The following is a 56204-nucleotide window of genomic DNA, read 5'->3' on the forward strand; positions in this document are numbered from 1 at the left end:
GACCAGCACCATGCCGCCCGCCGCCAGCGTCGCGCTCACCAGCGAGTCGAAGCCGGTCGCGAAGTTGAAGTGCGACGGCACCCCGCGCCACGCCTGCATCGTGATCAGCGTCAGCTCGACGGCGGACGCGGCCGTGAACACGCCGACCAGCGCGGCGCGCGGCCGTGGGCGCAGCCCGGCCAGCCCGGTCACCCAGGCCAGCGTCGCCACGCTCAGCCCGAACGACACCCCGAACGTGAACGGCTTGCGCCACGACACCGGACCGTCCCAGGGGCCGCCGTCGACGAGGAGCAGGCCGAGATGGGCGAGCCCCGCCAGGACCATCACCGCGGCGATCGTGTACCAGAGCCGGTTCATGGGTCCATGGTGCGGAAGGCGGGGGCTCGGGCGCGTCAACCCGAGGGTTGGTCCTGCGATACGACCAGGGTCGTACGCCCCCCGCCGTACCCCACGAGCCTCACGGCCGGAGGCGGAGCGTGTGGGCCGCCGCCTGCCGTACCGACTGCGGTTTCGAGAGCATCGGCGTCAGCTCGCCCCTCGCCCACGTCTCCGCCTGGTCCCAGTAGTTGGCGTGGAAGGCGTGCCCCGACGCCCCCGTCAGGTTGATCCACTGGGACTTGTCCAGGTCCGCCAGGTCCACCACCATCCGCATCGACGGCACCGAGGTGACCTCGTAGCCCTTGGCGACGTTCCAGCCGGTGGCGTCCACCGCGTCCTTGCCGCCCGCCACGCTCAGCGGCCCGCGGTTGAACAGCGCCTCCACCGGCGCGATCCCCGACGTGCCGAGCGAGGCGTTGGTGAGCGTGAGCCGGTGCAGGTCGCCCCAGCGCCAGGCGCGGACGTCGGAGCCGAGCGCCTCGGACACCTCCTGGTAGGCGTCGGCCATCGCCTGCCGCAGGATGTCGTCGCGGGTCTCGCGGAAGCCCTTGGTGGTGGTGTCGTCCCAGAACGGGTCGTCGGGCGAGTCGAGCAGCCGCCGCACCACCACGTACCACCGGTCGCCGCCGCTCGGGCGGGCCCCCTCGGGCAGGTCGTCGTCGAAGGCGTCGCTCAGCAGGTGGCGCCAGACGGCGTTGAAGTAGGCGGCGGGCGCGGAGTCGGCGCCCTGCGAGCCGTCCCAGCCCTTCAGCAGGTCCCGCGCCTGTACGGCGGGGCCCGCCATCCGCACGTCCATGAGCGCCGGGACCAGCGTGTCGGCCAGGCCGTTGCGGGTGTCGCGCTGGATGGCGGCCATGGTGGAGGCGTCCACGTCGCCCTTGGCGATCGCCTGCTCCAGCCGGTCGGTGATGCGCTGCGAGCGGTACCCGTACGACCAGTCCTTGGTCAGCAGCGGCTGGTAGCGCCGCGGGTCGATGACGGCGTTGTTGGCCGTGACGATCCAGCCCTCGGGCGGGTTCTCGACCGACGGGAGCCGGTCGTAGGGGATGGGCGCGGTCTTCCAGTCGTACTCGCCCGTCCAGCCGGGCACCGGCCAGGTGCCGTCGCCCTTCTCGCGCACCGGGATCCGGCCGGGCGCCTGGTAGCCGATGTTGCCGGCGGTGTCGGCGTACACGAGGTTCTGCGCGGGCACCTCGAACAGCGCCGCCGCGGCGCGGAACTCGTGCCAGTCGCCCGCCTCGTTCAACGCGAAGATCGCGTCGGCGGTGCGGCCGGGCATGAGCGCGGTCCACTGGAGCGCCACCGCGTTCGCGCCGCCGGACGGCTTCACGTCGCCCATGACGTCGTTGATGAGCGGCCCGTGCCGGGTGGAGCGCACCTCGATGGTGACGGTGTCGCCGCCCGCGACCTTGATCTTCTCCTGGCGCTTCTCCAGCTTGACCCGCTCGCCCCGGTACAGGTAGGTGTCGCCCGAGACCTGCTCCAGGAACAGGTCGGCCACGTCCGGCCCGAGGTTGGTGAACCCCCACGCGATCTTGTCGGTGTGGCCGATGACGACGCCGGGCACGCCCGAGAACGTGAACCCCGTCACGTCGTAGGAGCACCGCTCCGACAGCTCGCGGCAGTGCAGCCCCGCCTGGTACCAGACCGACGGCATCGCGGCGGACAGGTGCGGGTCGTTGGCCAGCAGGGGCTTGCCGCTGCGGGTGTGCTCGCCGGAGACGACCCACGAGTTGGAGCCGATGCCGTCGCGGTCGGCGCCGCTCATCGTGCCGGGCACGGCTTCCAGCGTGCGCGCGGCCTGCGCGAGCGCGGCCGCGGCCGGTCCGCGCGGGCGTGTGCCCTGGCCGCGCCGCGGCGAGGCGGTCTGGTCGAACTGATCCTGCCGGATCGCGCCGCGCGTCACGATCGGCGCGTGCTCGTCGAACGGGTATCCGGGGTAGAGCTGCTCGACCCGCTCGCGCGGCAGCCTGGTGAGGGCGAGCGCGCGGTCGATCTCGTCCTCCATGTTCGAGCGCAGGTCCCAGGCCATGGCCTTGAGCCAGGCGACGGAGTCGAGCGCCGTCCACGGCTCCGGCTTGGCGTCGACACCGGTCAGCTTGAGCACGGAGTACTCGAGACTGCGGTCGGAGGCGTTGGGGTTGGCCTTGAGCCAGGTGTTGACGCCCTTGGCGTACGCGTCGAGGTAGCGCCGGGTGCGCTCGGACAGCTCGGACAGCTCCTGCTCGGCCACCCGGCGCCAGCCCATGGTGCGGATCGCCTTGTCGCTGTCGAGCGTGGCCTCGCCGAACAGCTCCGACAGCCGCCCGGCGGTCACGTGCCGCCGGAAGTCCATCTCCCAGAAGCGGTCCTGCGCGTGGACGAAACCCTGCGCCATGAACAGGTCTTCGGAGGTGTCCGCATAGATCTGCGGAATTCCGTATTTATCGCGATAAATCTCTACGTTGCCGGTTAAGCCGGGCAGCCGCAGCGATCCGTCCACCTGAGGGAACGACGTGCGGACGGTGTGGACGACGACGCCCGTCAGCACCAGCGCGAGGGCGAGGAGAACGGTCAGCGCCCGCGCCAGCCAGCGCAACGGCCACGGCAGCCAGGCGTAGGGCCTCAACCTCACGAAAACCTCCGATCCTCCGCGTCCTCCCGCGCCGGACCCTTAGTCTGACAGGCCCTGATCACTCCTCTCGCCCGCTCGCGGCGGGGGTCGGGAGGAGCTGGAAGCCCGACGTCACCGGGCATTCTTTCATGATCACGTTCTGTGGGGGACGGGCGCGGGAGAGGGCTCAGGGCGTCCGGCCGATGTCGGCGGACAGGTCGAGCCCCAGCACCTGGTCCACGTGCAGGAACGCCTCGAACCGCGCGCCCGGCGACACCGACGCGTCCTCCTCCAGCTCCCGCAGCACCCGCAGCGCGCCCGGAGTGTCGAGGTCGTCCTCGAACGCGGCCTCGACGCGCTTGACGTACTCGGCGGCCATGGGCGCGCTGGGCGACTCCGACCATCGCGCCACCCGCGCCCGCCAGTGACGCACGGCCCGGTCGGCGGCGCGCAGGGCGTCCCAGGTGAGGGCGACCGGCCGCCGGTGATGGTGCTCCAGGAACGCCATGCGCACGGCCAGGGGATCCAGCCCGGCCGCCACGACGTCGGCCAGCGACGTCCCGCCGTCCACCCCCGCCGCCGAGCCGCCGCCCCCCGAACCGCCGCCCGCCGAGCCGCCGTCCACGGAACCGCCGTCCACCGAACCGCCGTCGAACGACACCTCAGCCGTGCGCACCCAGTGCCGCACGACCTCGTGACCGGCCGCCGCGTCGCTCTGCGCGCGCTCGCGGTCGTCGTACGCGCCCCCGCCAACGTGGACGTCCACCCGCCCGCCGAGCAGCCCCAGCGCCACGCCCGAGCACGCCACGTGCGGTCCCGGCACGCCCCGCCCCCAGGGGGACTCCCAGGACGGCTCCGCGCCGGCCGGCCGCCACAGCACCCAGTCGCCGGGGGAGCGCCGCCCCACGGCCTCCTCACCGCCCGCCGTCGCGTCCACGGAGAGGCCGGGGTACGTCCCGGCGTCGAAGAGGACCGGCCCGCCCGGCACCGCGTACGCGTGGCCCCTCTCCAGGAGCGCATCGACGAGCCGCACCGCGAGGAGGACGGTCTCGTCGGGGAGCGGCGCCTGCTCGGCCGGCCGGACGTTGAGGTCGGCGGCGTCCCGCTCCCCGGTCTCCGGCGAGGAGCCGCCGGGCGCGAGGCCGCGCGGGCGGCAGGCCAGCACCCGGACGCGCCCGCGTTCGAGCACCCGCCTGATCAGGTCCGCCACCAGGAGCGGCCGCAGCTCACCGAGCCGGGGCCGCCCGTCCACGGAGGGCACGCACGCGTACATACGCAGCGCCCGCCCCGCCCCGATCTCCCTGATGGTCCCGGTCCGGCTGTCGTGGATCCGCAGCATGGCTCCGAGCCTAACCGCGCCCGCCGGGATCGGTCCCGCTCCGCGGACCGCTCGCGAGAAACGCCGGTCAGCCGCCCAGGAAGCCGAGGATGTCGCGGTCGCCGCGTTCGCGCAGCCGGGCCAGCACCTCGTCGCGCGTCGCCGTGTCGGGCAGCCCGACGCGGGCGCCGATCAGCCGCAGCCCCTCCGCCTCGGAGGTCACCGGCGCGGTGTAGCCGATGAGGTAGAGCGCCCTGTTGAGCGGCGGCATGGCCACCGGCGCGGCCGGCAGGTACCGGGTCAGCAGCTCGCCGCCGTCGGAGACGGTCAGGAAGACGTGGTCGCCCTCGCCGGCCTTGAAGTCGGCCAGCACGTTGCGGATCGACCCCATGGTCGGCTGGTTGTGCCAGCTCACCACCACGTCACCGGACGGCGTCGAGGCGGTGAGCTGCCCGCCGGGCGCCATGCCCAGGTAGGCCGCGAACCCGGTCGGCAGCGGCGAGCCGGACCCGCGCAGGTGCTCGGCGTTGACGTCCACCCGGTGCCACCACCGCCCGTCGCGGCTGCGGAAGCTGCGCCGGGTCAGCGAGACGTCCTTGCGCGGCTGGTACGGCTCGGCGGCCCCGCCGGCCGGGGACGTGCCCGCCACCCGGATCCACCCGCGCTGGGTCCGCTCGAACCCGGGGCCGCCCGAGTAGGCCCGCACCGAGCTCTCGCTGACGTCGTAGCGCGAGGTGAGGTTGGTGACGATGGTGCTGACGGACGCCTCGCCACCGGCTCGCTCGATCTCGCGGGCGATCATCTCCCGGATGCCGAGGTACTCGTCGCCGCCCCACCGGGTCAGCCCGTACTTGTTGCGGTCGACCCGCAGGAACCGGTCGTCGGCGGTGAGCTGGTTGCGGATGCCGACGAGGCTGTAGTCCTCGCCGATGCGCTCCTGGATCTCCTCGGGCGACAGCGGCTTGCCGGCGACGGCCAGCACGGCCTCGGCCTTCTCGTTGATGCTGCGCGGCCACGGCACGACGTGCTGCTCCAGCACGCGCAGGTGCGGCACGGACTTGATCCAGCGCTCGGCGACGTCCTCGCGGACGCCGAGCTGGGCGACCATGGCGACGGCCTCGGCGAGCGGGCGCGGCCCGTCGGTGAAGAGCTGCCGGGTCTTCTCCCGCAGCTCCTCGGCGCCGCCCGCGACGAGCCAGCCCTCGGCCTGGTCGTAGCCGGTCAGCAGGGTGCGCACGAACCTCCAGGCGGGGATGCCGAGCGCGCGCAGCTCCGCGCGGTGCCACGGCACGGCCGCGGCGAGGTCGTCGGACGGCACGGCGGAGCCCAGCCGGCCGCGCAGCCAGGTGACGTGCGCGACGAGCGGCACCGCGTCGGGGCCGCCGAGCCACGCCTCCACGTGGTCGCGCAGGTCGCGCTCGATCTGCCTGATGCGCTCGCGGGTGACCGAGAAACGCTGCGCCAGCTCGTCGAGGGTGACCCGCTGGGCGGCGTAGAGCCGGTCGCGGGCGATGGCCCGCTGCCGGTCGTCGAGGGACCGGAAGAGGCCGTCGATGAGGTCGGGCAGCGGCTTGTCGCGCCGCGCGGGCGCCGCCGGGACGTCGGGGACGGGTTCGAGCAGCCGCTCGAACACCCCGCCGAACAGCTTCTGGACCACGTCCTTGCCCAGCATCTCCGGCGTGCGCTCGGCCTCGGCCGGGTCGGAGAAGCGCAGCAGCGGCAGGATGTCGCCGAGGATCAGATGGCCCCAGCAGGCCACGGCGAGGTCGGCCAGGTGGCCGGCGACGCCCTGGGTGCCGATGACGGCGCAGGCGCGGTCGAGCGGGATCGCCTGCCACCACGCCTCGGGCAGCTGGGGATCTTCCACGATGGGCGCGACCTGACCAGGAGAGGTCCAGCGCACGGGTGGCGCGAGGTCGCTCAGGCTGAGATTCATTCGGGTCCAACCAACCGGCAATGGGAAGATATCCGCAGTTCAGACTATGTGCTCAGAACGACAGAAAAGGGCTGCCTCTTCCGGAGTGCGAGACGTAAAGGATCGACCTGGCCCGGGTACAGGCCACGTACAGCATGCCGCGTTCGCGCTGGAGCGCGCGGGCTCTCGCGGCGGGATCGTCGGGCGGCGTCTCGGGCACCACGCCCTCGGACACGCCGATGACCGCCACCCGCTCGAACTCCAGCCCCTTGAGGCCCTGGAACGTCGAGACCCGGACGTCCCGCTCGCCCAGCGCCCGCCGGGCGGCCCGGACCAGGGCGGGGGTGCGGGCGGCCACCGCGATCTCGCCGGGCGGCACGCCCTCCTCCAGCCAGGCGCCGACGGTGGCGGCCAGGCCCGCCAGCTCCGCCTCCGGCGACTCGTACGCCAGCACCACCGGCCGCCCGCCGGCACCTTCAGCGCGCAGCCCGTACAACGGGGACATGCCCTTGACCAGGCCGTCCACCGGGCCGCCGCCCCGCAGGCGCACCGCGAACGACAGCACCTCCTGCGACAGCCGGTAGGACACCCGCAGCGCGCGCTGCTCGGCGGGGATGCCGAGCGCGCCGAGCGCCACCCGCGTGTCGGTCACCCGCTGGTGCGGGTCGCCGAGCACGAACAGGTCGTCGTGCGCGTGCGGCGCCGCCGCCCGCAGCAGCCGCCACTGCGCCGCGCTGTAGTCCTGCGCGTCGTCCACCACGATGTGCCGGTACGGCTTGCGTCCCGGGTCCACGTCGTCGAGCAGGTCACCCGTCGTCCGCGACAGCAGCCGCAGCGCCTCGTCGGTCAGCTCGGCCAGCGTGCGCGCCCCCGGCCCCACGAGCGCGGGACGGCGGCCCTCGGCCTCGCTGACGATGCGCATGACCAGCCGCTCGGGGTTGCCCACCTCGACCCGCTTGCGCACGGCCTCGTCGCCGATGAGCGTGTCCAGCCGCGCCGCCAGGTCCTCGCCCAGGCTCTGGGAGAACGTCACCAGCAGCACCGGGCCCTTGCCCCGGGCGGCCAGATGGGCGGCCCGGTGCAGCGCCACGAGGGTCTTGCCGGTGCCCGGGCCGCCGATGACCAGCACGGGCTGCTCGTGGCGGCCGGCGTGGGCCAGCCGGTGCTGCGGCGGGCGCAGGAACGTGCACCACTCAGGCGCGCCCAGCACCCGGTCCAGCTCCACCTTGTCGGCGACGAACACGGCCCGGTCCGGGCTGCGGCACAGCGCCGCGTACAGGTCCTCGGTGTCGATCTGGCGCGGCTCCTCCTCCACGGCCCGCCAGCCGTCGAGCTCGCGCCACGCCTCCGACAGCGACCCGCCGCGCGCCAGCGCCGACAGCGGGGCGTGCTGGGTGGGCGGCAGGAAGGGTTCGAGCGCCTCCACGTCCGCCTCGGTCGTGATCAGCCGGACCAGGGGCAGGGCGCGCACGTCGATGCCGAGCGCGAGCAGGTCGCCGTCGCAGATCGGGTCGAACAGCCGGGTGGCGCCCGCCGACCTGCGCAGCGCCGGCTCCACGCGTTCGAGGGCGTCGGCGTCCCACTCCTCGACCACGCCCAGGACCGGGTTGATCCCGTACCGGTGCCGGCGGGCGTGCGACCACGCCTCCGCGTCGGGCAGCACCGTGCGCAGCCAGTACACGTCCCGCTGCCGCACCACGACCCCGCGGTGCCCCTCACCCAGGCGCAGCGTCGCCACCCGGGAGTCCCGGGCGCCGCGCACCCGCTCGGGGTGCGGGGCGCCCGCCACGTTGAGCAGGAAGCGGCGTAACGCGACCACGACGTCCCTGCGCACCGGCTGTGCCAGTGCGCTGAGCCGCCCGGGGAGCCCGGGGCCGATCGCGAGCCGCGGCACGGCGCCTCAGTCCAGCAGGGCGAGCAGGTCGCGGTCGCCGCGCTCGCGCAGCCGGTTCAGCAGCTCCGGCAGGGCCACGGGGCCCGTCAGGCCGATCCGGGTGGCGATCACCCGGGCGGCCTGGTCCCGCGTGCCGCCCGGAGCGGTGTAGCCGACCAGGCGGAGCGCCTTGGTGATCTTCTCGGCGCCCTGCGCGGCCACCGGCAGGTGCCGGGCCCGCAACACGCCCTCGTCCGACAGCGTGAGGAACAGGTGGCCGCCCTCCTTCGCGCCGACGTCCACCAGCAGCCGCTCGACCGACTCCATCACCGGCCTGCCGTGCCAGGTCATCGTCAGCTCGCCCGCCGCGCTGCGCACCGTGCGCGTCTCGCCGGGCGAGAGACCCAGGTAGGCGGCGAACCCGGTCGGCAGCGGGCACTCGCCGCCCGCGAGCTGCTCCGCCGTCACGTCCACGCGCAGCCACCACCTGCCGTCCGGCTGGCGGAAGCAGCGCCGCGTCTGCGAGACGTCCTTCAGCGGCTGGTACGGCTTGCCGATCTGCTGCTCGCCGCCCCGGGGGACGTCGTGCCGCACCGGTACGGGCTCGACGGCCGGGGGCTCCTCGGCGGCGGGCTGCTCGGCGACGCCCGGATGGTGCTCCCCGGAGCCGCCGTTGCTCTGCCCGGCCGGCGGCGCCGCCGGGGTGAACGCGTGGAACACGGACGGGCCCGCCTTCCCGGGCGGCCCGGGCGGAGCGGCCGACCCGCCGGCGGCCGCCGGGGGCCCCTGCGCGGGCCGGGCCGGCAGCGTGGCCAGCACGACCTGCCAGGCCGGCACCTCCAGCGCCTTGATCTCCTTGGTGTGCCAGGGAGCGGCGGCGATCAGCTCGTCGCGCGGCGCGGCCGGGCCGATCGTCCTGCGCAGCTCGTCCAGATGCGCCCGGAACGGGGCCGCCTCGTCGCTGCCCAGCCACCGGTCCACCAGGGCGCGCAGCCCGGCCTCGGTCTCGACGATCTCGGCGGGCGGGACGGCGAACAGCTTGGCGAGCTGGTCCACGGCGGACGGCTCGTCGGTGAACACCCGGTTCTGCGCGACGGCCCAGCTCTTGTCGTCGAGCCCGGCGAACGCGGCCTCGATCAGGTCGGACAGGTCACGCTCCGCCGCGGCGGCCGGGGCCTCGCCGGGTGCGGGGGCGCCGTCGCCGGCGGCCTCGGGCTCGGCGATCTCCTCGTCGTCCTGGGTGTCCTCGGCGCGGGACTCCTCGCCCTGCGCGTCGGCGTCATGGGCGTCCCCGGCGTCCCCGGCTTCGTCGGCTTCCTCGGGAGCCGCGCCCTCAGGAGCCGCGCCCTCGGGAGCCGCGTCCGCGGCGTGCTCGGCATCCGCACCCTCGTCCTCGGCCCGCGCGCCCGCGGCGTCGGCGGCTCGCGCGTCCTCGGCCGGTGCGCCCGCAGTGCCCTCGGCGTGTTCGGCCTCCGCGTCGTCGGCCTCCTGGGCCTCGGCCCGCTCGGCCTCCGCGCCCTCGGCCTCCGCGCGCTCGCCCTCGTCCTCGGCGTGCTCGGCTTCCGGGCCCTCGGCCGCTGCCTGATCAGGCCCGGCGTGCTCAGCCTCGGCGTGCTCGCCCTCGGCGGGCTCCGGCTCACCGTGCTCAACCTCGGCGTGCTCAACCCCGGCGGGCTCGCCCTCGGCGTGCTCGGCCTCGATGTGCTCGACCCGGGCGGGCTCGGCCTCGGGCTGCTCGGATGCGGCCGGACCCGGCGCGGCGTGCTCGGCCGCGACATCGGGGGCCACGGACGGGGCGGCGACGGCGAACGCGGCGGGCGCCTCGACCGCGTGGGCGGACGGGACCGGAGGCCCCGACGCCACGGGGGACAGCCGCGCGAACACCGCCGAGAACAGCGTCCCCAGCACCGCGCGCGCCTGGACGAACGGCTGGTCCACCAGCTCCCGCCCGGTCAGCGTGAGCAGCCCGGCCCACGAGCCGGCCCGGTCGAGCGCGATCGCGACGTGCGGCTCGTCCGCCTCCTCGGGGTCGAGGACGTACAGCGCCGGAAGGACGTCGCCCACGGCGGCGGCGGGCCACTGCTCCAGCGCGATCTCCGTGAGCAGCTCTCCCAGCGCCTCCGGCCCGATCACCGCGAGGACGCGGGGCAGCGGCAGGCTGCGCCACCAGGCGTCCGGAAGGTCCGGCTGCCCGGTGAGCAGCGTGATCGTGGACGCGTCGCTCCACCTCAACGGTGGTACGAGGTCGCTCAGGCTGAAGTTCATCCCGTTCCGTTCACCGGCCCCTCACGCCGCCGTGTCGTCGCAAAGGCTTGTCAAGCTCATCAAAAGGTGCGTATCGCGGTGCGGGCGCAGTCTCACCGCCCACGGAACAGACCATAGTCCGGCAAAACAGCCCTACGCATCATGGACTACGCATCAGCGCCGGACAGCGGCGAAGCGCAGGCGCACGTAATCCGCCATCCAGCCGGTCTCCCTGCGCAGCGCGGGAGCGGCCAGCTCGTTGACCCGCTGGAGCAGCGGGGCGACGACCTCAGGGGGCAGTCCCTCGATGACCGAGGAGGCGAACATCCGCACCCAGTCGGCGGCCCCGCCGGGGCACTCGTCGAGTGGGGTGGGCCGGTCGAAGTACTCCAGCAGCCGCACCACGAAGCCCTCCTGCTCCAGGCGGCGGGCGTACTCGGCGGGCGTGGGGAAGTACCACGGCAGGTCGGGCTCGCGCAGCCCGTACTCGCGCCAGGCCGTCAGCATGGCGGCGGTGAGCTCGGCGCAGTTGCCGGCGCCGCCCATCTCGGCGACGAACCGGCCGCCGGGGGCCAGGGCCTCGCGGACGTTGGCGATCACGGTGGCGGGGTCGCGGCTCATCCAGTGGAGCGCGGCGTTGGAGAAGACGGCGTCGTAGGCCTGGACGACGGTGAAGTCATGGCCGTCGCCGACGATGAAGTCGATGCCGGGGTGCTGCGCGAGCGCCTTCTCGATCATGGCGGGGGAGCCGTCGATGCCGAGCACCTGGGCGCCGCGCGCGGCGATCTGCGCGGTCAGGACGCCGGTGCCGCAGCCCAGGTCCAGCACGCGCTCCCCGGGCCGCGGGTCCAGCAGGTCGACCAGGGGAGCGCCCTGGGTGGAGACGTAGCCGAAACTGCCGTCGTAGGCGCGACTGCTCCACCGTTCCAAGCTCGGTGTGTCATATCGCAAGACGATCAGCTCACATTCTCAGACATCGGGCCCCCGTGGCCGTGCTGCCCGTTCACTTTAGAGGCTGAGCGTCGCTATGACATACCTCGTCACATCGGTCTCACCGGACGCTCTTTGTCCATTCTCTCTTCAGATAGGACTTTCCAGCGTCGGTTTGCGGGATCGTGAGGAGAACCGGCGGGCCGGGCGGTACGGGCAGCTTGGCGCCCATCTGGGTGTCCAGTTTGCCGCGCATGAGCATGGCCTCCGCGCGCGCCGGCCGGGCGTACCCGCGCAGCAGCAGGTTCTGGCCCTCGTCGGAGAACAGGAACTCCTCCCACAGCCGGGCCGCCGCCGGGTGCGGCGCGTTCTTGTAGATCGCCTGCACGTGGTACGAGCCGAGCGGCGCGTCCTTCGGGATGACCACCTTCCACCCGTCGGGGCGCTGCGCGGCGCGGCGGGCGTTGACGTGGTCCCAGGTCACGATCACGTTGGCCTTGGCCGGGTCGGTGAGCCGGCCGGCCTGCCCGAGCCTGCCGAACAGCTCCACCCCGCGCCGCACGTGCGGCGTGCCGCGCTCCAGCGAGGCCGCCATGACGCCGTCGAAGGCCGCCTCCGAGCGCAGCGGGTCGCCGTCGAGCGCGACCGTGTAGCCGGGCTTGGCGAGGTCGGCGAACGAGGCGGGCGCGGGCACGCGCGGGTCGTAGCCGATCGACATGTACGACCCGTAGGCGGCGTACCAGGCGCCGGACGGGTCCTTGACGTCGTCCGGCACGTCCTGCCAGCCCGCCACGCGGTACGGCGCGAACCGGTTGGCGTGGGCGACCGCGACGTCCAGGGTGAGGTCGAACACGTCGGGCCTGAGCTGAGCGGCCGCCTGGATCTGCCGGGCGCTGCTGGCGTTCGGCTCGATCTCGTTCACCTTGACGCCGTACTTCTCGGTGAAGGTGGCGATGAGCCCGCCGTAGTTCATCCAGTCGTGGGGCAGCCCGATGACGTTGAGCGAGCCCTCCTGGCGGGCCGCCGTCGCGAGCCGGTCCATGTCGCCGAAGCCCTCCTTCAGCGACAGGGCCCGCACGTTCACCGGCGGGAGCGGTTTGGACGGCGTGCTGGTGGTGGACGACGCGCCGCACCCGGCGCTGACGAGGATGGCTGCCGCGGCGGCACAGATACGTACGGTCACACGGCGATACTCGCCGTTACGAACGCCCAGGTCGAGGAGGCGCGGCCGGTACGACGCGGGCCGCCACCAGGCTCTCCTCGGGGATCTCCACGATCGTGCCGTCCCTTTTACGCACCCGCAACACGCCGTGCTCCCACGATTCGAGCACGCCCACCGCGTCGCGGAACCCGCCGGGAACCCGCCTGCGCGTGGTGATCCGGGCGCCCACGTCGGCGCTTGTGACGGTGATCACGAGGCGAGCGGCCATGACTTTGCCACCCTCCGTTTCGGCCAGCCGACAAGCACGGCAATACTAGGGCCTAGCAAACCGCGGTCAGATTCAGCCATGTGGCGGAGAAGAAGGAGCTCGAGGTGACCTACGTCATCGCGCAGCCGTGCGTGGACGTCCTTGACAAGGCGTGCATCGAGGAATGCCCCGTCGACTGCATCTACGAGGGCGAGCGCATGTTGTACATCCACCCCGACGAGTGCGTGGACTGCGGCGCGTGCGAGCCGGTGTGCCCCGTCGAGGCCATCTTCTATGAGGACGACCTTCCTGAGCAGTGGAAGGACTTCTACAAGGCCAACGTCGACTTCTTCGAGGACCTGGGCTCGCCCGGCGGCGCCTCGAAGGTCGGCAAGATCGAGAAGGACCACCCGGTCGTCGCGGCGCTGCCCCCGCAGGGCGAGGACCACTAGCCGCCGTACGTCGCGGGTCGCCCGGCCGGGCCCGGCGCGGCGGCGTGCGCCGGCGCACTGACGCGCCGGCTCCACGACGTGCCCGCAGTCCGGCGGCGCACCACCGAGACCTGGAGTTCCGTGAACAACCTGCCCGACTTTCCCTGGGACAAGCTGGAGCCCTACAAGGAGCGTGCCCGCGCCCATCCCGACGGGGTCGTCGACCTGTCGATCGGCACCCCGGTCGACCCGGTGCCCCGGGCGGTCCAGGACGCGCTGGCCGGGGCCTCCGACAGTCCCGGCTACCCGCTGACCCACGGCACCGCGCGGTTGCGCGAGGCCGCGGCGGGATGGTTGCGGCGCAGGCACGAGGTCACGGTGGACCAGCGCGACGTGCTGCCGCTGATCGGCTCCAAGGAGTTCGTGGCCTGGCTGCCGACCTATCTCGGCGCCAAGCGGGTGGTGCTGCCCGAGCTGGCCTATCCCACGTACGACGTGGGCGCGCGGCTGGCGGGCGCCTCGGCGACGGCCTCCGACGGCCTGCTCGCGCTCGGCCCCGAGCGGCCCGACCTGGTGTGGATCAACTCGCCGGGCAACCCCACGGGCCGGGTGCTGCCGGCCGAGCACCTGCGCAAGGTGGTCGCCTGGGCCCGCGAGCGCGGCACGATCGTGGCCTCCGACGAGTGCTACATCGAGCTGGGCTGGGAGGAACGCCCGATCTCCATCCTGCATCCCGACGTCTGCGGCGGCTCCCACGAGGGGCTGCTCGCCGTCCACTCGCTCTCCAAGCGGTCCAACCTGGCCGGCTACCGAGCGGGTTTCGTCACGGGAGACCCGGCGCTGGTCGCCCGCCTGCTGGAGATCCGCAAGCACGCCGGCATGATCATGCCGGCTCCGGTGCAGGCGGCGATGGCCGCCGCGCTGGACGACGACCGGCACGCCGACGAGCAGCGGGAGCTGTACGCCTCCCGGCGCGCGCGGCTGCGGCCCGCGCTGGAGGCGGCGGGCTGGCGGGTCGACCATTCGACAGCCGGTCTCTACTTGTGGGCGACGAACGGAGAAAAGTCGTGGGATCAGGTCGGCAAGCTCGCTGAAATCGGTATTTTGGTCGCGCCGGGTGAATTCTACGGATCGGCTGGTTCGCAGCACGTCCGCGTCGCGGTGACCGCCACCGACGAGCGCGTCGATGCGGCGGTACGCCGGCTCCAGTAGGATCCCGACACAGCCCGTCACCCCCGGCGGGCGCGCACACGTTAATAAGGGCGTTCGCCGAGACAGACCGCGAGTGGAGCGAGCTGATCTATGAGCATGACCTCCATGGTCGTACTCGGACTGAGCATCGCCACCGTCCTCCTGCTGCTGGGGGCCTTTCTGGCCACCCTGCGTCAGGACAGGAAGGGCCGCACGGCCGAGCCGCCGGTCGAGGTCGCTCCCCTCGAGACCCCGCTGCCGGCGCCGGTGGGCGTGGTGGGGTATGCCGGTTCCGACTACGCCGACCCCCGCACGCTCAAAGTCGGTGACGGCATCGAGGTCCACGGCTCGCCCGCGCGCGTGCTGGGCGCCGTGTACACCTCGTGGCAGGGCCAGGAGTGGACCGAGTTCCTGCTGCGCGACACCGCCCGCCGCCGTCAGTGGCTGTCGGTCGAGACCCGCCAGGGCGACCCGCCGCACCTCGAGGTGTTCCTGTGGACGGAGGTGCCCACCCAGGGCATGGTCCCGGCCAAGAGCATGATCGTCATGGAGGGCGTCGAGTTCTTCCCCATCGAGCGCGGCACCGCGGCCTTCCGCAGCGAGGGCGACACCGGTCTCCCGGAGCGCGGCCTGCTCGACTTCGCCGACTACCGTGCCTCCGACGGCAGGCTGCTGTCGTTCGAGCGCATCCAGGGCGGCTCGTGGACGGCCAGCTACGCCAACCCGCTGGCCCCCGGCTCCATCGCCGTCGTCAGCCGCGCCCCCTGACCCCGCCCGGCCGGCGCCTGGTTTCGAGTCCGTCCGGGCTGTCCGGCTACGACAGCTCCACCCGGGTGGTGCCCGACTTGTCGCCGGTCGTCCAGCCGTCGGCCGTCATGTCGTTCTTCCACACCGCGCCGCCGAAGCCGACGCGGCTCAGCCCGTACTTCTGCGCGTACGCCACGGACCAGGCGGCGATCAGCCACCCGCGGCGCGTGCTCGTGACCGCCGGGTCGCCGAGCGCCCGCGTGAGCTGACGGCGCGCCTCGGCCGTCCTGGGCCTGGGCGGCGCGCTCTGGCCCTTCGCCGGCGGGTACCAGCAGTGGAGCGCGCGCGGCACCCGGCCGGTGAACGCCGCGGCGAGGATCTTGGCGTTGTCCTCGTGCGGGGCGTAGGCGTAGCCGCCCGCCGAGCGCTGCACCTCCTGGGCGGCCTCGGCCAGCGGGATCTTCCGGTAGTCCTTGACCTTGACCAGCGCCGCGAAGAACTTGTTCGTCGCGTAGACCGGGTCCATGAGCTGCTTCTTCCGGCCCCAGCCCTGCGACTCGCGCTGCTGGAACACCCCCACCGAGTCGAGGTCGCCGCCGGGGAGGTTCCTCAGCTTCGACTCCTGGAGCGCGGTGGCGTACGCGATGACCACGGCCCGCTCGGGCAGCCTGCGGCGCGCCGCGACGGCGGCGATGGTGGCGGCGATCTGCGCCTGCTCGATGTCGAGGCTGAGGTCGTCGTCGGCGGTGGAGCCGCGCACGACGCAGTACGCCTCCGGGACCGCCAGCGGCTGCGGGACCTTCTTGAGCAGGTTGTACAGGCCCACGGAGATCGCCACCGCGAGCACGACGACGATCGCGGCGATCGTGATGACACCGCGGGAGAAGCGGACGCGCACTCTGGAAAACCTACCCGGCCGGATAAGCTCCGTGGCCATGAGTGACCAGAGCCCGCCGTCCCCGATAGCTCCGGCGATCGACGACCTGTGGGAGCGGCGCGCCGAGCTGTCGCCCCGCGACACGGAGGCGCGCGCCACCGTGGTGAACGCGATCGACCTGCTCGACACCGGCAAGGCGCGGGTGGCCGAGCTGTCGGACGGCGACGTGGTCGTGGACGAGCGGGCCCGGCGGGCGATCCTGCTCGCCTTCAGGGTGCTCGGCATGGCCCGCACGCAGGTGGGCGACTTCCAGCACAACGACCGGGTGCCGCTGAAGACCACGTTCGACGGGGTCCGGGTGGTGCCCGGCGCCATCGCCCGGTGGGGCTCGTACATGGCGCCCGGCGTGGTGCTGATGCCGTCGTTCGTCAACATCGGCGCGTACGTCGGCGGCGGCACGATGGTCGACACCTGGGCCACGGTCGGGTCGTGCGCCCATATCGGCGCGAACGTGCACCTGTCGGGTGGCGTGGGCATCGGCGGCGTGCTGGAGCCGCCCGGGGCGCTCCCGGTGGTCGTCGAGGACGACGCGCTGGTCGGCAGCCGCGCCATGATCGTCGAGGGCGCCCGCGTGGGACGCGGCGCGGTCGTCGGGGCGGGCACGATCCTGTCGGCGTCCATGCCGGTGATAGACGTGGAGACAGGTGAGGAGCTGGCGCGCGGCCGGGTGCCCGACTGGTGCGTGGCCGTCGGCGGCACCCGTCAGAAGGAGTTCCCCGGTGGCACGTTCGGCCTGCCGTGCGTGCTGGTGATCAAGCGGCTGGAGCCGGGACAGCGGCACGACAAGGCGGCGCTCAACGAGGCGCTGCGCGAGCATGGGGTGAACACGTGATGCTGGATCTGACCCAGGACGTCCGCGACCTGACCGCGGCGATCGTCGACATCGAGTCGGAGAGCGGCGGCGAGCGCGCGCTGGCCGACGCGGTGGAGCGGGCGCTCGGCGCGTTGCCGCACCTGAAGGTCGAGCGGTCCGGCGAGACGGTCGTCGCCCGCACCTCGCTCGGGCGCGGCGAGCGGGTGCTGATCGCCGGGCACCTCGACACGGTGCCCGTCCACGGCAACCTGCCGAGCCGCGTCGAGGGCGACCTGCTCTACGGCTGCGGCACCTCCGACATGAAGGCGGGCGTCGCCGTCGCGCTGAAGCTCGCCGCGGCCCTCCCGGCGCCCAACCGCGACGTCACGTACGTCTTCTACGACTGCGAGGAGGTCGAGGCCGAGCGCAACGGCCTCAACCGGATCGCCCGCGACCACGCCGACTGGCTCACCGCCGACTTCGCGGTGCTCATGGAGCCGACCGACGGCGTGATCGAGGGCGGCTGCCAGGGCACGCTGCGGGCCGAGATCGTGGTCAGGGGCAAGCGCGCGCACAGCGCCCGGTCCTGGTTCGGGGTCAACGCCATCCACGGCATCGAGCCGGTGCTGGCCCGCCTGAACGCCTACCAGGCCCGGCGGCCGGTGGTGGACGGGCTGGAGTACCACGAGGGCCTCAACGCCGTGGGCGTGCGGGGCGGGGTGGCGGGCAACGTGATCCCCGACCTGTGCGTGGTCACGGTCAACTACCGGTTCGCGCCCGACCTCAGCGAGGAGCAGGCGCGGGAGCACGTGCGCGAGGTCTTCGACGGGTTCGAGGTGGAGTTCACCGACAGCGCCCCCGCCGCCCGGCCGGGCCTGACGCACCCGGTGGCGGCCGCCTTCGCCGCGGCCGTGGGCGGCGAGCCGCGGGCCAAGCTGGGATGGACCGACGTGGCGCGGTTCTCGGCGCTGGGCGTCCCGGCCGTCAACTACGGTCCCGGCGACCCCAACCTGGCGCACCAGCAGGGGGAGTACGTGGCGCTGCCGAAGATCGTGGAGAGCGAGCGGGCGATGCTCGCCTGGCTGTCGGCCTGACCTGGCCGCGGGCCTCTCGGAAGACCCCGGAACGTGAAAGTGGCTTTCCTCGCCGGCCATTTGGCGGGGAAAGCCACTTTCAGTCCCGAGCAGCACCCTCGGCAGTTAGACGCAGGGTGGTCGAAATCCGGTTCCCTACTTTTTTCATGATTTTTTGCCGCTCCTCAGACGGTCGTTGACCTGCTATTTTGCTGGGACGGCCCGCCCGTGGGCCGTTCACGGCCCGGTCCACGGGGAGGTGAGCCGGCGCCGGAGGGCACAGCCCCGGGTCCAGGGGCACCGAAGGAGGGCTAGCGTGATCCGCATGGACACGACGCGTCGCGAGCGCCGCCAGGGCCAGGCCGTGGTCCGTGGCAAGCTCGTCCCCGATTCCACGCACGACCAGCGCCTGCTCGACCGGCAGGGCCCCGCCGACTGGGTCCACATGGACCCGTGGCGGGTGCTGCGCATCCAGGCGGAGTTCGTCGAGGGCTTCGGCCAGCTCGCCGAGCTGCCCCCCGCCGTCACGGTCTTCGGCTCGGCCCGCACCCCCGCCGACTCTCCCGAGTACGCCATGGGCCGCGCGCTCGGCCGGGCCATCGCCGAGGCGGGCTACGCCGTCATCACGGGCGGCGGGCCGGGCGTGATGGAGTCGGCCAACCGCGGCGCCACCGAGGTCGACGGCGCCGTCTCGGTGGGTCTCGGCATCGAGCTGCCGTTCGAGCAGCGCATGAACGACTACGTGGACCTCGGCATCGAGTTCCGCTACTTCTTCGTGCGCAAGACCATGTTCGTGAAGTACTCGTGCGGCTTCATCGCCCTGCCGGGCGGCTTCGGCACGCTGGACGAGCTGTTCGAGGCGCTCACGCTGGTGCAGACGCACAAGGTCACCTCGTTCCCGGTCGTGCTCATGGGGTCGGAGTTCTGGGGCGGCCTCCTCGACTGGATCAAGGGCACGCTCCTGGGCACCGGGAAGATCGCCGAGCAGGACCTCGACCTGATCAAGATCACCGACGACGTGGACGAGGCCGTGCGGATCATCGTGGACTCCGACCGGGCACGCTCCGGGCAGCGCGAGGAGGAGCTGGAGGCGGTCGCGAGCCAGGACGCCGAGCCGCAATAGCCCCCTTAAGCTGACATGTCGTGAATATCTGTGTGTTCTGCGCCTCCAGTCAGAAGATCGACCCCAAGTACGTGGAGCTGGCGACGGCCGTCGGCACCGAGCTGGCCAGGCGCGGACACACCCTGGTCAGCGGCGGCGCCACCGTCTCCTGCATGGGCGCCGTCACTGCCGCGGCCCGCGCCGCCGGCGGGCGCACGGTCGGCGTGATCCCCCAGGTCCTCGTGGACGTCGAGATCGCCGACCGCGACTCCGACGAGCTGATCGTCACCCCCGGCATGCGCGAGCGCAAGGCCGCCATGGACGAGCGCTCCGACGCCTTCCTCGTGCTGCCGGGCGGCATCGGCACACTGGAGGAGCTGTTCGAGATCTGGACGGCCCGGGTCCTCGGCATCCACGACCGGCCGCTGGTCGTCCTCGACCCGTGGGGGCTGTACGCCTCGCTGCGCGGGCTCGTGGAGCACATGTACGACGAGGGGTTCACCCGGGCGAACGTCTTCGACGCCATCGCGTGGACGTCGTCGGTGGAGGAGGCGCTCGACCACGTCGAGGGCCGCGCCCGCCCGGTGCGCCCGACGCCCGAGGAGATCGGCGAGGCCACCGGCTGAGCCGGGGCGTTCAGGCGAGGGCGCGGCGGCCTGGACGCGCCGGGCCGGGGCGCTCAGGCGAGGGCGCGGCGGGCCAGGGCCGGGGGACGCCGGCCGGCCAGCGAGTCGGTCATCTCCAGCGCCTGGCGCACCTGGTCGGCGTGTCCGGTGACGAACACGTCCGCGCCGTGCCAGCGGTAGACGGCCGCGGCGGCCAGCGCCGCGTCGAGCGGCTCGGGCAGCATGACCAGCACGGTCGCCCCCGATCGCGCCAGCGCGGCGGCCTCGGCGGGCGACCCCGCGGGAGTCCAGGAGGGGTCCGGAGGCGCACCGGGTGCGACAACTGCGGGACTCATCGAACCTCCTTGGGTGTGGAGCCCCAAATGTTAGCCCTGGGGAGAAAACGCAGGACAGCGCCACCCTGTGGATGCGAACATAGAAGCGATTGTCCATCGATCGCCTGGTACGAGGTGAGCCATGGCGCAGGTTGTTAAGCGGGCCTACAAGTACCGCTTCTACCCGACCTCCGAGCAGGCCGAAGAGCTTGCCCGGACGTTCGGCTGCGTGCGCCTGGTCTACAACAAGACTCTGGCCGAGCGGACCCGCGCCTACACCTCGGAAGGTCGTCGCGTCTCCTACGTGGAGTCCTCGGCCACGCTCACCGCCTGGAAGAAGACCGACGAGTTGGCGTTCCTGAACGAGGTGTCGAGCGTTCCGCTGCAGCAGGCGCTGCGCCATCTTCAGGCGGCGTTCGCGAACTTCTTCGCCCGCCGGGCCAAGTACCCCGCCTTCAAGTCCCGCAAGAAGTCGCGGGCGTCGGCCGAGTACACCCGTTCGGCCTTCACGTGGCGAGACGGGCGGCTCACCCTGGCGAAGATGCGCGAACCGCTGGACGTCGTGTGGTCGCGGCCCCTGCCGGAGGGTGCGAGGCCGTGGCCACGCTGTCCACCGGCGAGAAGATCGTCAAGCCGAGGCACGACCGGGCCGACCGCCGCAGGCTCGCCCGGGCCCAGCGGGATCTCGCCCGTAAGCAGAAGGGTTCGGCCAACCGGCAGAAGGCGAGGGTCGCACTCGCCCGTATTCACGCCCGGATCGCCGACCGGCGGCGGGACTTCCTGCACAAGCTCACCACTCGGCTCGTCCGTGAGAACCAAACGGTCGTGGTCGAGGACCTCGCCGTCCGCAACATGGGCAGGAACCGCAGCCTGGCGCGCTCCATCGCCGACGCCTCCTGGCGCCTGATGCGGTCGATGCTGGAGTACAAGACCGCCTGGTACGGGCGGGAACTCATCGTGGTCGACCGCTGGTTCCCCTCCTCGAAGACGTGCTCGGCCTGCGGCACTCTGCGAGAGGAGATGCCGCTGGGTGTCCGGGCGTGGCAGTGCGCCTGCGGCGCGCTGCACGACCGCGACGTCAACGCCGCGATCAACATCCTCGCCGCCGGGCTGGCGGAGAGGTGAAACGCCTGTGGAGCCGGTGTAAGACCTCAAGGGCGCAGGCCCGGCGGGCGACTGGCGGTGAAACAGGAAACCTGACCCGCGAGGGTCGGAATCCCCCGGCTTCAGCCGCGGAGAGGAAGTCAAGCCTCGATGGTATGAGTACGATGCCCATGTGCTGGTCATTCTCGCCATCGCCGCGCTCGCGATCCTGGCCTGCGTGGTGCTGGTCTCCCTCGGCAGGGGCGGTGAGCTGACCGAGTTCCCGCCGGACGTGCCGCCCCTCGACCTGCCCGAGGCCGGGCGGCTCACGGCTGTCGACTTCATGGCGCTGCAGCTTCCGGTCAACCTCGTCGGCTACCACACGCAGAGCGTCGACGAGACGCTGCGCAGGGCCGCCAGCGCGATCAGCGCGCGCGACACCCGCATCGCGGTGCTGGAGCAGCGGGTCTCCGAGCTGATGTCGAGCCGCCTGCACGCGCGCCAGGAGCTGTACGCCTCGCCGGGCGGCGGTCCCCGCACCGACCACGAGCCCGAGGGGCCGGCCGAACTGCCCAGCCTGCCCGAGAACGGCGACCCGGTCGTCACCACGCCGGCCGCCTCCGCCCCGGTGAGCGAGGCCGTCGCCGAGGGCGTCCCGCCCGCCGAGCTGTCCGAGAGCGCTGAGCCGGCGGAGAGCGGTGAGCTGCCGGAGAGCGCTCAGCGCGTCGAGCAGCCGGAGCCCGAGGCTGAGGCCGTCCCGGAGCGAGCGCCCGAGCCCGTGCCCGTGCCCATGAACGACGAGAGCGACAAGGGCGACGAGCAAGTCGAGAAGGACGAGAAGCAAGTCGAGAAGGACGGGAAGAGCGAGAGCGACGTGCAGGACGAGGGCGAGGAGCGGCCGGTACGGGCGGCGGCGGGCAAGGACGGGGACGAGCGCGCGTGACCGAGTTGATCCGGTGCACCTGGCCGGGCCTGGCCGACCCGCTCTACACCGCCTACCACGACGACGAGTGGGGCCGTCCCGTCCACGGTGACGACCTGGTCTTCGAGCGGGTGGCGCTGGAGGCGTTCCAGTCCGGCCTGTCCTGGCTGACGATCCTGCGCAAGCGGGAGAACTTCCGCGCCGCCTTCGACGGCTTCTCCATCCCGAAGGTCGCCGCCTACACCGAGCAGGACGTCGAGCGGCTGCTCGGCGACGCCGGGATCGTCCGCAACCGGGCCAAGATCGAGGCCGTGGTGAACAACGCCCGCGTGGCGCTCGACCTGCCCGGCGGCCTGTCCGAGCTGGTGTGGCGCCACGCCGATCCCGACTCCCCGGTGCCGCGGACGATGGCCGACGTGCCCGCCGTCACGCCCGGCTCGAAGGCGCTGGCCAAGGAGCTGAAGCGGCACGGCTTCCGGTTCGTCGGGCCGACCACCGCGTACGCGCTCATGCAGGCGATCGGCCTGGTCAACGACCACATCGAGGGCTGCGTGGCGCGCGCCCGGGAGGGCGCGCTCAGCGGCCGTTGAACGACGGGCGCTGTTTGGCCAGGAAGGCCCGGGTGGCGTCGATGTGGTCCTGGGTGGCGGCGCAGGCGTCCTGCAGGACGGCCTCCATCTCCAGCGCCTCCGGCAGCGGGTTCGTGGCGGCGTAGGCCAGCGCCGCCTTGGTGGCCGCGTACGCGAGCGTGGGGCCCTGCGCGAGCCGTACCGCGAGCTCGGTGGCGGTCTTGAGCACGTCCTCCGGCGGCACGACCCGGGTGACCAGCCCCAGCTCCAGCGCCCGCGCCGCGTCGAGCGGCTCGCCGAGCAGCATGAGCTCGGCGGCGCGCCCGGCGCCGACGAGGCGCTGCAGCGTCCACGACGCGCCGGAGTCGGGGGCGAGGCCGACGCCGGAGAACGCGAGCGCGAACTTGGCCTTGTCGGAGGCCACCCGCAGGTCGCAGGCGAAGGCCAGCGAGGCGCCCGCGCCGGCCGCGACGCCGTTGACGGCGGCCACCACCGGCTTGCCCATGGTGGCGATGAGCTCGACCATCGGGTTGTAGTGCTCGCGCACGGTCCCGGCGAGCCCACGCCCCGCCTCCAGGTTGTCGGCGTGCTCGCGCAGGTCCTGGCCGGCGCAGAAGGCCCGGCCGGAGCCGGTCAGCAGCACCGCGCGCACCCCGTCGTCGGCCGCCGCGTGGCGCAGCGCCTCCAGCAGGGCCGACTTCACCTCGGCCGTCAGCGAGTTCATCGCCTCCGGCCGGTCGAGCGTGATGGTGGCGACGGCATCGGTCACGTCATAGCGGATCACGGCAACTCCCTGTCGACGAACGCGGCGGCTGAGGGCAGCAGGCGGGCGGCCTCCTGCTCGAAGTACGCTCTGGCCCGCTCACCGGGCCAGCCGGGCGGCAGCAGCTCGGGCGGCAGGCCGGGGTCGCGGAAGAGGAAGTTGCGCCACCCGTGCACGAGCCTGCTCCTCGTCGCGAACACCCGGTCGTCCGGGGCCCCGCCCGGCAGCGCCCCGACCAGCGTGGCAGCCTCCGCCAGCCACCGCTCGTACGCCTCGCCGACGGCCGCCAGATCCCAGGCCCGCGCGACCAGCTCGCGGGGGTCGCCCTCCAGAGCCGCGTCGAACCGGTCGGCCCGCAGTCCCTCGCTCGCCAGCAGGTGGTCCACCTCGGGGGAGGAGCGCGGCCCGACCCAGGTCGCCTCCGACAGCGGCGCGTAGCCGAGAAACGCGAGAACGGCCTTGACCCGCTCTCTACGCGGCCGATCCTTCACCGGTTCCAAAACGATCAGATGCCACCGGCCCTGCCAGGACGGCGTTCCCTCTCGGTAAATTCTCGACGCGGCGTCGTCCAGTCTTCTGACGCACTTGGACGTGAGCCCGTAGCCGGCCCCCTGCGGCAATCTGACGGGCTCCAGCCAGCCCTGCCGGACCATGCGCGAAACAGCGGTGCGCACGGCCGGAGCGGCGATCTCCAGCGGTTTCATGAGGCGTACGAGAGCCGCCACGGAGGCCCGTCCGCCGCGTGGGCGCAGGTGGTCCCCATAGAGGTCGAACAGGGCAGCTCGTGCGTGCACGCTGTCCAGTTTGGACGTCTTCGCCACCCTGGACAACGCATTCTGGGAGGAGATCGTTACCCATGAGCGCTCGCGATGCGGGAGAATAGGACATCACAGAAGACGTGAATACCGCCCTCGCTGGCGGCTGGACAGAAATCGCGGGCCGCGGGAGCCCAAGGCAGGAAGGGATGCACGCATGGCGGCGATGAAGCCGCGGACCGGCGATGGTCCGCTCGAGGTCACCAAGGAAGGGCGCGGCATTGTCATGCGGGTCCCTCTGGAAGGTGGCGGCCGGCTCGTCGTGGAGATTTCCGCTGACGAGGCGAAGGCGCTCGGCGAGGCGCTGAAGAACGTCGTCGGCTGAAGCTCCCGAGACAGACCTGTCCCACGGCCCTGGCGTATCCGCGCGCCAGGGTCGCTGACGTTCGAGGAGAAGTTCCGTGCCCATTGAGACCACTGCATCGGTGGTCGCCGGCGTCCCCGACGGCGCCGAGCTGCTGGCCGTCCCCTACACGCCCGAGCTGGTCCCGGCCGTCGAGCTCGACCTGCCGGTGCCCCTGCCCGCCCTGCTGGCCCACTACGAGGCCAAGGGGGAGGCCGGCGAGATCATCGAGGTCCCCGTGGCGCGGGAGGGCGGCGTCGGGCGCGTGCTGCTGTACGGCGTCGGCGACGGCTCGCCGAAGGCCCTGCGCAAGGCGGCGGCCGGGCTCACCCGCAGGGCCAAGGGCCGCGAGGAGCTGACCGTGGTGGTGCCCGAGGGCGACGCCGCGGCGTTCGCCGAGGCCGCGCTGCTCGCCGCCTACTCCTTCCGCATCGGCGCCCCGGGCAAGACGCCCGTGCGCGCGCTGCGGTTCGCCTCCGCCGACGAGCGGGCCGTACGGCGGGGCGAGACCGTCGCCCAGGCCGTGGCGCTGGCCCGTGACCTGGCCAACACGCCGGCGTCGGTCAAGACGCCCGCCTGGCTGGCCGAGCGCGCCGGCGAGCAGGGCGTGCCCGTGCGGGTGTGGGACGAGGAGCAGCTCCAGGCGGCCGGGTTCGGCGGCATCCTCGCGGTCGGCCGCGGCTCGGCCAGCCCGCCTCGCCTCATCCAGCTCTCCTACACCCCCGAGGGTCCCGCCGAGCGCCACGTGGTGCTCGTGGGCAAGGGCATCACGTTCGACTCGGGCGGCCTGTCGCTCAAGCCGACCGAGAACATGAAGACACAGAAGACCGACATGGCGGGCGGCGCCGTGGTGATCGCCGTCATCGGGGCGCTGGCCCGGATGGGCGCCCCGGTCCGCGTCACCGGCCTGGTCGCCGCGGCCGAGAACATGCCGTCCGGCACCGCCCAGCGGCCCAGCGACGTCATCACCCACTACGGCGGGCGCACGGTCGAGGTGCTCAACACCGACGCCGAGGGGCGGCTCGTGCTGGCCGACGCGCTCGCCTACGCCGACGCCGAGCTCGACCCCGACGCGGTCGTCGACATCGCCACCCTGACGGGCGCCATCAGCGTCGCGCTGGGCCGCAACGTCGGCGCCGTCTACTCCACCGACGACGACCTCGCCAAGGCGCTCCTCGCGGCGGGCCGCGACAGCGACGACAGGCTGTGGCGGATGCCGCTCATCGAGGAGTACGCGCCCGCCCTCGACTCGCCGATCGCCGACCTGGCGAACGTGGAGAGCGGGTCCACCTACGGCGCGGGGTCCATCACGGCGGCGCTGTTCCTGCGGGAGTTCGCGGGCGGGCGGCCGTGGGCGCACCTCGACATCGCCGGGGTGGGGCGCAGCACCGTGGACGACGGCATCCTGACCAAGGGCGCCACGGGGTTCGGGGTGCGGGTCCTGCTGGAGTGGCTGACCCGCGGGTGACCGCTCGCGCGGCGCCGGCCCGGCCGGGTGACCGCTACCCGGCGATCTTGACGGCGGCGAGCAGGCCGTCGCCCAGCGGCATCAGCAGCGACCGGAGCCGGTCGTCGCCCTGCACGAGCTTGCCCAGCTCGCGCAGGGCGACCGTGTCGGGGTCGCGCTGGGCCGGGTCGGCCACGCGGTTGTGCCAGAGCGCGTTGTCGAAGGCCACGATGCCGCCCACGCGCAGCAGCCGGACCGACTCGGCCAGGTAGTCCGCGTACTCCTGCTTGGCCGCGTCGGCGAAGACCATGTCGTAGCCGCCGTCCGACAGCCGGGGCAGCACGTCGAGCGCGCGCCCGCTGATCAGCCGCACCCGGCCGCCGGCGAAGCCCGCCTCCGCGAACGCCTGCCGCGCCAACCGCTGGTGCTCGGGCTCGACGTCCACGCTGGTCAGCGTGCCGTCGGGGCGCATGCCCCGCAGCAGCCAGAGCCCCGAGACGCCGCAGCCGGTGCCGATCTCGACGACCGACTTGGCGTTGAGCGCCGTGGCGAGGAAGCAGAGCGCCGCCCCGCCTCCGGGAAGGATGGGCACCGCGCCCATCTCCAGCCCGCGCTGCCGCGCCGCGCGCAGGATCTCATCCTCGTGATGGAACTGCTCCGCATAGGCCAGAGTGGCCTCCGCCTGACTGGTCATCGGCCTCCTCCCCCCACTTTCGTGCGATTGGTCACCGATCGCAGCCTAGGGGAGTAGCGCCAGGACGGGAACTCAGGAGCACGCTGAGGCGTTGCAGGTTTAAACGGGCTTTGCCGGTCCGGAAGGCAGGCAGTGCGCATGAAGGGACGAAACCAGGCACTATGGCGGTAGCGGTGGTCCCAGAGAGAGGAGTGCTGGTGGACGAAAGCGACCACCAGGCCGATGCTCCCGTGTCTGATTGGACACCTCCCACCTGGGAGGAAGTGGTGCGGACTCACTCCGCGCGCGTTTATCGGCTGGCTTACCGCCTGACCGGCAACGTCCATGACGCCGAGGACCTCACCCAGGAGGTCTTCGTACGGGTCTTCAGGTCGCTGTCGAGCTACACGCCCGGGACGTTCGAGGGCTGGCTGCACCGGATCACGACCAACCTGTTCCTCGACACGGCGCGGCGCAAGCAGCGCATCCGTTTCGAGGGACTGGCCGACGACGCCGCCGAGAGGCTGCGCGGCCGCGAGCCGTCACCGGCGCAGGCGTTCGACGACGCCCACCTCGAACCCGACATCCAGGCCGCGCTCGACGCGCTCGCCCCCGAGTTCCGGGCGGCGATCGTGCTGTGCGACATCGAGGGCCTGTCGTACGAGGAGATCGCGGCCACGCTCGGGGTCAAGCTGGGCACGGTCCGGAGCCGAATTCACCGTGGCCGGGCGCAGTTGCGCGAGGCGCTCGAACACCGGGCCCCCCGACACTCACAACTCCCCCCGCCAGCATTCCCGTCGGGGCCCCGTGGGGAGGAAGTCTGATATGTCGCATCTTGGAGAGCGCGTGAGCGCGCTCGTCGACGGCGAGCTCAACCACGCCGAGCGTGACCGCGCCCTGGCGCATCTGACGTTCTGTGCCGACTGCAGGCGGGAGGTCGAGTCGATGCGGGCGCTGAAGTCGCGCCTGCGCTCGCTCGACGAGCTCGCCATGCCGGCCGATCTGACGATGTCGCTGCTGCGGATGGCCGAGCCGGGCGGCCCGTTGCCGCCCCGCGAGCGGCCGTTCCCCGCGCGGACCTTCGGAGGTGTCCCGCTGCCGGGCCCTCATACCATCGCGCCCCTGGACAACCGCCCCCGCAGGGACGCGAGCGGCGGCGCTTCCGGCCCCGGCCGCCGGGGTAGGCGGCGCGGCGCGTACGTGGCCGTCGGCGTCGTCTCCGCCGCCGTGGCCCTCGGCACCTTCTTCGCGGTGTCCGGCGCCGGGCAGAGCAACACGCCGCCCCCGGTCGAGTTGTTCCGGCAGAACACGCCCGCCTCCTCCCAGGCCACACCGCCCACCGCCACGCCCTGACCGGGACACGACGGCCTGGGATACTCGGTGGCGTAGTCCATGGCGTCGGGGGCATACGATCGGAGTTCGGGGTTTTGGAGAGGAACCGCCGGTAGAGGCGTGGTTCCTGACCATTGCTTTACGACTCTCGTATGCCGATCGCACCAGGATTGCGGTGTCGAGCAAGGAGTGGTGAGACGTAGATGACCGACGAGACGCGCCCGGGCGAAGGACGCATGCCGTCGGACTTCCCTGCGCCGCAGGGGCGCCCGGAGTTCCTGCCCGCGGACGGCCAGGCCGACCGGCCTGGCGGCGGGCCCGGGACCCCCTCGTCGGCCGCCCAGGGACCGTGGGGCTCACCCTCCGACCCGTCGCGAGCGTCGGAGAGTCCTGAGGGTGACGGGGCCGCTGTGGGCTCCGGGGGCCCGCAGGGCGGCTGGCGGCCCCCGTCGGGGCAGCCGGGCGACGCGCCCGTCTTCAGCGCTCCCGAGGGGCCCTACGGCGGCCCCTCGTCCGCTGTCGGCCCTCCTGAGGGGCCCTCGCCTTCCTTCGGCTCTCCGCAAGGCCCCTACGGCGGCGCCTCGCCCTCCTTCGGGTCTCTCGCGGATGCGTCCGGCGGCGCCTCGCCCTCCTTCGGGTCTCCCGCGGATGCGTCCGGCGGCGCCTCGCCCTCCTTCGGGTCTCCCGCGGATGCGTCCGGCGGCACTTCGTCCTCCTTCGGCTCTCCCGGTGACCGGGGGGTCGGCTCTTCTGACGAGCGCGGGTCCGGCGGGGCGCAGTCCCAGGCGGCCTCGGGAGGCGCCGGGTCAGGGCACGGCTCCGGCGAGCGCGGCCCGGACGAGGGCGGTCACGGTGACGGCGGGGCGAACGGCCGCCCGCCGTACGAGCGGGGCCAGGACAGCGGCGCGCCCGGTGGCGAGCCCGCCGGCGACGACAGGCCCTTCGGCATGCCGGAGGGCGGCGAACCGCCCTTCGGCCGGCCGGACGGCGGCGAAGGACCCTTCGGGCGACCCGACGGCGGCGACACGCCGTTCGGACGGCCCGACAGCGGCGAGGGCCCCTTCGGACGCGCCGGGGACAACCCCTTCGGCCGGCCCGACGGCGGCGAGGCCGCGTTCGGGGCGGAAGGCCGGGAGCAGTCCTCCACCCGCACCTACGAGAGCCCGTTCTTCGGCCCCTCCGCGGGCGCCCCGCCCTACGGCGGCGACGCGCCCCCGCCGCCTCCGCGCCACGCGCTCGGCATGGGCCCGGGCTGGGCCCCGCCGCCCTCCGGCGGCGCCCCGGCGGCCCCGCGACGGGGCCCCGGCACCGGCCTGCTCGTCGTGCTGGCCGTGGTCGTCGCCCTGGTCGCCTCCGCGCTCGGCAGCGTCGGCACCTACCTGCTGACCCGTACCAACGGCACCGACCCGTCCTACAGCCTCGGCCCGCTCCCGAGCGGCGCCACCGACCGGGCGCCCGACTCGGTGGCCGGCGTGGCCGCGCGGGTGCTGCCCAGCGTGGTCTCGCTGGAGGTGGGCAACGGCAGCAACACCGAGGGCGCCACCGGCTCGGGCTTCCTGATCAAGAACGGTTACGTGGTGACGAACAACCACGTGGTCGCCATGGCCGCCAAGGGCGGCGACATCAAGATCCAGTTCTACAACCGCAAGACCACGACCGGCCGCATCGTGGGCCGCGACCCGGGCTCCGACCTGGCCGTGGTCAAGCCCGAGGACACCTTCGGCACGCCCGAGATCTCCCTCGGCAACTCCGACCAGGTCGTGGTCGGCGACCCGGTCATCGCGGTCGGCTCCCCGCTCGGCCTGACCGGCACGGTCACCACGGGCATCGTCAGCTCGCTCAACCGCCCGGTCATCGCCGGCGACGAGAACGGCGGCTCCGAGGAGCCCGCCTACATCAGCGCCATCCAGACCGACGCCGCCATCAACCCCGGCAACTCCGGCGGCCCGCTGGTCAACGGCAAGGGCGAGGTCGTGGGCGTCAACTCCGCGATCGCCACGCTGAGCCGGTCGCTGACCAACCAGAGCGGAAGCATCGGCCTCGGCTTCGCCATCCCGGTCAACCAGGCGCGGCGGGTGGCCGAGGAACTGGTGACGAGCGGCAAGGCCAAGCGCCCCAAGATCGGCATCGTGCTCGACCCCGACTACAAGGGCCAGGGCGTCCGCATCGCCTCCGAACCCACCGAGGGCCGCCAGCCGGTCGACCCGGGCGGTCCCGCCGCCAAGGCCGGGCTGAAGGCGGGCGACATCATCCTGGAGCTCGACGGCCTGCGCCTGCAGGACGGCAACGAGCTGATCGCCCTCATCCGCAGCAAGGCGCCGGGGTCCCACATCACGGTCAAGTTCCAGCGGGCGGGGCAGGAGCGCACGGCGACCCTCACGGTCACCGCCGACGACGAGCCCACGCCGTCGCCGTCCTGATCCAGGGGCGGCCGGATGGGCGGGTCCGGGTGTCAGGGGCAGGCGGTCGATCCGACCGTCGGAGCCCTTAGTCTGGAATACGCCGGGGTTGTCCTCGGTGCATCAGGACTGCGCTAGGAGCTCACGGTGTTCGGACTCGGGTGGCTTGAGGTCGGGGCGCTGATCGTCATCGCGCTCCTCGTCTTCGGGCCCGACAAGCTGCCCCAGGTGGCGTCGCAGGCCGGCAAGACGCTGCGCGACCTGCGCCGGATGGCCGCCAACGCGCGCGACGATCTGCGGGCCGGCCTGCCGCCGGAGTACCGCGACTTCGACCCGGCCGACCTCAACCCGCGTACGTTCGTCCGCAAGCACCTGCTGGACGACGTCGAGGACTCCTGGAACGCCAAGCCGGCGGAGGAGCCGGCGCTCACGGCCCCGGCCCTGCCGGAGCCGGTGGACGAGCTGGGCGTCGGCGAGATCCCGCCGTACGACTCCGAGGCCACCTGACCCGTACGGCCTCCGGCCGAGGTCCGGAGAAGCCCCCGGCCGAGTTCCGAAGAAACCCCGCGGCCGAGTTCCGAAGAGAAGCGACAGGCCCGCTCGGATGCGAGCGGGCCCGAGGCGTGCGGCGGTGCGGCTAGCGGCGGTTGGGCGACAGCCCGAGCTGCATGCCCTTGAGGCTGGAGCCGCGCTTGCTCAGCGTGGCCGCGATCGAGCGGAGCTCGGCCGCAGCCGGCGCGTCGGGGTCGGTCAGCACCAGCGGCTTGCCCTCGTCGCCGCCCTCGCGCAGCCGCAGGTCGATCGGCACCTGGCCGAGCAGCGGCACCCGGGAGCCGAGCGTGCGGGTCAGCGCGTCGGCGACGGTCTGGCCGCCGCCCTCGCCGAAGACCGCGATGCGCTCGTCGCAGTGGGGGCACGGCAGCCACGCCATGTTCTCGATGACGCCGGCGATCTGCTGGTGGGTCTGGGCCGCGATCGAGCCGGCCCGCTCGGCCACCTCGGCGGCCGCCATCTGGGGCGTCGTCACGACGAGGATCTCGGCGGACGGCAGGCGCTGCGCGACCGAGATGGCGATGTCGCCGGTGCCCGGGGGCAGGTCGAGCAGCAGGACGTCGAGGTCGCCCCAGTAGACGTCGGCCAGGAACTGGTGCAGTGCCCGGTCGAGCATCGGGCCACGCCACACGACCGGCGTGTTGCCCTCCGGCTTGAACATGCCCACCGAGATGACCTTGATGTCATGCGCCACCGGCGGCATGATCATGTCCTCGACCTTGGTCGGCCGCTCGGAGGCGCCCAGCATGCGCGGGATGCTGTGGCCGTAGATGTCGGCGTCGACGATGCCGACCTTGAGGCCGCTCGCGGACATGGCGGCGGCCAGGTTGACCGTGACCGACGACTTGCCGACGCCGCCCTTGCCGCTGGCCACCGCGAAGACGCGGGTCAGCGAGCCCGGCTGGTTGAAGGGGATCTCCTTCTCGGGGGCCCGGTCGCCGCGCAGCTTCGTCTGCAGCTCCTTGCGCTGCTCGGTGCTCATGACGTCCAGCTCGATCTCGACACCCGTGACACCGTCGAGCCGGGAGACCGAGGCGGTGACGTCGCGGCGGATGGTGTCCTTCAGCGGACAGCCCGCGATCGTGAGGTAGACGCCGACACGGACCACGCCCTCGGGCGTGATGTCGACGCTCTTGACCATCCCGAGATCGGTGATCGGGCGACGGATCTCGGGGTCGATGACGGTGGCGAGGGCGGCCGTCACCTGTTCCTGGGTTGGTGCCATCGAAGTCTCGGCACGAAGGGAGTGCCGTCCCTCCTTAGTGGTCTCTGTGTGACAGGCGCTGCACGCCGGTGAGGATGCCCCTCCATGGTATGAACCAGGGGCGCGGCGCGGTTAATCCACGCTGCACGACGGATCTGTTTAGGTGTGCGTGCAACAAACTAAGGTTACTCCGTGACTCTTCTGCGCGACGAGGGCCTCACCGTTGAGGAGCTGGCGGTCTGGCGGATGCTGCAGCGGGCGCAGGTGCGGATCACCCGCCACCTGGAAGGCGAGCTGCTGCTCGCCCACGACCTGCCGCTCGCGTCGTACGACGTGCTGTCACGGCTCGCCGAGGCGCCGGAGCGGCGGTTGCGGATGAACGACCTGGCGGGCAGGGTGCTGTTGTCCCGCAGCGGCCTGACCCGGCTGATCGACCGGCTGCAGCGCGACGGGCTGGTGAACCGCGAGGCGTGCGAGAGCGACGCCCGGGGGCTGTTCGCGGTGCTGACCGACGCGGGGGCGGCGCGGCTGGCCGAGGCGACGCCCACCTATCTGCGCGGCGTCCGCGCGCACTTCCTCGACTCCCTGGGCCCGGACGAGATCGGCCAGGTGCGGCAGCTCGTGACCCGCCTCGCTGGCGCCACGGACGCCCCCTGAGCCCGGCACGACCGGGCCGGCGCTACGGGCGCTCCCTGAGCTCCTCCAGCAGGTGCTGGAGCTCCGAGCGCAGGTAGTCGCGGGTGGCGACCTCGTTGAGGGCCATCCGCAGCGCCGCGATCTCCCGGGTCAGATACTCGATCTCCGCCTGGTTGCGGTCGGCCGCCTCGCGGTCCTGCTCGTACTGCACCCGGTCGCGGTCGGCCTGCCGGTTCTGGGCGAGCAGGATGAGCGGCGCCGCGTACGACGCCTGGAGCGACAGCATGAGCGTGAGGAAGATGAACGGGTACGGGTCGAAGGCCAGCTCGGCCGGGGCGACGGCGTTCCAGATGACCCAGACCGCCACGACGACCGTCATGTAGACGATGAACCGCGCGGTCCCCAGGAAGCGGGCGATCCGCTCCGACAGGCGGCCGAACGCCTCCGGGTCGTAGTGCGGGCGCAGCGTGCGGCGCAGGTCGCGCGGCTGGTCCAGCCGCTCGGCGGTCACGATGACGCCCCGGTACGCGGGAGCCGGGCGGCGGGCGGCAGGCTACGGGCCGTCATGGGTGCGCGCCTTCGCGCCAGTCGGCCGGCAGCATGTGGTCGAGCACGTCGTCCACCGTGACCGCGCCCACCAGCCGCCCCAGCTCGTCGACCACGGGCGCCGCCACCAGGTTGTAGCTGGCGAGGTACTGGGCGACCTCCGGCAGCGTGAAGCCGGGCCGGATCGGGTCGATCGACGGGTCGAGCGCCGAGCCCAGCAGCGTCGAGGGCGGGTCGCGCAGCAGCCGCTGGAAGTGGCTGACGCCGAGGTACGCCCCCGTGGGCGTCTCGTTCGGCGGCCGGGTCACGTACACCTGCGCCGCGACGGACGGCGAGAGGTCCTTCTGACGGATGTGCGCGAGCGCCTCGGCGACCGTGGCGCTCGGCGGCAGGATCACCGGCTCGCTGGTCATCATGCCGCCGGCTGTGTCCTGCGGGTAGGTGAGCAGCCGCCGCACGGGGGCGGCCTCGCCCGGCTCCATCAGCGCCAGCAGGTGCGCGGCCTGGTCGGCGGGCAGGTCGTTGAGCAGGTCGGCCGCGTCGTCGGGGTCCATCTCCTCCAGCACGTCGGCGGCCCGAGCGGGTTCGAGGGTGCCGAGGATGCCGATCTGGTCGCGGGGTGGCAGCTCCTCCAGCACGTCGGCGAGCCGGTCGTCGTCGAGCGCGCGGGCGACCTCGATGCGCCGCTTGCCGGGCAGCTCGTGCAGGGCGCTGGCGATGTCGGCGGCCCGCATCGACTCGAACGCGGCGATCAGCCCGGCCGCGCCCTGGTCCTTCTGGAGCTCGTCGAACCCGGACGCCTCCTCCCAGGCGACGATCCGGGGGTCGCGCCGCCGCCGGCCCCGGTACACGGCGACCTTGGTGATCTCCCAGGCCGACGGCCTGGCCTCCTCCATGGCGAGGTCGAAGACCGTCATCCGCTCGCCGCCGACGGTCACGGTGCGGTCGAGCATCTCGCCGATGACCAGCGTCTCGGCCGAGCGCTTCTCGAAGCGGCGCAGGTTGAGCCGGCCCGTGAAGACCACCGCCCCGGCCTCGATGCCGCGCACGCGGGTGATGGGCAGGAAGACGCGGCGGCGCGGCTGGACCTCGACCACCATGCCGTGGACGGCGGGCCGCAGGGGGCCGCGCAGGCCGACCACGACGTCGCGGATCCGGCCGATCTGGTCGCCGGCCGGGTCGAAGACCGAAACCCCGGCCAGGCGGGCCACGAAGATCTTCACATTGAGCAGGCTAACAGCCGGACGGCATTGCGCTCATGACACCGGACATGTCAGTATCAAAAGGCAGGAACGGTAATTACGGGTGGGGTGGCGATGCGATATTCGGGTCTCGCGATGGCCTTCGTCTCGGCGTGGTGCTTCGCGTTCTCCGGGCCCATGGCCAAGTACCTGAACGCGGCGGGGCTGGCGCCGATCGAGGCGGTCTGGACCCGCATGGCCGGGGCGGGGCTGCTGATGGTCGCCGTGCTGGCCGTGGTCAAGCCGTCCGCGCTGCGCATCCCGCGCTCGCGCCTGCCGTTCTTCGGGGTGTACGCCGTCGTGGCCGTCGCCGGGGTGCAGTCGCTCTACTTCGTCGCGCTGACCCGGCTGCCGGTGGGGGTCGCCCTGCTGCTGGAGTTCATGGCGCCGGTCATGGTGGTCGTGTGGGTGCGGGTGGTGCGCAGGATCCGGCTGGCGCGCGCGGCGTACCTGGGCGCGGTGGTCGCCGTCGTCGGGCTCGGCGTCGTCGTCGAGGTCTGGGACGGCCTGCGGCTGGACGCGCTGGGGCTGCTGCTGGGCCTGGTCGCCGGGGCGTGCTGCGCCGGATATTTCCTGATGAGCGATAGCTTCGGGGACGACGTGGATCCGCTGGGCCTCATCGCCTGGGGCATGCTCGGGGCGGCCTTGGTGCTCGCGCCGTTCGCCCGGCCCTGGGACATCCCGTGGGAGGCGTTCACCCGGCTGGCCACGCCCGAGGGAGGCGGCCTGACCCTGCCGGCGTTCGCGGCTTACCTGTGGATGGTGCTGGTCGCCACCGTCGCGGCGTACATCCTGGGCGTCAACGCGGTGCGCCGCCTCTCGGCGGCCGTCGGGGCGACGGTGGCGTCGCTGGAGGTCATCGGCGGCGCGGTGGTGGCCTGGGCGCTGGTGGGCGAGGCGCTCGGGGCGTTCCAGATCGTCGGCGGGCTGCTGGTGCTGTCGGGGGCGCTGCTCGCCCAGACGGCGGCCTCCCGGGGCGGGGCGCCCGCGCCCGCCGGGGAGCGGGCGTCCGGCCCCGAGTCCGAGGCCGAGGCCCGGCTCAGCCTCGACCGCACCCCCGGCTGACCGCACCCCCGGCTGACCCGCACTCTCGGCTGACCGCGCTCTCGACTCGCCGCGCCACCGGTTGACCGCGCTCCCGGCTTGCCGTGCCTTGGCTGGCCGCGCCCCACGGGTGACCGCCCTCCCCGCTGACCGCCTGGTGCTACTGAATCATGCGGGCTGCCGAGAGGGACGCGCCGGGGGGAGCGAGGGACTGAAGGCTGGGTGGCAGCCGGGGTCAGGTGTCGAGGGGAGTGAGGCGGACGACCGTGGACTCCCGGGCCCAGCGGTCGGTCAGGTGGGCGCCGTCGGGCGCGTTGAGCCGCTCCTTGGCCAGCGCGGCGACCGCCTCCCGCTCCGCCTCCTGGTCCACGACCTCGACGGCCGCCTCGAAGTCCACCAGCCGCGCGCCGTTGTCCTTGCTGCGCAGGGTGACGCGTACGCGGTCGAGGCCCGCGAGCCCCGGAAGCTCCTGCTCGCCGCCGCCGGTCACGAGGTAGACGGCACCGTCGTGCCAGGCGTGCCAGGCCAGGCGGGGGCGGTCGAGGCCGAGCCAGAGGACGCCGGACTTCTTCGCGCCCTCCTCGATGGCCGCGCGTGTGTCGCTCACGTCCCGACTGTAGTCCAGGCCGGTAATCCGGTGGCAGGCCGCGCGACGGTCCGCCTACAGTCGCCGGTCGGAACGTACCGGAAGGGGATTTGTCGTGAAATATGGGGTGCGGGAGCCGGAGCGGCTGGGCCGGGTGACGCTGCGCGACGGCCGGGGGCTCGGCTGGGCGGAGTGGGGACCGGCGGACGGGAGGCCGGTGCTGTTCTTCCCCGGCGCGGCGACCGGCAGGAGCCTCGGCTTCGGCGCGGACGACCTCGCGCGGCTCGGCGTGCGGCTGGTCTCGGTGGACCGGCCGGGACTGGGCGCCTCCGACCCCGACCCGGGGCGTACGTTGTCGACCTGGGCGGACGACGTCCGCGACCTCGTCGGCGGGCTGGGCCTGACGGGCGCGGCGGTGGTGGGCTTCTCGCACGGCGCGCCGTTCGCGCTGGCGTGCGCCGCCGCCGGGGTCGTGACGGCGGCGTCGGTGGTGTCCGGGCTGGACGAGCTGACCCACCCCGAGCTCGCCGGGCTGCTGGATCCCGGCGTGGCGGGGCTCGTCCGGGCGGCCGGCGAGGACCCGGACGGGCTGGAGGCGGCCATGACGCGCGACGCGGGCGCCGAGATGATGTGGCGGCTGGTGACCGAGCTGAGCCATCCGTCCGACGTCGCGGTCTACACCGACCCGGCGTTCGCCCCCGCGTACCGGCGGGCGCTGGAGGAGGGCTTCGCGCAGGGCGCCGCCGGGTACGCGCGCGACCTGGTGCTCGCCTACCGGCCGTGGCCGTTCGCGGTGGAGAGCATCGCGGTGCCGGTCGAGCTCTGGTACGGCGGCCACGATCCCGGGACCGTCCACTCCCCGGACCACGGGGCCGTCCTGTCGCGCCGCATCCCCGGCTCCCGGCTGCGCGTGCTGCCCGACGAGGGCGGCTCGCTGCTGTGGACCCGTTCGGCGGACGTGCTGGAGGGGCTGCTGGAGCTGTCACGCACCGCCTGACGAAGGCGTCACAGGGTCACGGGGAGTGAGACCAGGCGCCACGTTCCCGGGTCGGGGGCGCGCCGGGCCCCCTCCGGGGCGGGCGCGAGACCCGGGAAGCGGCGCAGCAGCGCGGCCAGCGCCGCCTCGGTCTCCACCCTGGCGAGCGAGGCGCCGAGGCAGAAGTGCGGCCCGTGGGCGAACCCCAGGTGGGTCGCCTCGCGGGGCAGCGTGACGTCCAGCCGGTCGGGGGCGGCGAACGCGCGAGGGTCCCGGTTGGCGGCGGCGACCGAGGCGGTCACGGCGTCGCCCGCCCGGATGGTGACGCCGTACAGCTCGACGTCCTCGCGCGCGTGGCGGGGGACCGTCAGCAGGATCGGGCCGCACCAGCGGATCAGCTCCTCGACGGCGCGGGGCATGAGGGCGGGGTCCTCGCGCAGCGCCTTGAGCTGGGACGGCTCGGACAGCAGGGCGTGCACGGCGTTCGCGATGAGGTGCGCCGGCGTCTGCCCGGCCAGGACCAGGTGCCAGACCAGGGTGACCAGCTCGGCGTCGGTGAGCCGGTCGCCGTCCTCGGCCTGCGCGCGGATGAGCTCGGACAGCAGATCGGGCGCCGTCTCCGCGCGGCGGCGGGTGACCGCCTCCCTGGCGTCGGCCGTGATCCCGGGGATGGCCGTGGCGAACCCCTGGCCCGCGCCCGACGCGACCAGCGCGCCGTACTCGTGCCAGCGTGCCCGGTCCGGCTCGGGAACTCCCACCAGCTCGCAGATGACCTCCATCGGCAGCGGCGCGGCGAAGTGCCGCAGCAGGTCCACTCCGCCGTCGCCGTCCGCGGGGTGGCCGGGCAGCGCGTCCAGCAGGCGCTCCACGACCCGCTCGATCGCGGGCCGGAGGGCGGCGGCGCGGCGCGCGGTGAACGCGGGCGCGACCAGCCGGCGCAGCCGCAGATGCTCGGGCCCGTCCATCTCGGACATCGTCCGCAGGTACGGCAGGCAGTCCTCGGGCACGTCCGGCCGCAGGAAGCTGCCGGAGGTGATCGCGAACCGGGGGTCCGCCAGCATCGCCCGGGCACCCTCGTGCCGGGTCAGCGTCCACAGCGGCGGGAGGCCCGGTGTGATCACCCGAGCCAGCGGCGACCGCTCTCTCGCCCTGCCGTACGCCGTGAACGGGTCGCCGACCACGCCTGGATCGGTGAGGTCGATCTCCGGGACGTCCACCATCGAAACCCTCCACAGATGATGAGATCATGTGATGTGACAATCCAAATGATGACATCATCTGAGCGTGGCCGCGCGGTGATTCGCCCTGGGAATAGCGCCGCCGTCACCCTCCCCAGGCGGAACCACTAGCGTGTGCGGCATGCGCTCACGTCGTTCGGTTCTGGCAGTGCCCGGCAGCAACCCCCGGTTCCTGGAGAAGGCCCAGACCCTGCCGGTGGACGCGGTCTTCCTCGACCTGGAGGACTCCGTCGCGCCGCTGGCCAAGGACGAGGCCCGCGCCAACGTGGTCACCGCGCTGCGCGAGGGCGACTGGACCGGCAAGACCCGCGTCGTCCGGGTCAACGACCTGACCACCCAATGGACGTACCGGGACGTGATCGAGGTCGTCGAGGGCGCCGGCGACCGCCTCGACTGCCTCATGCTGCCCAAGGTCCAGGACTCCACCGAGGTCGTCTGGCTCGACACGCTGCTCACCCAGATCGAGAAGGCCATGGGCTTCGAGGTGGGCCGCATCGGCATCGAGGCGCAGATCGAGAGCGCGCGCGGGCTGGTCAACGTCGACACCATCGCGGGCTGCTCCCGGCGGCTGGAGACGCTGGTGTTCGGCCCCGCCGACTTCATGGCCTCCATCAACATGCGCACCCTGGTCGTGGGCGAGCAGCCGCCCGGCTACACCGAGGGCGACGCCTACCACTACATCCTCATGCGGCTGCTCATGGCCGCCCGGACGCACGACCTCCAGGTGATCGACGGGCCGTACCTCCAGATCAAGGACCTCGACGGCTTCACGCGGGTGGCCCGGCGCTCCGCCGCGCTCGGCTTCGACGGCAAGTGGGTGCTGCACCCGTCACAGGTGGAGGCGGCCAACGCGGTCTTCTCGCCCACCCAGGAGGACTACGACCACGCCGAGCTCATCCTCGACGCGTACGAGTACCACACGACGGTCGAGCGGCGCGGAGCCGCCATGCTGGGCGACGAGATGATCGACGAGGCGTCGCGCAAGATGGCGCTGGTCGTCGCCGCCAAGGGGCGCGCCGCCGGGCTGAGCCGTACGAAGACGTTCCAGCCCGGCGAAGCCCGCTAGAGCGTCACCCCGACACTGGTGAAGAACCAGAACGCCGAGGTCAGCCAGAGCCCCACCAGCGCCGTGAACACCAGCCCGCCCAGCACCGGCAGCGTCCAGCCCGGCGTGCCCCGCTTGGGCAGGGCCAGCATCTTCGCGGTGAACACGCCGTAGAAGAAGCAGCCGAGCAGCGAGTGGGCGAGCACCCGCGGCACGTCGTACTGCAGGCCCAGCGCGTACAGGCAGTGGAACGCGACCGGGATCGTCAGGATGAACGCGAGCCGGCCCGACCAGCGGTGCACGAGCGGCGAGATGGGGACCGGCAGCCTGCCCCACATCGACAGGGCCGAGATGACCTGGACGATCGCCAGCGCGAACGCGCCCATCGTCAGCCACGCCTTCATCGGCAGGGCCCCCGAGAAGCCCGCCGGTCCGACGGCGAAGCCCGTGGGGGCGTGGAGGCGGCCGTACACGCCGAGCACCACCGCCACGAGCGCGCCCGCGAGCAGCGGGGTGAGCAGGACGGCCGAGCCGGTGGGCCGGCGGCGGCGCACGGTGGTGGTCATCGCATCTCCTCGATGAAGCCGTCGACGTCCTTGGGGTGAAGCGTGGTGTCACCGGCGGTCACGGGGTCGGTCGGCCGGTCGCCGTCGAGCTGGGGGACGTCGATCTGCTCGTCGCCCTCGAACGCGGCGCCGACCTGGGTGAAGCCGCCCTGCGGGCGCTTCAGCACGATCCAGCCCGCGCGGATCTTCGCGCCGCGCACCTGGGCGGTCGCCCGGTACAGGCCCGACGGCTTCCTGACCGTCGGCGCGGTGAACGTCCAGCGCTTGCCGCCGACCTTCAGCCAGCCCGTGGCCTTGCCGCCGCCCAGGCCGGCCCCGGCCGCCGCGCCGCCGAAGCCTTCGAGGCCGATCTTCCCCTCGGCCGCGTCGCCCTTGAACCACGCCTCGGTACGGCCGTCGCAGAAGTAGCCGATGGCCTTGTCGCCGCGCACGGAGATGGCGATGAGGCCGCCGTTGCGGTCGACGCGGCCGGCGTAGTCGGCCTTCACCGGGCCCTTGGCCGTGCGGGACGGCGACGGCGTGGCCGGTTCGGTGCTCTTCTCCGGCGCGGGGGTCTCGGCGCCGGTGTCGGTGGTGTCGTCGGTCTTGCCGGCGGTCGGCTCGCCGGACGCGCCGGTGTCGCTCGCGGCGGGGGTACGGTTCGCCACGGGTGTCGCGGTGATGCTGGCGACACCGAGCCCCGCGGCGAGCACTGCTCCGGCCGCCAGGGTGAGGACAGGTCCCAGCCTTGACATTGGATCCGCTCCCAGGGTCGACATGCTGACAGCCCGATCATGCGCCCAAAACGTGGCGCCGTCTGTGAACTAATGCGCATCGGGTGGACAGAATGTAAAGATGCAGGAGAACTCAGGACCCCAGCCTCCGTACGGCGTCTCTCCGTACCAGCCTGGTGCCTCCCCGTACGGCGCCCAGCCGTATCCCGGCCCCCCGCCCTACCCCGGGGCGACGCTGCCGCAGCCGGTGTCCTGGTTCGCGCCCACGCCGTCGGGGGCCCGTTACGACCACCTGGCCAGGACGCCCCTGGCCCGCCCGTGGCGGCAGATCGTCGGGACCCTGGCCGTCGCCGCGGGGTTCGTGCTCGTGGGCGTCGTGGTGGTCCTCGCCGGCTCCGTGCTCGCGGCGCTCGCCGGGCTGCCCATGCCGATCACCGCCGACGAGACGTTCGGCGACCCGGTCTTCGGGATGGCGGTGCTGCTGCTGTCGATCGCGGCCGTGCTGCCGCTGGTGTTCGGCACGGCCGCGCTCGTGCAGCGGCGCCGGCCCGGCACGCTCTCGTCGGTGGCCGGGCGGCTGCGCTGGCCGTGGCTGCTGTGGTGCGCCGGGCTCGCCGTGGTCGCCCTGGTGCTGGGGCAGGCCGCCCAGGCGGTGACGCTCGCGCTGACGGGGGAGGACACCTCCGACATGTTCGGTTGGGCGGGCTGGAAGGAGTTCCTGCCGGCGCTGGTCGTGATCGTGCTGCTGGTGCCCTTCCAGGCGGCGGCCGAGGAGTACATCTTCCGCGGCTGGGTGCTCCAGGCGGTGGGCGCGCACGTGCGCAACCCGGTGTGGGCGATCGTGCTCGGGGCCCTGCTGTTCGCCTCGCTGCACGGCTACACGGGGGCGGGGATCGTGGACGTGTTCGCGTTCGGGGCGGTCATGGGGTGGCTGGCCGTACGGACGGGAGGGCTGGAGGCGCCGATCGCGCTGCACGTGGTGAACAACATGATGGCCTTCGGGCTGAGCGCGGCGGCGGGGAACCTGGAAGACGCGCTGCGGCAGGGCGCGGTGCCGTGGCAGGCGCTCGCGGGGACCGCCGTGCAGCTCGGGGTGTTCGCCGGTGGGGTGCTCTATCTCGCGAAAAAGCGGTCAATCAGCGTTTTTTCCGGATGAATCCGGTGGCTGGTCTGAGGAATCTCGCTAGAGAGGTCTCGCCATTCTGGCTTCGGCGTGCTGGTCTGGATCCTGTGGGGAGGCGAGGATAGCGGAGGTGATCATCTCTGCCTGGCGGGGTACTTGTCGACGCGTGCCAACACTCCATGCCGCAGGCGCATGGACCCTGAATCGCCCGGCCGAATCCCGGAAGTGTGGTTTCCGCCCTGTTCCTTAGGTTCGACCCGTTCGACGAGCTCGACTAGGAGGTGCGCCGCGTGGCCTCCGGCCCCAGCGACCCGCCACGGCGACCGCCGGGTGACGACGACCCTCACCCGGCCCCCGCCCCCGACCCGTCCGCGACGCCCTCGTCCGCCCCGGGCCGGTCAGCCCGCGACACGTCCGCCCCCGGCTCGTCCGCCCCGGACCCGTCCGCCGCGGAGCGGCCGGCCCCTTCGGACGAGGCGTCCGCCCCGGACCCGCCCGTCCGGAACGAGCCGCGCATCAGGCACTCTCCGCCCGGCCCCACGGACGACCGCGCCAGGGGATTACCGCTGGCGTCGCCCTGGGGCATGCCGCCGTTCTCCTCGCCCGTCCCCGAGGACGAGGAGCCGCAGGAGCCGCCCCGGGGACGCCGGCCGTACAGCTCGCCGACCGCCGAACCGGAGGCCGAGCCGCGCCGCAGGCCCCGGCGGCTGGTCAACCGGCCCGACAAGCTCGTCGCCAGCGGCCCGCCCCGTCCCCAGCCGCCCCGCCCCCCGCGCCAGGACGAGAGCCGCCCGGCCCCGGTGGCGAACCGGAGGGACGACCTGCCGCCCGGCGTCGTGCCGGCGGGCGTGGCGCCGCCCGAGGTGGTGGATCCCGGGGTGCTGCCGACCGGGGTGGTGCCGCACTCGTGGTTCGACGACAGCCCGCCGGACCGCGATCCGGACCCGCCCCGCGACCCCGACGCGATCATCGGCCCGGAGGACGTCCGGAGCCTCGACGAGGACGAGCCTGACGGCGGCCTCCCCTCCCGCGCCCGCCCGTACGTCGCCGCCCCTCTTCCCCTGATCGACGCCCCGCCTCACGCCCAGGGCCTCCTGGACGAGGACGCGTCCGCCCACGGGGACGCCGGTCCTCGGGCGGACGTCATGCCCCTCGACGCCACACCTCACGGGCGAGGAGCCCATGAGCATGGAGCCCACGAGCGAGGAGCCGACGCGCCGCACGACGCGCCCGGGCGCGACGACCTCGGCGGGCACCTCGAGGACGAGCCTGGGGGCGACCTCGGAGACGGCTTCAGAGGCGAGTTCGGAGACGAGCCCGGGAGCGGCCCCGCAGACCGTTTCGGAGACGAGTCCGGACGTGAGCCCGAGGTGCGGCGGGTGGGCAGGCCGCCGGGCGGGCGGCCGACGCGCCCCGACCTGCTCGTCGCCTCCGGCCCGCCCCGCCCCGGCGCCCCCGGCGGCCGCCACCACCGGGGCCCCGCCCCCTCGGCCGTGCGCAGGGCCAGCCCCGTGCGCGGCCGGCGCGGCATGGCCGCCCCCGTGGCCGTCGTCCTGACGCTCGCCCTGGTCATCGCCGGCACGGTGATCGTGTGGCGGTGGAACGCCCCCGCAGGCCCCGCGCTGCGCCTGGCGGCCGGCACCGGCCGGTCCGGCGACGACCTGTTCACGGTGCCGTCCGCCGGCGACGGCTCCAACCAGGTGCTCAACGACATGGCCTCCACCGGCAGGACCGTGGTCGCCGTCGGCAGCGACACGACCAGCCCGACCCCGCGCCCGCTGTTCCTGGTCTCGTCCGACAGCGGGAAGACCTGGCGGCTCGGCCAGGTGAGCGGCGGCGCGACCACCTCCACGGTGCGGCGGGTCGTCGGCGGCGACGGCCGCTGGCTGGCCATCGGCGGCGACCCGGCCGGCGGCGGACGCGGCCTGTGGACGAGCGCCGACGGCCTCGCCTGGACGGCCGTGGAGGAGGGCGGCCTCGCGGCGTTCCGGAACGGCGACGTGGTGGCCGACGTCGCGCGGACCCGTTCGGGGTTCGTGGCGGTGGGCGGCACGGCGCTGGCGGACGGCGGGCTGGGCCCGGTGGCCTGGCGGTCGGCCGACGGCCGCGCCTGGCAGCGGACCGATCTGCGCGAGCTGGACGCGTTCGACCTGCGGGCGGTCGTGGCCAGGGGCGACACGGTCGTCGCGGTGGCCCGACCGGCACAGGGCGAGGGCTCCCGGGTGGTGCGGTCGGCCGACGGCGGGCGCACCTGGCGGGCGACCGGGTTCCAGCTTCCGGAGGCGCTGCCGCGCGCCGGGACGCTGGCCGTGCTGCCGAAGCAGTTCGTGCTCGTGCCCACCCGGCAGCGCACGATCGAGGGCACCGTACGGGTCTACTGCTCGCCGTCCGGGGAGCAGTGGGCGCAGTGCGGCTCGATCGGCGGCCTCGACGGGGAGAGCCCCGGCGTCGAATCGGTGATCACCCATCCGGGCGGCGTCGCCGTGGTGGCGCAGGCCAAGCTGGACTCGTACGCGGTGCTGAACAGCTCCGACGGACGTACCTGGACGAAGCGGACGGACCTGTCGGGCCTGAAGGGCGCCACGCTGCGCGGGTTCACGATCACGCAGTCCGGCACGCTGCTCGCGGGCGGCGACCGGGCGGCGGCGGACGTCGACAACCAGCTCGTGCTGCTGTCCGCGCCGCCGCGCGGCGCCGTGTCCCGCGTACGGCTGGCCGACGTCGAGGGCCTGTCGCGGATCGCCCGCCAGACCAACGGCCTGGCCGCCCACGACGGCAGGTACGTCGCGGTCGGCAGCGCCTCCGGCGACGCGGGCATCTGGACCAGCCTCAACTGGAAGAGCTGGACCTCGATGAGCCTCGGCGGCCCGCGCGAGCAGCAGCTCGCCGACGTCGTCCACGGCCGCCGGGGCTGGCTCGCGGCCGGCTCCACGCAGGCGGGCATCGGCGTCACCGAGCCGCTGCTCGTCTCCTCCGACGACGGCCGCTCCTGGCGGACGATCCCGGCGACCGGCGACCTGGCCCGCGCGCAGGACCACACCCGCCTCACCGTGACGACCGTGGCGTCCGGTCCGGACGGGTACGTGCTGGCCGGCGAGGACACGAACGCCTCGGGCTCGACCGGCCCGGCGCTCTGGTTCAGCCGCGACCTGCGCAGGTTCACCCGTTCCCGCAAGCTGCCGCAGGGCGGCGCCGGCGTCCGCGTGCACGACCTGGCCGCCACCCCGGACGGCTACGTCGCGGTGGGCTCGGCCGGCGGCGGCGACGGGGAGCGCGGCGTGGTCTGGGTGTCGGACGACGGTCTCAACTGGAAGGCCCGCAAGCGGGTCCTCCCGGACGGGGCGTCCTCGGCCGGGCTGAGCCACGTCACCGCGTACCAGGACAGACTGGTCGCCATGGGGGCCGCCCGCGTGCAGGGCGCCCGCCGGGTGTTCGCGGCGGTCTCGCGGGACGACGGCGCCACCTGGAGCACGGCGTGGCTGCCGGCCGAGAAGGCGGCGGACGTGGACGACCTGGCGGCGACGGACCAGGGGCTGGTGGCGGTCGGCTGGCACGGCACGCCGGGCGACGCCGACAGCGCCGCGTGGATCTCCCAGGACGGCGCGACCTGGACCCGCTCCGACCTGACCAAGGACCGGCTCGGCGGGCCGGGCATGCAGTGGCTGGCGGCGGTCACGGTGGCCGGGTCGGAGGTGGTGGGCCTCGGCCGCAGCACCACCTACGACGCCGACCACCTGATCCTGTGGACCTCCACGCTGACGTCCAGCCGCTGACGACCCCGCGGATCGTCTACGTCATGCGGGGTGGGGCCACGCGCCCCACTCGCGCAGCGCCTCGGTCAGCCCCTCGGTCAGCGGGAGCCGGGCGACGTCCAGGGGCGAGCACCAGCGCGCCTCCGCCGCGTCGTCGGCGGCGGCCAGCGCGCCGCCCGTCACGGTGGCCAGATAGTCGCGGATCTCGTACGTCACCCCGCCCGGCCCCGGCCGGTCCACGACGCCCGCGAGCGGCCCCACGGCCACGCGCAGGCCCGTCTCCTCCAGCACCTCGCGCTCCAGCGCCACGACGTCCGTCTCGCCCGGCTCGACCCGGCCGCCCGGGATCGACCACAGGCCCTCGCCCGGCGGGTGGCCGCGCCGTACGAGCAGCAGCCTGCCCTGCCCGTCCGTGATCACCGCGCCCACACAATTTACGCGCACCTGACCAACATTACGGCGACGGGACGGCCACGGCCTTGACGGCACCGTGCTCCACGACGCACCGTTGATGACTGTGACAGCGGCTCCGACCTGCCCACGGTGCTTTGGCCCGCTTCACGGGCCCAACGTGTGGTCCAGCGCATGGCGGTGCGACGCGCACGGCGACGTGCTGCCCTTCCAACCTCCGTACCCGGCCTCCGACGTCGCAGCCGAGGCGCTGCGCAAGAGCTCGGTCGTCCCCGTGTGGATGCCGTGGCCGCTGCCCGCCGGGTGGCTGGTCACGGGGTTCGCCGAGGCGGGCGACGAACGCAGCGGCGGCCGGGCCAGCGTGGTCGCGCTGAGCGGCCCGTCCCTCAGCCACGGGCCCGCCGACCTGCTGGTCATCGCCGAGGAGCCGGGCGTGGGGCTGGGCGCGGCGTTCGCCGGCCTGAGCGGGCCCGACCCGGGTGAGGGGTTCGACGCGGGGCCGCCGAACGCCAAGGTCGAGGTGCTGGGCCACCCCACGCCGCTGTGGTGCGTCGGCGGGGCGGCCGACCGCGCCGTCTACGCCGGTGAGGCGCTGGGCAACTGGATCTGGACGATCGCCTGGCCCGCCGACGCCGGTTGCCTGATCGCCCTCACCGACCTGAGCCTTCTCGATCTGCGCGACCATGAGTTCGACCTGCCTTTCGGCGCGTTCTCGCCACGCCTCGGCGGTTGAGCAGTACGCTGCGACGGCCGGACGGACTAGGCTTCGGAAGCGTGACAGCGCGTATCGAGCGAGTGGTGACCGAGGGCGTCGTCGACATCGACGGCGCCGAGCACAAGGTCGAGAACAACACGTGGATCGTGGGCGACGACGACGAGGTGATCGTCATCGACCCGGCGCGTGACGCCGACAAGATCCTGGAGAAGGTCGGCGAGCGTGAGGTGCTCGCCGTCATCTGCACCCACGGCCTGCCCGACCACATCGGCGCGGCCATCGAGGTGGCCAGCCGTGACGAGGCCGTCATCGCCCTCCACCCCAAGGACAAGACGCTGTGGCGGGAGACCTGGTCCGAGACGTGGCCCGACATCGAGATGGAGGACGACGGCGTCTTCGGCGTCGCCGACGTCCAGCTCGACGTCATGGAGACGCCCGGCATCAGCCCCGGCGGCGTGTCGCTGTACTCCGAGGCGCTGGGCGCGGTGTTCACCGGCAAGACGCTGCAGGCCGACGGTCCGGGCAAGCTCGGCGGCGAGTATCCCGCCCTGCCCGACCAGCTCACCGCCATCGGCGGGCGCCTGTTCACCCTGCCCGGTGACACCCGCGTGCTGCCCGCCCACGGTGACGAGGTGACCATCGGCGACCTGGAGCCCCACTTCGACGCCTGGGTGTCCGGCTCGCTGACCCGCACCGCCACCGCCGACGAGGAGGGCCCGCTCACCGACGGCACCCGCGTCGCCGGCATCAAGCTCGACCCGGACGACGACTAGGGTGCGAGGAAGCGCCATCCTCCAGACCGCGGGTCTGAGTGACCGAGCCGCCTCCGCGGAGTGGAGGCCATGAGTTTGCGAGGGAGCGCCGTCGCCTGGACTGAGGAGCGCAGGGAGCGTAGCGACCGGAGTGACGAGGGAAGGCGGCGGCTCCTCAGCGACCGAGCCGCCTCCACGGAGTGGAGGCCATGAGTATGGACCAGCTTCCCCTGGAGGGGATGCCGCGGCGGCTCTACTCGTGCACGCCGTCGCGGCTCAACACCTGGCTCGACTGCCGGCGCCGCTACCGGTTCACCTACCTCGACCGGCCGCAGCCGGCCAAGGGGCCGGGGTGGGCGCACAACAGCGTCGGCGCCAGCGTGCACAACGCGCTGGCCGGGTGGTGGCGCGAGCCGTACGAGCGGCGCACCCCGCTGACCGCGGCCCTCTTACTCACCAACGGGTGGATCAAGGAGGGCTTCCGCGACGAGGAGCAGTCGGCGCGCTGGCTCGGCCGCGCCCGTGACCTCGTCTCCGGTTACGTCAGCACCCTCGACCCCGCCGACGACCCGGTCGGCGTGGAGCGCACCGTCGCCACCCGTACCAAGGTCGTCGCGCTGTCCGGACGGATCGACCGGCTCGACCGGCGGGGCGACGAGCTGGTGGTGGTCGACTACAAGACCGGGCGGCGCCCGCTCACCCAGGACGACGCCCGCTCGTCGCTCGCGCTGGCCGTCTACGCCATCGCGGCGTCCCGGATGATGCGCACGCCCTGCCACCAGGTCGAGCTGCATCACCTGCCGACCGGCGAGATCGTCGAGTGGCGGCACACGGACGAGTCGCTGGAGCGTCACCTGCGGCGGGCCGAGGAGGTGGCGGAGGAGGCGTCCGTCGCCGACGAGCGCTACCGCGAGGCCGTCGCCGCGCCGCCCGGCTCCAACCGGGGACGAGCCGCTCAGGCACGGACCGGACAGGGACAGGCGGCTCAGGGAACGGCACCCCAGGTGCCGGCCGAGGTGGACGCGCTGTTCGCGCCCAACCCGGGGCCGATCTGCTCCTGGTGCGACTTCCGCCGCCACTGCCCCGAGGGCCGGACGGCCGGCCCCGACCGCAACCCCTGGGACGGCCTCGCCGAATAGCCCCGGCCCGCCGCGACGTCGGCCCGGCCCCTGTACCCGGCCCCCGCTGGCCTCACCTGCCCCGCCCCGCATGACCGCACGGGGCGAGGTTCGAAAGGGTCAGCTCCTGGGGGCGCGGCGCGGGTCGGTCAGGCCGCGCAGCCCCCGGCTCACGTCGTAGCCGGCCGCGCCGAGCCGCTCACGGCTGCCGCGCAGCATGGCCCGCGTGGCCGGCATGAACGCCCGGTCGTGCAGCGGCTCCGGCAGGCTGTTGAACAGCAGCCGGAACGCCCGCAGCCCCGCCGTCACCAGGCCCGGGGGCACCTCGGGCAGCACGCCGTACATCCGCCGCGCCCACTCCGGCAGCGAGTAGTAGCACAGCGCCCCGAACGGGAAGTAGAGCGGCTTGCCCGCCGACAGCATCCGCAGCTCGCGCGGCAGCCGCGGCCACAGCAGGAACCGCACGGTCGCCGCGGCCTCCTCGGTGACCCGCAGCGACGGCCGCACCTCCTTGAAGTAGGCGTCCATCTCGGCGCACGAGCCGGGCACGTCCTCGGCGTGCAGGCCCACGTACGTGGCGCTCCTGCGCTGCTCGCTCAGGTAGCGGTCGGCCTGCTCCTCCGTGAGGCCGAGCCCGCCGCGCCGGGCCACCTCCAGGTACGACGAAACCTCGGCGCAGTGCACCCAGAGCAGCAGCTCGGGGTCGTCCACGCGGCGCGTCGCGCCCGTGACCGGGTCGGTGGCGCGCAGGCTCCGGTGGATGCCCCGCACCCGCCGGCCGATCTCGTCGGCCTCCGCGGGGCTGCCGAACGTCACCCGGCCCACGAAGTCGGCCGTGCGGCGCAGCCGGCCGAACGGGTCGTCCTGGAAGGTGGAGTTCTGCCAGACGCCGCGCATGGCGACCGGGTGCAGCGCCTGGAGCATGAGGCCGCGGACACCGCCGACCCACATGGCGCGGTCGAGGTGGACCCGCCAGGTGGCGCTCTCGGGAGGTTGGACGACGATCTCGTCGATGCCGGCCATGATGGGCAGCAGGATTACACGGAGGCGGACCTGGTGTCCATGTGGCGGGTCTCGGCCCGGTTCCAGAACCTGATGAGCGCCGCGGCCGTCGTCTCGGGAGCCTCCACGGCCGGGGAGTGGGCGGCGCCGGGCACCACCACGATCTCCGCGCCGAGGGCTTGGGCCATCTCGGCCTGCATGTCGGCCGGCCAGCCGTCGTCGTGCTCCCCGAACAGGACGAGCGTCGGCACCTCGACCTGACGCAGCTCCTCGGTGCGGTCGTGCATGCTCACGACCTCGCGCGCCATGCGCGACAGGCCGACGGGGGAGTTGGACAGCAGCCGCTTGCGCAGGAACGCCAGGATGTCGTCGGGCACCCCCGCCGACAGGGCCTCCGGCTCGAAGCTGTCGTGCCAGACCTGCTCCAGGCCGAACCGCGGCACCTCCTCCATGATCCGGCGGCTGGCGTGCGCCCGCCGCCCGACGATCGCGGCCGGGCCGGAGCTCATCAGCGTGTACGAGGCGAACTTGGTGCGCCCGTCGATGACCGCCTCCCGCGTGACCAGCCCGCCGAAGGAGTGGCCCACCAGGTGGAGCGGCTCGCCGTCGCCGACGATCTGAGCCAGCAGGTCGATGTCGGCGCCGAGCGCGGCGCAGGTGTAGGCGCCGGGGTCGTCGGGGCCGGGCGTCTCGTACTGCCCGCGCAGGTCGACCGCGAGCACCCGGCGGCCCGACTGGGCGAGCGTCTGCAGGACCGCGATGAAGTCTTCCTTGCTCCCGGTCAGGCCCGGCACCAGCAGGGCCGGCCAGCGCTCCACCACGCCGCTCACGGGTAGCGCCTCCAGAGCCGCGAAAGCGCCCTGGGGCGTTTCCAGCTTCAGCGGCGTGACGCCAGGTGGCAGGTTCAGGAATCGCGGCGTACTCACGTGGGGCAACAATACCCCGAGGTCAGCGCTCCGACACCGGCGAACAGAGGACGCTGGTGCGACTTCTGGTGACTTGCGCCGTCTGTCCTTCCTGGGCGGAAAAATGCGAATGTCCCGAGGAAACGCGACAGGGCGCGCACCCGTGAAGGTGCGCGCCCTGCTCGCTCGTGCCCGTGCGTCAGCCGGCGCGGCGGCGATTGCCGCCACCGCCACCGCCGCCGCCACGGGACTGGCGGCGCTGCTGCTTGCGCTCCGTCGCCGCCGACGGCGCGATGTCGTCGTCGTCCGTGGCCAGGTCAGGCGACTGGAAGATCACCGTGAAAGGGTTGGGCGGGATGATGCGCTCCGGCTCCGTGCGGACCGGCGGCGGCGGGGTGGACAGGAAGCTCGGCTCCGGTGCGCGCTCGGCGACCGGCTCCGTCTCCCGCACCTCGCGCGCCGTCTCCCGCACGGTCTCGCGCACGGTCTCGCGCTCCTCACGCTCCGTCTCCCGCGCCTCGCGCCGGCCGGGAGCCGCCTCGGCCTCCCGGGTACGGCGCCGGGGCGCGTCGCCGGTGTCCGTGACGTCGGCGGCCGGCTGGGCGGCCGTGCGGCGCGTACGGCGGCGCGGCTCGGCGGCCACGGCCTCCACCTCGTCCGCGGAGATGATCGCGGGCGTCTCGTCGGCCTTGCGTGAGCGGTTGTCCACGAGCTCGACCTCCGGCGTCTCTACGGGAGCGTCTTCGGCCAGCCTTCCGCCACGGGTGCGGCGGCGCTGGCGTGGCGTGCGCGCCGGGCGCTCCTCGCGCTCTTCACGCTCGTCGCGGCGGCGGCCACGGGCGCGGGAGCGCCCGGTCTCGCCGAGGTCCTCCAGGCGCTCCGCCGACAGCCCCGCCCGCGAGCGGTTGGCGTGCGGCAGCACGCCCTTGGTGCCCTCGGGGATGCTCAGCTCGGAGTAGACGTGCGGGGACGTCGAGTAGGTCTCCTCGGGCTCGGCGAACTCGAGGCCGAGCATCTGGTTGATCATCTTCCAGCGGGTCAGCTCCTCCCACTCGACGAACGTGACCGCGATGCCCGTGCGCCCGGCCCGGCCGGTGCGGCCGATGCGGTGCACGTAGGTCTTGTCGTCGGTGGGGGCGTCGTAGTTGACCACGTGGGTGACGTCGTCGATGTCGATGCCGCGCGCCGCCACGTCCGTGGCGACGAGCACGTCGATCTTGCCGTTGCGGAACGCCCGCAGCGCCTGCTCGCGCTGGCCCTGCCCGAGGTCGCCGTGGACGGCCGCGACCGCGAACCCGCGGGTGTCGAGCTGCTCGGACACCATGTCGCAGGCCCGCTTGGTCTCGCAGAAGACCATGGTGAGCCCGCGACCCTCGGCCTGGAGCAGCCGGGCCACGATCTCGATCTTGTCCATCCGGTGGACCCGCCACACGAGCTGGCGGACCTGCGGCGTGGCCTCGCCCTCGCCGCTGTCGTGCTCGGCGCGGACGTGGGTGGGCCGGTTGAGGTACTTGCGCGACAGCCCGACGATCTCGCCCGGCATGGTCGCCGAGAACAGCATGGTCTGCCGCTGCTCGGGGATGAGCTTGAAGATCCGCTCGATGTCGGGCAGGAAGCCCAGGTCGAGCATGCGGTCGGCTTCGTCCAGCACCAGCGAGGTGATCTGGCTCAGGTCGAGGTGCTTCTGCTTGACCAGGTCGAGCAGCCGGCCGGGGGTGCCGACGATCACGTCGACCCCGGCCTTGAGCGCCTCGATCTGCGGCTCGTACGCGCGCCCGCCGTACACGGTCAGGACTCGGGAGCCGAGCTTGCCCGCGGCGGTCACGAGGTCCTCGCTGACCTGCGTGGCCAGCTCTCGCGTGGGCACGACGACGAGCCCGCGTGGCTTCTTGCGGTTCTTGCGCGGCTTGCCGATGCTCTGGAGCATCGCGATGCCGAACGCGTAGGTCTTGCCGGTGCCCGTGCGGGCCTGGCCGATCAGGTCCTGGCCGCTCAGGGCGAGCGGGAGTGCCATCTCCTGGATCGGGAACGGCGTGGTGATGCCCTCGGTCTCGAGGGCATCGGCGATTTCTGGAGTGACTCCGAGGTCTCGGAAAGTCGTCAGCGTGGCCTGCCTCAGTCTCAAATGAAGGCGGGCCTGCCGGGACCGACGGGCGGAAACGTTCGCCGTTGTGTGGGTCCTCGCGGTAGAGCCAGCCCTCTCGCGTCATTAGCGACCGCGGCCCGGGGAGTCGGGGGTTTTCGGGGGATCCCCCGAATTTACACAGTGCGGTCGCACTTTCACAGAGCAGTGTACTCGATAGCACAACGCTGGCCGAGCTTCCGGATGTTCCCGAAGATTGCGCGAAGTACGCTGCGTCTCATGAAGGAGTCTCCTGGTGTGGTCGATCTGCTCGGTGTCCTCGCGTATGCCGAGCTCAGCGCGTTCGCGCGGATGACGGAGGACGCCGCGTCGCTGGCGCCCTCCCTGGCGGACCGGGCCGCCCTGAGCGAGCTGGCCGTGGCCGAGTACGCGCACTTCCGGCTGCTGCGCGACCAGCTCGCCGAGATGGGCGCCGATCCCGAGGAGGCCATGTCGCCGTTCGTGGCGGCGCTCGACGGCTGGCACGCCCAGACCGCGCCGGGCGACTGGCTGGAGGCGCTGGTCAAGGCGTACGTGGGAGAGGGGATCGCGCTCGACTTCTACCGCGAGGCGGCCAGGCGGCTGGACCCGCCGCTCGCCAAGCTGGTGGACGTGGTGCTGGCCGACGAGGGCCGTTCGCAGTTCGCGGTGGAGCGGGTCAGGGCCGCGCTGGAGGCCGACCCGGCCGCGGCGGGCCGGCTGGCGCTGTGGGCGCGGCGGCTCGTCGGCGAGGCCCTCAGCCAGGGGCAGCGGGTGGCGGCGGCCCGGCCGGAGCTGGCGCGCATGCTGGTCCCCGCCGACGCCGACGACCAGGCCGAGATCTCGCGGATGTTCGCCCGGCTGACGGAGGAGCACGGCAAGCGCATGACGGCCCTGGGCCTCTGACCAGCCCGCGACGGCCCCTACCCACGCCTGAGACGGCTCCTGCGCAAGAAGCGGGGGCGGGTCAGGGGTGGTGGGCGCGGGTTCCCTCGCGGGCGAGGCGGCAGCCCCGGGGAGGCCGATGGGCGGGCAGCGTCTCCGGCGGTGGTTCGGCGGCCGGACAGCGTGCGCTCGCCCTGCGGAGCACGGGGCGCGGGGTCCAGCGATCGGGTCCGCATCTCGTCAAGGAACCGCCGTGGCGGCGCCAGGCCCTCATACTGGCACGGTACAGCCGTTTCGGCCCGCGCGCCCGCCCGATGGGCGACCGATCCCGGGGGAAGCGGGCCGGGCACCGGCGGGTGAGGGGAACGACCCTCCTCACCCGCGGCTCATGTCAGAGGGTGCCGCCGAAGCCGACCGGGCGGGACTCGTCCTCGCCGATCTCGACGAACCCCAGGGACGAGGTCGGCACGAGGACGCGCCTGCCCTTGACGTCGGTGAGCGCGACCACGCCGCGCTCGACGGCGAGGGCGTTCCGGATCTCCTCTTCGACCTGCTCGGGCGACAGCTCGGTCTCGATGACGAGCTCGCGGTGCACAGAACGTACACCGATCTTGACTTCCATCGTGCTCCCTTTCGTGCCTGTGGACGCGGCCGCTCCGAGCTCGCGCTCGACGGGGGCTGGCACTCTCATGGTCGCCCCTCCGGGGGCCGGGCGGGCGGGGTGATCGCGCCCAGCGAACGGGTTAAGCCGTACGCGGAAAACCGCTGATGCCGCGCCAGGCGAGCCGGGCGACGAGCTGCTCGGCCGCCTCCTTGGGGATGGAGCCGTGCGTGGTGACCCAGTAGCGGGCGCTCACCTCGGCCATGCCGACCAGGCCGACGCCCAGGAGGTGGGCCTCGTCGCTGGTGCAGCCGGTGTCCTCCTGGATCACCGCGCTGACCATCTCCGCGCACTCGCGCAGCGAGCGCTCCACGCGCTGGCGCACCGGCGCGACGTTGCGCAGGTCCGACTCGAACACCAGCCGGAACGCCTCGCCCTGGCTGGAGACGAAGTCGAAGAACGCCGCGAACGTCGCCTGCACCCGCAGCTTGTTCTCGTGGGTGGAGGCGAGGGCCTCGCGGCACCGGTTGACCATGTCGTCCACGTGCATGTCGAGCAGCGCGAGGTACAGCTCAAGCTTGCCGGGGAAGTGCTGGTAGAGCACCGGCTTGCTGACCCCGGCCCGGTCGGCGATCTCGTCCATGGCGGCCGCGTGGTAGCCGTTCTCGACGAACACTTCCTGGGCGGCGCTGAGCAGCTGCCGGCGGCGGGCGAGTCGGGGCAGCCGGGTGCCCCGGGGCTTGGCGTCCGGGGTTGCTGTCACGCGGGTCTCCCATGGGTCTGTCAGTGTGCCGTGTCGGCACATCCTACGTGCGGGTCAGGCCACCTCACCGGTAGTCGTCGTCATCGAGGTCCACGACGCGGTCCTGGTCGGCCGCGTCGGCGGGATCGGCCTCCAGCGGAAGGTAGGGGCGCCGGCCGGCGGTGTCCTCGCGGGCGGGACGCTGCTGATCCAGGGCGTCGGCCTCCGGCGCCTCGATCGACATCTCGTCCTCCTCCTCGAAGGTGCGGTCGTCGTCGATCTCCGACATGTGAAGTCCCCTTCCAGGTGTGGGCGTCACCAGACTGTGTGGACCGTCACCAGACTACGCCCGGGCGAACAGATCGCCGTGTTCCGCGACGCGGTCGAGCACGTCGGCCGCGGTGAACACCAGGTCGTCGGGGTGTTCGCAGCCCTCGACCTCCTCCCAGAGCAGCGGTGTGGAGACGGTCGGGTGCTGCCGGGCGCGCAGCGAGTAGGGCGCCACGGTCGTCTTGGCCGGGTTGTTCTGGCTCCAGTCGATGAACACCTTGCCGGGGCGCGCCTTCCTGGCCATGACGCTCACCACCTGGTCCGGGCGCTCCTTCTCCAGGAGCTGGGCGAGCCGCTTGGCGTACGCGGACGGCTCCTCGCGGCAGTCCCAGCCGGCGTACAGCTGCATGCCCTTGTTGCCGCTCGTCTTCGGCAGGGCGGTCAGCCCCTCGGCGCGCAGCACGTCGCGCAGCAGCAGCGCCACCTCGCAGCACTCGACGACGGTGGCCGGGGGGCCGGGGTCGAGGTCGAAGACCAGCGTGTCGGGCGGCAGCGCCTCGCCGTCGCCGGAGACCCGCCACTGCGGGACGTGCAGCTCCAGCGCCGCCAGATTGGCGTAGTACGCGAGCGTGGGCAGGTCGTCGACGACGGCGAAGTCGATGGTCTCGCGGTTCTTGGTGCTGCCGGGCACCGGGAGGCGCACCCTGCGCACCCAGCCGGGGGTGTGCTCGGGGGCGTTCTTCTCGAAGAAGAACGGGCCCTCGACGCCGTTGGGGTAGCGCTTGACGGTCAGCGGGCGGCCCCGCAGGTGGGGGAGGATGACGGGCGCGACGCGGGTGTAGTAGTCGATGACCTCGGCCTTGGTGAAGCCGTCCTCGGGATAGAGGACCTTGCCGAGGTTGCTGAGGACCAGCTCGCGCCCGTCGACGCGGACGGGGACCTTGCTCACCGGGCGACCTCCGTTCTCACACGCGTCAGGCATCTCCCCGGCGAGATCGGGTCTAACCCTTCGCGGCCCCCGATCGCGGGATGCTCATCCGGCGGTCATCGTGGCCGCCACGCCGCTCCCACCGGGAGCGGACTCGTCGCCGCCCGCCGGGTCCTCCTGGTAGCCCTCCGCCTGGGTGCGGAAGAGCTCGGCGTAGACACTGCCCGGGGAGGCGAGGAGGGAGGCGTGGTCGCCGCTCTCCAGGACCTGCCCGTCACGCACGACGACGATCCGGTCGGCCCGGCGGACGGCGCTGAGCCGGTGGGAGACCA

The 56204-nt window shown here is 73.2% G+C and carries 56 protein-coding genes and 1 pseudogene (2 of these 57 cut by a window edge); 26 read left to right on the forward strand and 31 right to left on the reverse strand.

Going from position 1 to position 56204, the window contains the following annotated elements; all coding sequences use genetic code 11:
* From HD595_RS22990 to HD595_RS23030, 9 genes are all read right to left on the reverse strand, one after another.
* On the reverse strand, positions 1 to 357 hold the 5' end (the start) of the coding sequence (locus tag HD595_RS22990; RefSeq protein ID WP_253772272.1) for a hypothetical protein. The gene continues 531 nt to the left of window position 1, outside the view; the window shows 357 of its 888 coding nt (coding positions 1-357); it begins with the start codon at positions 355 to 357; the stop codon falls past the left edge of the window.
* Positions 358 to 457: 100 nt separating this feature from the next.
* Positions 458 to 2992, reverse strand: a complete 2535-nt coding sequence (locus HD595_RS22995; RefSeq protein ID WP_253772274.1) for a penicillin acylase family protein — start codon at positions 2990 to 2992, stop codon at positions 458 to 460.
* A gap of 166 nt (positions 2993 to 3158) precedes the next feature.
* Entirely contained in the window at positions 3159 to 4310 is a 1152-nt protein-coding gene (locus HD595_RS23000; protein ID WP_253772276.1) for a cysteine--tRNA ligase, read from the reverse strand.
* A 67-nt stretch (positions 4311 to 4377) separates the two neighbouring features.
* Positions 4378 to 6156, reverse strand: coding sequence for a sigma factor-like helix-turn-helix DNA-binding protein (locus HD595_RS23005; protein ID WP_253772278.1), 1779 nt, complete (start codon positions 6154 to 6156; stop codon positions 4378 to 4380).
* A 121-nt stretch (positions 6157 to 6277) separates the two neighbouring features.
* Positions 6278 to 8098, reverse strand: a complete 1821-nt coding sequence (locus tag HD595_RS23010) for a UvrD-helicase domain-containing protein (RefSeq protein ID WP_253772280.1) — start codon at positions 8096 to 8098, stop codon at positions 6278 to 6280.
* 6 nt (positions 8099 to 8104) lie between these two features.
* Positions 8105 to 10342: an ICP22 family protein gene (locus HD595_RS23015; protein WP_253772282.1), complete on the reverse strand. Its 2238-nt coding sequence runs from the start codon at positions 10340 to 10342 to the stop codon at positions 8105 to 8107.
* A gap of 153 nt (positions 10343 to 10495) precedes the next feature.
* Positions 10496 to 11251: a class I SAM-dependent methyltransferase gene (locus HD595_RS23020; protein ID WP_253772284.1), complete on the reverse strand. Its 756-nt coding sequence runs from the start codon at positions 11249 to 11251 to the stop codon at positions 10496 to 10498.
* 121 nt (positions 11252 to 11372) lie between these two features.
* Positions 11373 to 12434 carry an ABC transporter substrate-binding protein gene (locus HD595_RS23025; protein WP_253772286.1) on the reverse strand — a complete coding sequence of 354 codons (1062 nt, stop codon included), beginning with the start codon at positions 12432 to 12434 and terminating at the stop codon, positions 11373 to 11375.
* Between the two features lie 16 nt (positions 12435 to 12450).
* Complete coding sequence (locus tag HD595_RS23030; protein WP_253772288.1) at positions 12451 to 12681, reverse strand: putative acetyltransferase; 231 nt, start codon at positions 12679 to 12681, stop codon at positions 12451 to 12453.
* A gap of 104 nt (positions 12682 to 12785) precedes the next feature.
* Between HD595_RS23030 and fdxA the strand changes: the two genes are divergently transcribed.
* The 3 genes from fdxA (at position 12786) to HD595_RS23045 (ending at position 15050) form a co-directional block, all read left to right on the forward strand.
* The gene (gene fdxA / locus HD595_RS23035; RefSeq protein ID WP_106240826.1) at positions 12786 to 13112 is read left to right on the forward strand and encodes a ferredoxin; all 327 of its coding nucleotides are present in this window, start codon (positions 12786 to 12788) and stop codon (positions 13110 to 13112) included.
* A 120-nt stretch (positions 13113 to 13232) separates the two neighbouring features.
* Complete coding sequence (gene dapC / locus HD595_RS23040) at positions 13233 to 14303, forward strand: succinyldiaminopimelate transaminase (protein ID WP_253772290.1); 1071 nt, start codon at positions 13233 to 13235, stop codon at positions 14301 to 14303.
* Between the two features lie 105 nt (positions 14304 to 14408).
* Entirely contained in the window at positions 14409 to 15050 is a 642-nt protein-coding gene (locus HD595_RS23045; protein ID WP_253772292.1) for a DUF4178 domain-containing protein, read from the forward strand.
* Between the two features lie 46 nt (positions 15051 to 15096).
* Here HD595_RS23045 and HD595_RS23050 read toward each other — a convergent pair whose 3' ends face one another.
* The gene (locus HD595_RS23050; protein WP_253772294.1) at positions 15097 to 15927 is read right to left on the reverse strand and encodes a hypothetical protein; all 831 of its coding nucleotides are present in this window, start codon (positions 15925 to 15927) and stop codon (positions 15097 to 15099) included.
* Positions 15928 to 15964: 37 nt separating this feature from the next.
* Here HD595_RS23050 and HD595_RS23055 point away from each other — a divergent pair, with 37 nt between their 5' ends.
* The 4 genes from HD595_RS23055 to HD595_RS23070 all read left to right on the forward strand — a co-directional run bounded on the left by HD595_RS23055 (position 15965) and on the right by HD595_RS23070 (position 19560).
* Positions 15965 to 16798, forward strand: coding sequence for a 2,3,4,5-tetrahydropyridine-2,6-dicarboxylate N-succinyltransferase (locus HD595_RS23055; protein WP_253772296.1), 834 nt, complete (start codon positions 15965 to 15967; stop codon positions 16796 to 16798).
* A complete protein-coding gene (gene dapE / locus HD595_RS23060) occupies positions 16798 to 17853 on the forward strand; it encodes a succinyl-diaminopimelate desuccinylase (RefSeq protein WP_253781278.1) in 1056 nt (351 codons plus the stop codon). Before HD595_RS23055 ends, dapE begins: the two co-directional genes overlap by 1 nt.
* A gap of 304 nt (positions 17854 to 18157) precedes the next feature.
* Positions 18158 to 18955 carry an LOG family protein gene (locus HD595_RS23065; protein ID WP_253772298.1) on the forward strand — a complete coding sequence of 266 codons (798 nt, stop codon included), beginning with the start codon at positions 18158 to 18160 and terminating at the stop codon, positions 18953 to 18955.
* Positions 18956 to 18975: 20 nt separating this feature from the next.
* Positions 18976 to 19560 (forward strand): LOG family protein, encoded by a 585-nt coding sequence (locus tag HD595_RS23070; protein ID WP_253772300.1) that lies wholly within the window; start codon positions 18976 to 18978, stop codon positions 19558 to 19560.
* Positions 19561 to 19613: 53 nt separating this feature from the next.
* Here the strand turns inward: HD595_RS23070 and HD595_RS23075 are convergent, their stop codons facing one another.
* Positions 19614 to 19895, reverse strand: a complete 282-nt coding sequence (locus HD595_RS23075; protein WP_253772302.1) for a hypothetical protein — start codon at positions 19893 to 19895, stop codon at positions 19614 to 19616.
* Positions 19896 to 20016: 121 nt separating this feature from the next.
* Between HD595_RS23075 and HD595_RS23080 the strand changes: the two are divergent.
* From HD595_RS23080 to HD595_RS23090, 3 genes and pseudogenes are all read left to right on the forward strand, one after another.
* Positions 20017 to 21074: pseudogene (locus HD595_RS23080) on the forward strand (RNA-guided endonuclease InsQ/TnpB family protein).
* Between the two features lie 76 nt (positions 21075 to 21150).
* Positions 21151 to 21900 carry a hypothetical protein gene (locus HD595_RS23085; RefSeq protein WP_253772304.1) on the forward strand — a complete coding sequence of 250 codons (750 nt, stop codon included), beginning with the start codon at positions 21151 to 21153 and terminating at the stop codon, positions 21898 to 21900.
* Complete coding sequence (locus tag HD595_RS23090; RefSeq protein ID WP_253772306.1) at positions 21897 to 22469, forward strand: DNA-3-methyladenine glycosylase I; 573 nt, start codon at positions 21897 to 21899, stop codon at positions 22467 to 22469. Before HD595_RS23085 ends, HD595_RS23090 begins: the two co-directional genes overlap by 4 nt.
* Here HD595_RS23090 and HD595_RS23095 read toward each other — a convergent pair.
* Positions 22456 to 23232 (reverse strand): enoyl-CoA hydratase/isomerase family protein, encoded by a 777-nt coding sequence (locus HD595_RS23095; protein ID WP_308211212.1) that lies wholly within the window; start codon positions 23230 to 23232, stop codon positions 22456 to 22458. The genes HD595_RS23090 and HD595_RS23095 overlap by 14 nt on opposite strands.
* Positions 23229 to 24005 carry a PaaX family transcriptional regulator gene (locus tag HD595_RS23100; RefSeq protein WP_253772308.1) on the reverse strand — a complete coding sequence of 259 codons (777 nt, stop codon included), beginning with the start codon at positions 24003 to 24005 and terminating at the stop codon, positions 23229 to 23231. The genes HD595_RS23095 and HD595_RS23100 overlap by 4 nt, the downstream gene beginning before the upstream one ends.
* 178 nt (positions 24006 to 24183) lie before the next feature.
* Between HD595_RS23100 and HD595_RS23105 the strand changes: the two genes are divergently transcribed.
* A complete protein-coding gene (locus HD595_RS23105) occupies positions 24184 to 24351 on the forward strand; it encodes a DUF3117 domain-containing protein (protein WP_020545024.1) in 168 nt (55 codons plus the stop codon).
* A 76-nt stretch (positions 24352 to 24427) separates the two neighbouring features.
* On the forward strand, positions 24428 to 25837 hold the full coding sequence (locus HD595_RS23110; protein WP_253772309.1) for a leucyl aminopeptidase: 1410 nt from the start codon (positions 24428 to 24430) through the stop codon (positions 25835 to 25837).
* A 34-nt stretch (positions 25838 to 25871) separates the two neighbouring features.
* On the opposite strand, the gene HD595_RS23115 is transcribed toward HD595_RS23110, so the two are convergent.
* Positions 25872 to 26510: an O-methyltransferase gene (locus HD595_RS23115; protein ID WP_253772311.1), complete on the reverse strand. Its 639-nt coding sequence runs from the start codon at positions 26508 to 26510 to the stop codon at positions 25872 to 25874.
* Positions 26511 to 26671: 161 nt separating this feature from the next.
* Here HD595_RS23115 and sigE point away from each other — a divergent pair, with 161 nt between their 5' ends.
* From sigE to HD595_RS23135, 4 genes are all read left to right on the forward strand, one after another.
* The gene (gene sigE / locus HD595_RS23120; RefSeq protein ID WP_253772313.1) at positions 26672 to 27313 is read left to right on the forward strand and encodes an RNA polymerase sigma factor SigE; all 642 of its coding nucleotides are present in this window, start codon (positions 26672 to 26674) and stop codon (positions 27311 to 27313) included.
* 22 nt (positions 27314 to 27335) lie between these two features.
* On the forward strand, positions 27336 to 27842 hold the full coding sequence (locus HD595_RS23125) for an anti-sigma factor family protein (RefSeq protein WP_253772315.1): 507 nt from the start codon (positions 27336 to 27338) through the stop codon (positions 27840 to 27842).
* 926 nt (positions 27843 to 28768) lie between these two features.
* Entirely contained in the window at positions 28769 to 30241 is a 1473-nt protein-coding gene (locus HD595_RS23130; protein WP_253772317.1) for a S1C family serine protease, read from the forward strand.
* A gap of 126 nt (positions 30242 to 30367) precedes the next feature.
* A complete protein-coding gene (locus HD595_RS23135; RefSeq protein WP_253772319.1) occupies positions 30368 to 30727 on the forward strand; it encodes a sec-independent translocase in 360 nt (119 codons plus the stop codon).
* Positions 30728 to 30857: 130 nt separating this feature from the next.
* Here HD595_RS23135 and HD595_RS23140 read toward each other — a convergent pair whose 3' ends face one another.
* Complete coding sequence (locus tag HD595_RS23140; protein ID WP_253772321.1) at positions 30858 to 31997, reverse strand: Mrp/NBP35 family ATP-binding protein; 1140 nt, start codon at positions 31995 to 31997, stop codon at positions 30858 to 30860.
* A 171-nt stretch (positions 31998 to 32168) separates the two neighbouring features.
* Here HD595_RS23140 and HD595_RS23145 point away from each other — a divergent pair, with 171 nt between their 5' ends.
* A complete protein-coding gene (locus HD595_RS23145) occupies positions 32169 to 32633 on the forward strand; it encodes a MarR family winged helix-turn-helix transcriptional regulator (protein WP_253772323.1) in 465 nt (154 codons plus the stop codon).
* Positions 32634 to 32655: 22 nt separating this feature from the next.
* Here the strand turns inward: HD595_RS23145 and HD595_RS23150 are convergent, their stop codons facing one another.
* Positions 32656 to 33123, reverse strand: a complete 468-nt coding sequence (locus tag HD595_RS23150; RefSeq protein ID WP_253772325.1) for a DUF1003 domain-containing protein — start codon at positions 33121 to 33123, stop codon at positions 32656 to 32658.
* A 52-nt stretch (positions 33124 to 33175) separates the two neighbouring features.
* The gene (locus tag HD595_RS23155; protein WP_253772333.1) at positions 33176 to 34381 is read right to left on the reverse strand and encodes a magnesium transporter MgtE N-terminal domain-containing protein; all 1206 of its coding nucleotides are present in this window, start codon (positions 34379 to 34381) and stop codon (positions 33176 to 33178) included.
* A 93-nt stretch (positions 34382 to 34474) separates the two neighbouring features.
* On the opposite strand from HD595_RS23155, the gene HD595_RS23160 reads away from it, so the two are divergent.
* The gene (locus HD595_RS23160) at positions 34475 to 35464 is read left to right on the forward strand and encodes an EamA family transporter (protein WP_253772335.1); all 990 of its coding nucleotides are present in this window, start codon (positions 34475 to 34477) and stop codon (positions 35462 to 35464) included.
* 214 nt (positions 35465 to 35678) lie between these two features.
* On the opposite strand, the gene HD595_RS23165 is transcribed toward HD595_RS23160, so the two are convergent.
* The gene (locus HD595_RS23165; protein WP_253772337.1) at positions 35679 to 36050 is read right to left on the reverse strand and encodes a hypothetical protein; all 372 of its coding nucleotides are present in this window, start codon (positions 36048 to 36050) and stop codon (positions 35679 to 35681) included.
* Positions 36051 to 36144: 94 nt separating this feature from the next.
* On the opposite strand from HD595_RS23165, the gene HD595_RS23170 reads away from it, so the two are divergent.
* A complete protein-coding gene (locus HD595_RS23170; protein ID WP_253772339.1) occupies positions 36145 to 37026 on the forward strand; it encodes an alpha/beta fold hydrolase in 882 nt (293 codons plus the stop codon).
* An 8-nt stretch (positions 37027 to 37034) separates the two neighbouring features.
* Here the strand turns inward: HD595_RS23170 and HD595_RS23175 are convergent, their stop codons facing one another.
* Positions 37035 to 38225: a cytochrome P450 gene (locus HD595_RS23175; RefSeq protein ID WP_253772341.1), complete on the reverse strand. Its 1191-nt coding sequence runs from the start codon at positions 38223 to 38225 to the stop codon at positions 37035 to 37037.
* A 139-nt stretch (positions 38226 to 38364) separates the two neighbouring features.
* Between HD595_RS23175 and HD595_RS23180 the strand changes: the two genes are divergently transcribed.
* Positions 38365 to 39309, forward strand: a complete 945-nt coding sequence (locus tag HD595_RS23180) for an HpcH/HpaI aldolase/citrate lyase family protein (protein WP_253772343.1) — start codon at positions 38365 to 38367, stop codon at positions 39307 to 39309.
* Here the strand turns inward: HD595_RS23180 and HD595_RS23185 are convergent.
* The gene (locus tag HD595_RS23185) at positions 39306 to 39854 is read right to left on the reverse strand and encodes a DUF6529 family protein (protein WP_253772345.1); all 549 of its coding nucleotides are present in this window, start codon (positions 39852 to 39854) and stop codon (positions 39306 to 39308) included. The two genes, HD595_RS23180 and HD595_RS23185, sit on opposite strands and share 4 nt — an antisense overlap.
* Positions 39851 to 40588, reverse strand: coding sequence for a hypothetical protein (locus HD595_RS23190; RefSeq protein WP_253772347.1), 738 nt, complete (start codon positions 40586 to 40588; stop codon positions 39851 to 39853). Before HD595_RS23190 ends, HD595_RS23185 begins: the two co-directional genes overlap by 4 nt.
* 100 nt (positions 40589 to 40688) lie before the next feature.
* Between HD595_RS23190 and HD595_RS23195 the strand changes: the two genes are divergently transcribed.
* On the forward strand, positions 40689 to 41723 hold the full coding sequence (locus tag HD595_RS23195) for a CPBP family intramembrane glutamic endopeptidase (RefSeq protein ID WP_253772349.1): 1035 nt from the start codon (positions 40689 to 40691) through the stop codon (positions 41721 to 41723).
* Positions 41724 to 42033: 310 nt separating this feature from the next.
* On the opposite strand, the gene HD595_RS23200 is transcribed toward HD595_RS23195, so the two are convergent.
* Complete coding sequence (locus HD595_RS23200; RefSeq protein WP_253772351.1) at positions 42034 to 42276, reverse strand: hypothetical protein; 243 nt, start codon at positions 42274 to 42276, stop codon at positions 42034 to 42036.
* On the opposite strand from HD595_RS23200, the gene HD595_RS23205 reads away from it, so the two are divergent.
* A complete protein-coding gene (locus tag HD595_RS23205; RefSeq protein ID WP_253772353.1) occupies positions 42275 to 45463 on the forward strand; it encodes a glycoside hydrolase in 3189 nt (1062 codons plus the stop codon). The genes HD595_RS23200 and HD595_RS23205 overlap by 2 nt on opposite strands.
* 21 nt (positions 45464 to 45484) lie before the next feature.
* Here HD595_RS23205 and HD595_RS23210 read toward each other — a convergent pair whose 3' ends face one another.
* Positions 45485 to 45886 (reverse strand): NUDIX hydrolase, encoded by a 402-nt coding sequence (locus HD595_RS23210; protein WP_253772355.1) that lies wholly within the window; start codon positions 45884 to 45886, stop codon positions 45485 to 45487.
* A gap of 67 nt (positions 45887 to 45953) precedes the next feature.
* On the opposite strand from HD595_RS23210, the gene HD595_RS23215 reads away from it, so the two are divergent.
* The 3 genes from HD595_RS23215 (at position 45954) to HD595_RS23225 (ending at position 48459) form a co-directional block, all read left to right on the forward strand.
* A complete protein-coding gene (locus tag HD595_RS23215) occupies positions 45954 to 46586 on the forward strand; it encodes a DUF6758 family protein (protein ID WP_301309568.1) in 633 nt (210 codons plus the stop codon).
* A gap of 41 nt (positions 46587 to 46627) precedes the next feature.
* Positions 46628 to 47341 (forward strand): MBL fold metallo-hydrolase, encoded by a 714-nt coding sequence (locus HD595_RS23220; RefSeq protein WP_253772359.1) that lies wholly within the window; start codon positions 46628 to 46630, stop codon positions 47339 to 47341.
* Between the two features lie 194 nt (positions 47342 to 47535).
* Positions 47536 to 48459: a RecB family exonuclease gene (locus HD595_RS23225; protein ID WP_253772361.1), complete on the forward strand. Its 924-nt coding sequence runs from the start codon at positions 47536 to 47538 to the stop codon at positions 48457 to 48459.
* A gap of 99 nt (positions 48460 to 48558) precedes the next feature.
* On the opposite strand, the gene HD595_RS23230 is transcribed toward HD595_RS23225, so the two are convergent.
* The 3 genes from HD595_RS23230 to HD595_RS23240 form a co-directional block, all read right to left on the reverse strand.
* A complete protein-coding gene (locus tag HD595_RS23230; RefSeq protein WP_253772363.1) occupies positions 48559 to 49461 on the reverse strand; it encodes an oxygenase MpaB family protein in 903 nt (300 codons plus the stop codon).
* A 14-nt stretch (positions 49462 to 49475) separates the two neighbouring features.
* A complete protein-coding gene (locus HD595_RS23235; protein WP_253772365.1) occupies positions 49476 to 50366 on the reverse strand; it encodes an alpha/beta fold hydrolase in 891 nt (296 codons plus the stop codon).
* A gap of 178 nt (positions 50367 to 50544) precedes the next feature.
* Complete coding sequence (locus tag HD595_RS23240) at positions 50545 to 52359, reverse strand: DEAD/DEAH box helicase (protein ID WP_253772367.1); 1815 nt, start codon at positions 52357 to 52359, stop codon at positions 50545 to 50547.
* A gap of 348 nt (positions 52360 to 52707) precedes the next feature.
* Between HD595_RS23240 and HD595_RS23245 the strand changes: the two genes are divergently transcribed.
* Positions 52708 to 53352: a ferritin-like fold-containing protein gene (locus HD595_RS23245; protein ID WP_253772369.1), complete on the forward strand. Its 645-nt coding sequence runs from the start codon at positions 52708 to 52710 to the stop codon at positions 53350 to 53352.
* A 370-nt stretch (positions 53353 to 53722) separates the two neighbouring features.
* Here HD595_RS23245 and HD595_RS23250 read toward each other — a convergent pair whose 3' ends face one another.
* The 5 genes from HD595_RS23250 to HD595_RS23270 all read right to left on the reverse strand — a co-directional run.
* Entirely contained in the window at positions 53723 to 53953 is a 231-nt protein-coding gene (locus HD595_RS23250; protein ID WP_175605956.1) for a DUF3107 domain-containing protein, read from the reverse strand.
* 121 nt (positions 53954 to 54074) lie between these two features.
* Entirely contained in the window at positions 54075 to 54695 is a 621-nt protein-coding gene (locus tag HD595_RS23255; protein ID WP_175592667.1) for a TetR/AcrR family transcriptional regulator, read from the reverse strand.
* 64 nt (positions 54696 to 54759) lie between these two features.
* Positions 54760 to 54963: a hypothetical protein gene (locus HD595_RS23260; protein ID WP_253772371.1), complete on the reverse strand. Its 204-nt coding sequence runs from the start codon at positions 54961 to 54963 to the stop codon at positions 54760 to 54762.
* Positions 54964 to 55017: 54 nt separating this feature from the next.
* Complete coding sequence (gene ligD, locus HD595_RS23265; RefSeq protein ID WP_253772373.1) at positions 55018 to 55893, reverse strand: non-homologous end-joining DNA ligase; 876 nt, start codon at positions 55891 to 55893, stop codon at positions 55018 to 55020.
* 84 nt (positions 55894 to 55977) lie between these two features.
* Positions 55978 to 56204: the 3' end of an ABC transporter ATP-binding protein gene (locus HD595_RS23270; RefSeq protein ID WP_253772375.1), read on the reverse strand. 1690 nt of this gene lie beyond the right edge of the window; only the last 227 of its 1917 coding nucleotides appear in the window; the start codon falls outside the window, past its right edge; the stop codon is at positions 55978 to 55980.

This window comes from Nonomuraea roseoviolacea subsp. carminata (assembly GCF_024172185.1).
Taxonomy (GTDB): Bacteria; Actinomycetota; Actinomycetes; order Streptosporangiales; family Streptosporangiaceae; genus Nonomuraea; species Nonomuraea roseoviolacea.

Bases quoted from the DNA above. Each gene is read 5' to 3' on its own strand.
- HD595_RS23000 (WP_253772276.1), bottom strand. From the start codon at position 4,310: ATGCTGCGGATCCACGACAGCCGGACCGGGACCATCAGGGAGATCGGG.
- HD595_RS23015 (WP_253772282.1), bottom strand. From the start codon at position 10,342: ATGAACTTCAGCCTGAGCGACCTCGTACCACCGTTGAGGTGGAGCGAC.
- HD595_RS23030 (WP_253772288.1), bottom strand. From the start codon at position 12,681: ATGGCCGCTCGCCTCGTGATCACCGTCACAAGCGCCGACGTGGGCGCC.
- HD595_RS23045 (WP_253772292.1), top strand. From the start codon at position 14,409: ATGGTCGTACTCGGACTGAGCATCGCCACCGTCCTCCTGCTGCTGGGG.
- HD595_RS23055 (WP_253772296.1), top strand. From the start codon at position 15,965: ATGAGTGACCAGAGCCCGCCGTCCCCGATAGCTCCGGCGATCGACGAC.
- dapE (WP_253781278.1), top strand. From the start codon at position 16,798: ATGCTGGATCTGACCCAGGACGTCCGCGACCTGACCGCGGCGATCGTC.
- HD595_RS23065 (WP_253772298.1), top strand. From the start codon at position 18,158: ATGGACACGACGCGTCGCGAGCGCCGCCAGGGCCAGGCCGTGGTCCGT.
- HD595_RS23075 (WP_253772302.1), bottom strand. From the start codon at position 19,895: ATGAGTCCCGCAGTTGTCGCACCCGGTGCGCCTCCGGACCCCTCCTGG.
- HD595_RS23105 (WP_020545024.1), top strand. From the start codon at position 24,184: ATGGCGGCGATGAAGCCGCGGACCGGCGATGGTCCGCTCGAGGTCACC.
- HD595_RS23115 (WP_253772311.1), bottom strand. From the start codon at position 26,510: ATGACCAGTCAGGCGGAGGCCACTCTGGCCTATGCGGAGCAGTTCCAT.
- sigE (WP_253772313.1), top strand. From the start codon at position 26,672: ATGGCGGTAGCGGTGGTCCCAGAGAGAGGAGTGCTGGTGGACGAAAGC.
- HD595_RS23130 (WP_253772317.1), top strand. From the start codon at position 28,769: ATGCCGGAGGGCGGCGAACCGCCCTTCGGCCGGCCGGACGGCGGCGAA.
- HD595_RS23140 (WP_253772321.1), bottom strand. From the start codon at position 31,997: ATGGCACCAACCCAGGAACAGGTGACGGCCGCCCTCGCCACCGTCATC.
- HD595_RS23160 (WP_253772335.1), top strand. From the start codon at position 34,475: ATGCGATATTCGGGTCTCGCGATGGCCTTCGTCTCGGCGTGGTGCTTC.
- HD595_RS23175 (WP_253772341.1), bottom strand. From the start codon at position 38,225: ATGGTGGACGTCCCGGAGATCGACCTCACCGATCCAGGCGTGGTCGGC.
- HD595_RS23180 (WP_253772343.1), top strand. From the start codon at position 38,365: ATGCGCTCACGTCGTTCGGTTCTGGCAGTGCCCGGCAGCAACCCCCGG.
- HD595_RS23185 (WP_253772345.1), bottom strand. From the start codon at position 39,854: ATGACCACCACCGTGCGCCGCCGCCGGCCCACCGGCTCGGCCGTCCTG.
- HD595_RS23190 (WP_253772347.1), bottom strand. From the start codon at position 40,588: ATGTCAAGGCTGGGACCTGTCCTCACCCTGGCGGCCGGAGCAGTGCTC.
- HD595_RS23195 (WP_253772349.1), top strand. From the start codon at position 40,689: ATGCAGGAGAACTCAGGACCCCAGCCTCCGTACGGCGTCTCTCCGTAC.
- HD595_RS23205 (WP_253772353.1), top strand. From the start codon at position 42,275: ATGCCGCCGTTCTCCTCGCCCGTCCCCGAGGACGAGGAGCCGCAGGAG.
- HD595_RS23200 (WP_253772351.1), bottom strand. From the start codon at position 42,276: ATGCCCCAGGGCGACGCCAGCGGTAATCCCCTGGCGCGGTCGTCCGTG.
- HD595_RS23215 (WP_301309568.1), top strand. From the start codon at position 45,954: ATGACTGTGACAGCGGCTCCGACCTGCCCACGGTGCTTTGGCCCGCTT.
- HD595_RS23225 (WP_253772361.1), top strand. From the start codon at position 47,536: ATGGACCAGCTTCCCCTGGAGGGGATGCCGCGGCGGCTCTACTCGTGC.
- HD595_RS23230 (WP_253772363.1), bottom strand. From the start codon at position 49,461: ATGGCCGGCATCGACGAGATCGTCGTCCAACCTCCCGAGAGCGCCACC.
- HD595_RS23240 (WP_253772367.1), bottom strand. From the start codon at position 52,359: ATGGCACTCCCGCTCGCCCTGAGCGGCCAGGACCTGATCGGCCAGGCC.
- HD595_RS23245 (WP_253772369.1), top strand. From the start codon at position 52,708: ATGAAGGAGTCTCCTGGTGTGGTCGATCTGCTCGGTGTCCTCGCGTAT.
- HD595_RS23250 (WP_175605956.1), bottom strand. From the start codon at position 53,953: ATGGAAGTCAAGATCGGTGTACGTTCTGTGCACCGCGAGCTCGTCATC.
- HD595_RS23260 (WP_253772371.1), bottom strand. From the start codon at position 54,963: ATGTCGGAGATCGACGACGACCGCACCTTCGAGGAGGAGGACGAGATG.